This window comes from Latilactobacillus sakei, from assembly GCA_002953655.1.
Classification (GTDB): Bacteria; Bacillota; Bacilli; order Lactobacillales; family Lactobacillaceae; genus Latilactobacillus; species Latilactobacillus sakei_A.
In genome coordinates, this window is sequence record CP025839.1 from 1,211,103 (window position 1) to 1,268,773 (window position 57,671).

The following is a 57,671-nucleotide window of genomic DNA, read 5'->3' on the forward strand; positions in this document are numbered from 1 at the left end:
CCATTTGAGTAGCCTACCACGGCAAACTTAGTCGCTGAATAGATTGCTGATTTAGGTGTCGCCATCTTACCAGCCATTGAGGCAATGTTAATAATGTGCCCACGTTGTTTTTCAATCATCTGTGAGCCAATGGCCCGCGTCAAATACATCAACCCCAAGACATTCACTCTAAACATCTGTTCCACCAAAGGCATTGGTGTGGCGAGCGCTTCTTCAAAGTGACCAAAGCCAGCAGTATTCACTAAAACATCCGGCGTCCCCACTTCTGCTGTTAATTGCGCCACAACCGTTTCAATCGCTTCTGGGTCACTGACATCTAATTGGTAAGCATAAGCTGTTTGACCAGAGAGCCGTTGACATTCATCACGAACTGCCTCCAAGGCCGCTTGACGCCGTGCTAAAACGACAACAATGGCACCTTTGCTAGCTGCTTCATAGGCAATTGCCCGGCCTAAACCTGACGAGCCCCCTGTGATGACCACAATCTTTTGTTTTAAGTCTTGTAACGCTGCTAAACTTTGCATTTTAATTACTCCTTCCGACCATGAAATGGAATATCATACAAATCTAAATCGCTAACGACGCGGGTATTTTTAAAAATATCGCGGGCATCGTTTTGTAATTCACGCACAGCTTGGCCTAAATAACGGGCTGAAATATGCGTGAGTAATAACCGTTTGACGTGTGCTGTTTTGGCCACCTTGGCCGCATTGATATTCGTTGAGTGGTAGTATTGACGCGCAATTTTTTGTTCTTGCTTGCCAAATGTACTTTCATGCACCAAAACGTCAGCATTTTCTGCCAAGCGCGTGATGGCTTCACAATTGCGGGTATCGCCAATAATGGTCACAATCCGACCCTTTTGTGCGTGCCCGATGTAGTTACGACCGTCAATTTCACGACCATCACTCAACGTCACGGTTTCACCATTTTTAATTCGGGCATAAACGGGACCTGAAGGGACACCGTCTGCTTGGAGTTTTTCGACCTGTAATTCACCAGGGTGATCCTTTTCAACGATTCTAAAACCGTAACTTGCAATCCGGTGATCTAATTTTGCACATTCGACCCGGAATGTTTTGTCATCAATAATAACCCCATTTTCTGGTAATACAACGAACTTCAAGGTATACGTTAAATGACTTTCGGAAAGTTTTAAACTCGTCCGAACGTATTCTTCTGTTCCTTTGGGGCCATAAATCGTCAACGGTTCGTCGCCACCTTGAAATGAACGACTTGATAAGAAGCCTGGTAGCCCGAATAAATGATCACCATGTAAATGCGTTAAAAAGATTTTCTTAACTTTCCGTGGTTTTAACGTTGTTTTAAGAATTTGGTGTTGCGTTGCTTCACCAACGTCGAATAACCACACTTCATTTCGTTCATCCAATAATTTTAATGCAATACTCGTGACGTTACGTTGACGGGCAGGAACCCCCGCACCAGTACCAAGAAATTCTAATTCCATCTAACTCTTCCATTCTATATTAAATTTAAAACAATCACTACTTCACTAACGCTTTTGTAACGATGGCCGCATATTCTTTGACACCAACCGGATTTGGATGCACTTGGTCATCGTAGAACCAGTCACCGTGTTTTCTTGCTTGATCGTACCAGTTAATAATCGTTAGATTGGGATACTTCTTAGTGGCCCCTTTAAGCATTTGATTAACATCATTTTGCCAAGGCCGCGTTGGCACATAAGCATTTAGCCAGAAGACTTTGCGTTGACTACCAATGGCCGCCATAAACTCATCTAATTGGGCTTGGGTAAATGAACCATTGGTCCCCAAACTAATCAAGACGGTATCGCTGAGTGCGCCTTTTTGAGCATAACTAGCAACGACCGGCGTACTTTTATTCAATTGACGACCGACAGCCGCGTCTACCAACATGTTCGGGAATAATGTTTGCAACGTTTTACCAGCGTCGAGTAATACAGAATCACCAATTGCTGTAATGGGCATCGATTGGGCTTTTTGCAATTCAACCTGTGTCAACCCATACTTTTCGTATTCTTGGTTAACTGGATGTTTTTGTGCCGCTGCTTCAGCCTCTTTATCAGCTTGTGCTTTTGACCGCGCCTTTTTTTGTTGCTTATTTTGGGCCTTGGCTTTTTCGACTAAGGCCTTATTGCGCGCATCATTTTCTTCTTTATTCTTTTGAATATTAACTGCAAGTGCCGACTTATGCGCATCAGGCGCTGGTTGTCCCGGTGCTTGAATTGCGCCCACCAGCCCGATTAAAAAGACAATGGCCATCCCCAAGACTAAGCCAGATTGCCGATTCAACGTTGGATGTTTAATAAATTGACGCATTCTCTGCCCTAATTCTTGGTATGGGTAACGGGCCAGTGGTTGTTCAATAAAGCGATATGATAATTCAGTTAGTGCGAAAATAATCGCCACTTCAATCACTGGGTATAAAACCGGGTGTGCAGCAACATTTTTAAAAACGCCCTCAAAGAAAATCATGACTGGGAATTGATACAAATAAATGCCATAACTGCGTTTCCCTAACCAGTTGAAAACTGGATTGGTTAACAGGCGATTCCAATCTGAGCCTGGATGCGCAACAACGGCCACCAAGACACAGATTAACAAACTAAAGATGAACAATCCGCCCCGATAAACGAAGGCACTTTCCGCATTCATTTTAACCATTAAAATCAACATTGTAATGGTACTTAAGAGGCCAATGCCATCTAGCGTCCATCGTTGGCGTGGAATAATCTTTTGCTTCAAAGCCGTCGAAGGCCAAACGAAAGCTAGCGCTGCCCCTACCAAAATTGAAAACATTCGCGTATCTGTCCCGTAGTAAAGCCGACTCGGATCTGCATTTGGATGGTATAAAATTGCCATCCAAATAGCCGAAACTAACCCCGCGCCTAATAACACACGGGCAATCCGGCCCTTATTCTTAAAGCCGATAATCAATGCAACAACTACGAACGGCCATAACAGATAAAATTGCCCTTCAATTGAAAGTGTCCACAAATGTGTAAAAGGCGACTCATTATTAGCGAATCGGTCAAAGTAAGATTGACCATGGCCAATTTGCCACCAATTATAAACGTACAAAATATTAGTGATAATAATTTGATTTAAGTTATGCAACATCTGCCGTTCAAATAAGGTAATGTACGCTCCTGTCGCAAACAACATCGTCAATAACCCCGGATAGAGCCGCTTAACACGTCGTAAATAAAAACTCTTCAAATTAATCCAATGATTTTGCTCCCATTCTTGGACCAGTAAATCCGTAATCAAATAGCCCGAAACCACCATGAAAATCGGGACGCCCAGATACCCACCTGTAAAAGTGTACGGCATCAAATGATACAAAATAACTCCGATAACCCCAATAGCTCGTAATCCGTCAAACCCAGTAATATAACGACTGTTATTTAAGCGCTTTTTCCCTGCCATTTTCTCAACCTACTCTATATTCTAATATAAAACATTATAGCAATGTTTCCCACCACTGCCTACTTGAAGCTCTTTTTTTATATTGATGCTATAGAAAAAGGAAGAATCCAGAGTCGAATTTCTTCCTTTTTGAACCCTATTTATTCAACAAATTCAAACGTAAAGTTATCAATTGCCACTAAATCGCCATCATGAGCGCCTTTTTCACGTAAGGCTTCGTCAAGTCCCATTGAACGTAATTGACGGGCAAAACGCATTACCCCATCTTGATGATCTAAGTTACTCATCTTGAAGAGCCGTTCAACCTTCTCGCCTGTGATGTAGAACGTGCCGTCTTCATCTTGTTCGACGTTAAAGGCAGGCCCTTCTGGTTGATATTGATAAAGTTTTTGTGTTTGTGCTTCTTCAACATCACCCATTGGGAATTCTGCGGTTTCAGCTAATAAATCGGCTGTCTTGTTCATCAATGGTTGGACCCCTTGATGCGTAATACTTGAGATTTCAAAAATCTCGTGTGTATCGCCAGCCGCTGCTAATTTTTGTTTGAATTCAGCTAATAATTCAGCTGAGCCTGGTAGATCCATCTTAGTTGCCACAATCACTTGTGGGCGTTCCAAGATTTTGGGATCATATGATTCTAATTCATGATTAATTTGTTGGTAATCTTCATATGGATCACGACCAGTTTGATCGTCCATTTCGATTAAATGTAAAACAACACGTGTCCGTTCAACGTGGCGTAAGAATTGAATCCCTAAACCAACACCATCTGAGGCCCCTTCGATCAACCCTGGTAAATCGGCTAAGACGAAATCACGGCCATCATCCAGTTGCACCATCCCTAAGTTAGGCACCAACGTTGTAAATTGGTAGCTCGCAATCTTAGGTTTAGCACTTGTGACAACCGAAAGTAATGTTGATTTCCCAACAGATGGGAAGCCAACTAAGCCGACATCGGCTAAGACTTTCAATTCGAGTTGAATACTGCGTTCTTGGCCTGGTTCGCCGTTTTCAGCAATTTCCGGGGCACTATTCTTAGCGGTTGCGAAATGCATGTTGCCACGGCCACCACGACCGCCCTTTGCAATCACTAATTCTTGACCATCTTCCGTTAAATCGCCTAGCAATTCATTTGTGTCGGCATCACGGACAGTGGTACCAGGTGGCACTTGGACAAATGTATCTTCGGCACCGCGGCCATACATTTGTTTATTCTGACCGTTACCACCACTATTAGCTTTAAAGTGATGGCGGTAGCGGAAGTCCATTAATGTCCGTAGACCTTCATCTACGACTAGAATGACACTACCACCACGACCACCATCGCCACCGGCTGGTCCGCCAAGTGGCACAAACTTTTCACGACGAAATGCAACAGCACCATCGCCGCCTTTACCAGCTTTCACATCAATTTTGACTTGATCTACAAACATTATTTTGACTCCTTCTCGTTTCTAAACAGTACCTTATATACTACCTAAATTTAGGCTAAAAGTAAACAGACAACGTCATAATCAATTATAAAGTCCTCGAATTAATGATTTTTAAGTAAAAAAAGAAGACGCATTAATCATCGTCTTCAGTATAACGCTTATTGAACATTCGGGATTAGTTTAAATGAACTCCAAGGTTTTAAGTATTTTAATAGGAATAATTCATCTGGTGCAATCTGTCCCACAACGTTCACCCGGCCATCATTGGGCATTGCTTGAAGCGCAATTTGGGTTTCACCTTTATATTGGCCATAGCCAACATTATCAATCAAGATATCGCCCCGTTTGATATCAACCGTATTATGGGCTGCAAATGGTAAGTCTTTATATATGACCCGCGTCATTGTTGAACGCAAGATGTATTCCGAGCGGTCACCACGATAACTGTGTAAGCTTTCAAATAACACTTTACGTTCATCAGCCGTAATATCATCGGCTACATCAATCATAATCGCTGGAAATTCTGCATTAAAGACCGTCTGCATTGTTTTTAGTTCTGCTTCGGAAGCATATGCATTCCCAACAATGATGTCATCGATATTATCCATTAACATGTAATGTTTCATTTGAGTCGCCATTGCTAAGTCCCGATCAACTTCCATCGTTGGCAGGCCATCTTGTGTTGGCCAAGGTCCAAAAGTGGCTTCATGCGAATTAACAAAAGCAGCCGTATTTAAATTATACTGTGCAAATTGCGCTGTACATTGATTAAAGAAGTCTTCCCCTAAACCGGAATAACGATGTGGATAGAAGTTATGACACCCTAATAAATTAGCCCGTTTAGGGGAAAAACTCATAATATTATCAACATAGCTTGTCCCTTGACTCATATTAATTTCGATTTTAAGGTCGTATGGATTCCGCGTCATCTTTGCTTCTTCTTGACCTGTAAACCCGTTATCTAAACGAATCCCCCACGCACCTAATTCATGGAAGAAACTTAAATCATCATAGGAAATACCAAGTTGTTCAAACAAACCAGGATTAATGTCAATCATGACTTGCATCCCTAATTGATTTGCATAATCAACCACGCGCTTGAAATTAGTAAGCACCGCATCTTGATCACCACTGACTTCTAATAATGATGTAAAGACCCGTTTAAAACCATATTGGTGTGCGAGGTCTAAATAAGCCGCATCCTTTTCAAAAGTTGATCGTTCTGGATAAATTGAAACGCCTAATTTTCCCATGTCTATTACCTCCTAAAAATTGGGCTATACCGCCCTAACATCTTTTAGTTTATCATAGATGGATCATTAATGAAAACCTTTACACAATTGTACAGCAGTCCTTTTTTAAATTCGTTTGATTGTTTTTGAACGTTTTTGAAATATTTTGGTTGCTTTTTATTGTAAACGATGACATAATGAATGCACGGAGGTTTTTGATATGTTAACAGAAGAACGGCACCAAGCCATCCTGGATTTATTACAACAACAAGATGTCGTCAAAATGAAAGCGTTATGTCACTTGTTAGACGCATCAGAGTCCACTATTCGTCGTGACCTACAACTTTTAGAAGAACAAGGGTTGGTCACTCGGATTCACGGCGGTGCTAAACGCCTCAATAAATTACAGGTTGAATTAGGGCAAATCGAGAAAACGAGCAAAAACGTTCACGAAAAAAACGAAATTGCTAAATTTGCAGCTTCTAAGATCCAATTAGGCTGTGTCATCTATCTGGATGCCGGCACAACGACCCAAGCAATCATCCCTTATTTAACACCTGAAATGAATTTAACCGTTGTGACTAACGGGGTTGATACAGCTTCACTTTTAGCTGATCACCATATTCAAACCTACCTATTAGGTGGCCGGGTTAAAAATAAGACCAAAGCGATGGTTGGTGCGGGTGCCTTAGAAACACTGCTCCAATTTCAATTCAACCAAGCGATTTTAGGAACTAACGGTGTTGACCAATATTCAGGTCTAACAACCCCTGATCCTGAAGAAGCAACGCTCAAACGATTTGCGATTCAACAGGCTAACCAAACGATGGTCCTAGCTGATCATACGAAATTTGATGCCGTTTCATTTAGTAAATTTGCCGAACTTGCGCAAGTTCAACTGATTACCGATCAACTCTCCCCTGCACTACGTCAAACTTATCAAACACATACAGATTTACAGGAGGTTTTATAGTGATTTATACGATTACGGCGAATCCATCAATCGATTACGTCATCCAACTTGAAAAACTAAATACCGGCAACGTCAACCGCGTTCAATCGGACGTGAAGTTACCTGGTGGTAAAGGGATTAATGTTTCAAGAATCCTTGCTGAATTAGCACTCCCTAGTGTGGCCCTTGGTTTTGTCGGTGGTTTCACCGGTCAATTCATCCAAAACAAACTCAATAATGCGTCTATTGACTGTCGCTTCACAGAAGTTGAAGAAGATACCCGGATTAACGTCAAGTTAAAAGATAGCGTTGAAGAAACTGAAATCAACGGCCAAGGTCCTCACATTTCAGCTGGTGCTGTTGATAACTTGAAGCAACAACTGGCTAAATTGGAAGCCGGCGATATCGTCTTCATGTCAGGCAGTTTGCCACCTAACTTACCTGCTAGCTTCTATAAAGACTTGATTCCAATGATTCAAGCGCACAATGCTGAATTCGTAATTGATACAACTGGCCAAGCCTTATTAGACACTTTAGCCGAAAAGCCATTGGTGATTAAACCCAACCACCATGAACTCGCTGAATTATTCGACACACAATTTGCTAACCAAGGTGAAATCATCGCTGCCGGACGCAAATTATTAGACAAAGGTGCCCAACACGTATTGGTCTCAATGGCCGGTGATGGCGCCCTCTTAATTACCCCAGACCACGCTTATCTCGGCGGCACCCCTAAAGGGACGGTGATTAATTCCGTTGGTGCTGGTGATTCAATGATCGCTGGCTTTGTCGGGACATTCGCGCAACATCACGATGCACTAGCTGCTTTCAAAACAAGTCTTGCTTGCGGCAGTGCCACCGCCTTTTCAGAAGATTTAGCGACTAGCGCTAAGATTAACGAACTCTTACCACAAATCGAAATCACACAAGTTGATTAATTTTAAATACAAAGGAGATTTATTATGAACATCCAAGACTTACTCTTAAAAGATGCGATGATCATGGATTTACAAGCAACGACTAAAGAAGCCGCTGTTGATGAAATGGTTGCTCGTTATAAAGACGTCGGTGTTATCACAGATGACGCCCTCTATCGTAAAGATATTTTGGCTCGTGAAGCCCAATCATCAACTGGGATTGGTGAAGGGATTGCGATGCCTCACGCCAAAGACAGTGCTGTTCAACGCGCAACTGTTTTATTCGCTAAGAGCCAAAATGGGGTTGAATATGACGCATTAGACGGCCAACCCGTTTACTTGTTCTTCATGATTGCTGCTCCAGAAGGCGCTAACGATACCCATTTACAAGCTTTAGCTGGTCTTTCATCACTTTTAATCAACCCACAATTAGTGGCTGATTTAAAACAAGCCCAAACACCTGAAGACGTCCAAGCACTCTTTGCTAAGGCGCAAGCAGCCAAAGATGCTGAAGACGCTAAGGAAGAAGCCCAAGAAGCTGCTCAAGCACAAGCCGCTGCCGCAACACCTGCTGATGAACAAAAACCATTTATCGTTGCTGTGACAGCTTGCCCAACTGGGATTGCTCACACTTACATGGCCGAAGCTGCCTTGAAAGAAACCGCTGCTAAAATGGGCATCGATATCAAAGTTGAAACAAATGGTTCAGAAGGCGTTAAACATCAATTAACAGCCGATGATATTAGCCGTGCAACAGGGGTCATCATCGCTGCTGATAAGAAAGTCGATATGCCTCGTTTCAACGGCAAACATCTCTTGAACCGCCCGGTTATCGACGGTATCAAAAAACCTGCCGAATTAATCCAAAAAACATTGGATGAAGAAGGCTCAATCTTCCACGCAACAGAATCACAAGCCAGCGAAGAAGCTTCAGCTGATAAGAAAACCCTTTGGAGTCGTATCTACCAAGATTTAATGAATGGTGTTTCAAATATGTTACCATTCGTTGTCGGTGGTGGGATTCTAATGGCCATCTCATTCCTATTGGAACAAACAGTTGGCGCTCATTCAACAACCTTTATTTTCTTGAACTCATTAGGTAATAATGCTTTTAACTTCTTAATTCCAGTGCTGGCTGCTTACATCGCGATTTCAATCGGTGACCGTCCGGCTTTAATGCCTGGGTTTGTCGGCGGGTATATGGCCAGTCAAGCAACAGCTAGTGTGATTTCTTCTGATAGTCCTGCCGGTTTCCTTGGTGGTTTAGCCGCTGGGTTCATTGCTGGTTGGGTGATCGTTGGTTTGAAGAAAGTCTTCAAGAACTTACCACAAACATTAGATGGTTTAAAACCAATCTTGATTTTCCCTGTTCTTGGGCTATTGATTGTCGGCTTTATCATGTTCTTCATGGTCAACCCCGTCTTTGCTCAAATTAATCTTTGGTTAAGTACCTTCTTAACACACTTAGGTGCCGGTAATGCCTTATTGCTTGGTGCAATTTTAGGCGGGATGATGTCCGTTGATATGGGTGGTCCTTTCAATAAAGCTGCTTATACCTTCGCAATCGGTGTTTTCACAACGACTAAAGATGGTTCATTAATGGCCGCTGTTATGGCTGGTGGGATGGTCCCACCATTAGCAATCGCCGTTGCTGCAACGATCTTCAAAAATAAATTTACGGGTAGTGAACGGAAACAAGCCTTTGCTAACTACGTCTTAGGGATTTCATTCATTACTGAAGGTGCAATTCCATTTGCTGCAACAGATCCATTGCACGTTATCGTTTCAAGTGTGATTGGTTCAGCAATCGGTGGTGGTTTAACCCAATTATGGCAAATCACTGTTCCGGCACCACATGGTGGGATTTTCGTAGCCCCACTTGCGAACCACGGTTTACTCTTTGTCCTCGCGGTATTAATCGGGACATTCGTCAGTGCTTTAATCTTAGGCCTCTGGCGTCCAGTTGCTAAAGAAGCTTAATTTAAAAAAAGTCGCAGTCAAATGACTGCGACTTTTTATTTGCCTTGAAAATCAGTATTATGCTTTTGCTTCCATTCGTTAATATAATTTAGACGTTGTTTCATCCGCCCTTCATTCCCCTGCTCCGTTGGTCGATAATAGATATGATCAGCAATGCTATCTGGTCTGGTCGGCATCGTCGTCAACTTATCATCATAAAAATGCGCAAGTTGATAGCCTTTGCCATAGCCCACTTCCTTCATTAACTTTGTCGCTGCATTCCGGAGATGTAATGGTACTGGTTCATCAATCGTTTTTTGAATATCCTTTTTAACGGCCATTCGTGCTTTATATGTCGCATTAGACTTCGGTGCAAGCGATAAGTAAAGCACGCACTGAGTAAGATGAACATCACACTCCGGCAAGCCTAGCGATTGGCAGGCCTGAAAGACGTTCATCGCTAAATTCAACGCGTTATTATCCGCTAATCCAATATCCTCGCTTGCAAACCGGACGAGGCGCCGGGCAATATAAATCGGATCTTCCCCACCATCAATCATCCGACCTAGCCAATAAATGGCTGAATCCGCATCGCTATTGCGCATCGACTTATGCAAGGCCGAGATAATGTTGTAATGTTCCTCGCCATTTTTATCGTAGTAGGCCGTTTTCTTATTTACCAATTCACCAAGCAAGTCGCTATTCACGGTCACTTGATGATCTTGCACGTCACTATTGATCACTAACATTTCTAAAATGTTGAGCGCTGTCCGAGCATCTCCATTGGCAAAAATTGCAATCTGGTGTAACACATCAGCACTAATCTGCACCGTTAAATCCGGAAAAGCTTGTGGTGCTTTTATCACGCGCTGTAAAAGTTCAGTAATATCATCTTCGGTCAGTTGTTTCAAAATAAAGACGCGCGAACGCGACAGCAACGCTGAATTAATTTCAAACGATGGGTTCTCAGTTGTCGCCCCGATGAGGATAATACTGCCCTTTTCAACATACGGTAAAAAGGCATCCTGTTGTGCCTTATTAAATCGGTGAATTTCGTCAATGAAGACAATCGTTCGTTCACCCAGTTGGCGGTTAGTTTCGGCCTCATTCATAATCTTCCGAATTTCCTTAATGCCGTTCATCGCGGCACTAAACGTGATAAAATTCGAAGCCGTTTTCCGCGCAATAATTTCGGCCAGCGTCGTTTTACCAACACCCGGCGGTCCCCAGAAAATCATTGAAGTCACTTGATCCTTATCAATCATTTCCCGTAAAAATTTACCCGGCCCCACCAAATGCTTTTGCCCAACGAAGCTGTCTAAATCAGATGGCCGAACGCGGTTGGCAAGTGGGGCATTCATTGCCATTTCTTGATCAAATAAAGAGGTTTGTGTCATTTTTTCACCCGATTTCAGTTGTCGTTAGTTGAAACTTTTTAAAATGTGCCCGTAGATAACTTAACGTTAGGCTTTCAGTCTGAGCAGCAACCAATTCAGACGGCGTCCCACTGGCCATCACTTGACCACCTTGGCTGCCACCTTTGGGGCCTAAATCAATTAAATAATCAGCATTCGTCATCAAATCAAGGTCGTGGGTAATCATAATCACCGTTGCGCCTTTGGCTTTTAATTGATTAATAACGCCCATCAAGGTTTCCACATCCCGTGGATGTAAACCAACGGATGGTTCATCGAAGACGAATAACGTCCCGGCCCGTTTTTTATTCAAATGCGTCACTAACTTTAGCCGTTGCGCTTCGCCACCTGAAAGACTTGGGGTACTTTCACCAAGGTGCAAATAACCTAAGCCAATTTCTTTGAGAATCTTAAGTTCTTTTAAGATGTTGGGCACATCCGCAAAAACCGGTATGGCTTCTTCTACTGATAAGGCCAATAAATCCACGATGCTATCACCATGCCACTTAATCGCCTCAATGGCTGGCTTATACCGTTTACCCTGACATTCTGGACAAACTTCTTCCATATCTGGTAAGTATTGAATATCCAAAATAATACTGCCCAGACCACCACAATTGGGACAGGCACCTTCTTTATTGTTATACGAAAAATGGGCAATCCCATAATTGTAGGCTTGTGATTCCGGTAGTCCAGCAAATAATTTTCGAAGATTCGTCATGATGTTAGTATAAGTCGCTAAGGTTGAACGCGTATTTTTACCAACTGGCTTAGCATCAATGCTGACGACTGACGTTAAAGCGGTCGTCAACTGGGTCACCTGTTGGGGAAGTTGCTCATGCTTATGGTGAGCCTCAATCGCCGGTACCAGACTATCCAAGATTAAACTGGTCTTACCGGCCCCCGAGAAACCAGAAACCGCCGTAATTTGATTATCCGGTATTTCAATGGTCACATCACGCAGATTAAAATACTGTCCAACTGTCATTGTCGTTCGAACACCCGTAGCTTGCGTTGCAACTTTGGGATATAAAATATTGGCCCGACCGGCAATGTATGGTCCGATTAATGATTGTGGGTCTTGCACTAAATCTGCCGGCTTGCCTTGTGCAATCACCTGACCACCTTTGCGCCCTGCTGCTGGCCCAATTTCAATCACCCAGTCGGCTTGGCTAATGATGTTGACTTCATGATCAACGACCACTAATGAATTGCCTTGCGCCACTAACTGTCTGAAAATATGAATTAAACCTTCCACATTATCCGGATGCAACCCAATTGACGGTTCATCTAAAACGTACAAGACACCGGTTGTTGCCGTTCTTAAGGTCCGCGCTAATTGTATTCGTTGAAGTTCGCCAGTCGATAATGTGTTGCCATTCCGTGACAACGTTAAATAGTCGAGTCCTAATGACAGTAATGGCTGCAACGTTTCTAATAGGTTCTTAAACAAAATGGTTGCCATTTGTTGCATCTCGTCTGGTAAATCGGCTTTAGTAGCCGTTACCCAAGTGCCGAGTGCCCCTAGCGTCATATCAGAAACTGCCGCAATATTTTGCCCACCCACGGTTTGCGTTAATAGTTCGGGATTGAGCCGTGTCCCATGACATGTTGGACAAGTTGAAAAATGGAAAAACGAATTGACTTTAGCCATCGCACGATCACTTTTGACCGATTTCAAAGATTCATAAACGGCGTCGTAGGCATTTTCATAGAGTGTATTTTCCGTACTAAAGACACGACCGGTTGATGTGTGAAAATCGACCGCGTATTTATTCCGCTTACCATGCAAGACGATTTCTTTTTCCTCGTCCGTCAAATCTTTATAAGGGACATCAATTCGAACCCCGATATGTGCGGCGACCGTTGGCATAAAGTTCCGCCCCGGTAAACGCCAAGAAGCGATTGCCCCATCTTCAATACTGAGATTTTCATCCGCAATGATTTTGCGATTATCTAGCGTTTGAATTTGGCCCGTCCCATGACATTCTGGACAGGCACCCGCTGAATTAAAAGCAAAGTCCTCAGCTGATTTAGCCATAAATTCTACCTGACAAGTTGGACAGGTAATGACACCCATTTTATCGCCAGCTAAATCCATCGCTTGCGCAATCTGTAAACTGGGTTGGATCTCATGACCGTTCGGACAACGCGTCGTGCCTAAGCGTGAAAAAATTAACCGCACCACATTAAAAATTTCACTCATCGACCCCACTGTCGACCGTTCGGAAGGAACACTGGGGCGTTGTCGTAATGCAATCGCGGATGGAATATGCCGCACTTCTTGCACTTGCGAGCGTTTATTCTGCGTAATACGCCGCCGTGTGTAAGTCGAGAGCGCTTCTAAGTAGCGCCGTGAGCCCTCCGCGTATAAAATCCCCATTGCCAATGAGCTCTTACCCGATCCTGAGGGCCCCGAAATCGCCACAAATTGGTTCAACGGAATATCGACATTAATATTTTTTAAGTTATTGACGTTACCGCCCCGCACTTCAATCTGCGTTGGTTGTTTAACTGTCATGATTAACCTTCTTCTTTTTTAGATTGACGGTTAAAAGTTGCCGCCTCTGCTTCTAAATTTGCTAAAATCCGTTCCAAGTAACCATCCACGGCCGCTACTTCCGCATCGGAAAAACCTTTATAAAAAACGGCACTCAATCGTTGACTGACATCATCCCCCACACTTTGTTGCGCTGCGCCGAGCGGTGTTAAATCAAAAACGCGCTTACGCTTATCGACTGGCGATTGTTCACTAATCAATAATTGTTGTTTCTCAAGTCGATGGAGCATTAACGACAAACTACTATTGGCCAAGCCGGTGATTTGCGCCAATTCCGTCGCCGTTTGCGGATGCCGGTCCCACAACGCCGACAATATTTTACCTTGTTCGGCATTATAGCGCGCCCGCTGATCCGCCAATAGATAGCGATTAAATAGCCGCGTATTCAGTAACCGAATCTTCAAGGTTAAATAACCGCCACGTTTCGTTTTCATCCTGATAACCCCTTATTTGTTTTTATATCAACATTAATTATATATTACTATATAAAACTAATTTTAGCGAATAAAAAAACATCGTGGTTCCCACAATGTTTTTAGAGTAATTGTTTTAATTGTTGCGCTTGCACACTACGGACTTCTTCTACAACCACCAACGCTTTGACATCGATTTGTGAGACCACCGGTACCAACGTCGCGAGTTGTTTGGCCGTACAAATCACATACAACATCGGCCGCTCATTTTGGCTGTAATAGCCCTGGGCCTTGATAATCGTAATCCCTTGTTGAAACTGCGTCGATAACGTTTCAGCAATCTCTGCATATTGCTCTGAAATAATCGTTACTGCGCGCTTAGCCCCAAATTTAGCTAGTAATTTATTTAAAACGACGGCCGATAAATACAATTCAATAATCGTTAAGAGCATATTTTGAAAGCCAATAATGAAGCCTGATGGAATCGCGACGATTAAATCAAAAAATAACATTGCAGAACCATTCGGGATTCCTAAATAGCGATTGGCAATCTTTGCTAGAATTGTACTCCCGGCAATGGTCCCTTGGCAATGAATAATCAGCGCCATCGCAATGCCCATCAAAACGCCACCAATCAAGGTTGGAATTAAGGTTTGCGTCGTATGGTAACCAATAAAATGCGGTAGCTTTAAAAAGAGTGAAATCCAAATCACTGCCCAAACTGAATACCAGATTGTTTGGCGCTCAAGGTATCTAAAGCCAATCACCACTAATAGGCCGTTTAAGACCAGATTCGTAAAGGCCGGCGGAATCGCAAGCGCATAATACCCAATCGCGGTGAGTCCGGTCACACCGCCCTCGCCAATTTGATGGGGGAGCAAGAAATCGTTAATGGCGATGGCGTAAATAAAAGCCCCAATGATAATTCCCAAGCCGTTTGTTAAAATTGCTTTTTTCTGCATCTGTGTCACTTCCCGTTTCGAATTAGCATAATGATAGCATATTTTGAGAATCGAATAAAACGCGAATAAAAAACGTTAGGCCCGACAATACTTTCCTGCCGAACCTAACGTTTTTATAGTGATAATTTAATAGTTTGTGCAACAGTTTTCGAAATTCCGAGTGCTTCAAGTTCTTCAACAGACGCATCTTTAATATGCTTCATCGAACCAAAATTCTTCAAAAGTTTGGTCCGCGTTTTCGGACCAACCCCCTTGATATCATCCAACTTAGAACTCAACGAATTCTTACCACGCAACTGGCGGTGAAAACTAATCGCAAAACGATGGACTTCATCTTGAATTCGCGTCAATAAGTAAAAACCCTGACTCTTAGGGTCAAGCTGAATCGTTTGATCGGCTTCACCAAATAATAGCGAGGCTGTTTTATGGTGATTATCCTTAACCATCCCCGCAACTGGAATTGTGAGCCCTAATTCGTTTTCTAAGACGTCTTTAGCCGCGTTGAGTTCAACTACCCCACCATCCATTAAAATTAAGTCAGGCAGTGCTTTACCCTCTTTTAACAGTCGTGAATAGCGGCGATAAATCACCTCACGTGTATTGGCGTCTTCGTTGGCGCCGGCGCGCTCTGCTGTCTGGGTTAATTTATACTTCCGATACAGCTTCTTCTCAGCGCGGCCATCAACGAATGTGACCATCGCCGACACCGGATCAGTCCCTTGAATATGCGAATGATCGAATGCTTCGATAACATGGCCATGGGGTAAGCCGAGTGCATCCATAATTTCATCTTGCGCACCAACTGTCTTGCGATTATCGAGTTCCAATAAGCGGAACTTTTCTTCTAATACCAGACGACTATTTTTTTGCGCCATTGCCATCAAGGCTTTTTTCTCTCCCCGTTGTGGCGTTCGAATCGGTACTTGCAAAATATCGGATAAGACTTGTTTTTCGATCCCATCTGGTACGAGAATTTCTCGTGGTAACACATTATTCTTACGGTTATACCATTGGAGAATAAAGGTCGCCAATTCTTCCTCTGGCGTATTGACGCATGGGAAGAGGCGTTTTTCCCGCCGAATTAAACGCGCTTGGCGGATAAAGAAAATCTGAATCGACAGCCAGCCTTTATCCATATAAAAGGCGAATAAATCACGCGGTGTATGATCGTTAGAAATAATCTTTTGCTTTTCAACGGTTGCTTCAATATAGCGTAATTGATCACGCAACTCGGCAGCTCGCTCAAATTGCATCTCTTGCGCGGCGGTTGCCATCTTCTCCGTTAAATCCTTCTTAACATTGTCGACTCGTCCGTTTAAAAAGCGTTTAATCTTCTTAATTTGCTCAGTATAGGCTTTTTCTGGTACTTCTTGGAAACAAGCGCCCAAGCACTGTCCCATATGATAATACAAGCAAGGACGGCCTTGATGGTCTTGACAGCGCCGCAAGGGATAAACACGTTGCAAGAAGCGTAAAGTCTCCTGGGCCGCATAAACGTCTGGATACGGACCAAAATAATAGCCACCATCTTTTTTGACATCGCCAGTAATCAATAAGCGTGGATCACGTTCATTGGTAATCTTGATGTACGGATAGCCCGTGCCCCGTTTTAACTTGATATTAAAGTAGGGTTGGTGCTTTTGGATTAACGTAATTTCCAACAAAAAGGCCTCTTTATTTGTCGATGTAATGATTGTTTCAAAATCGACAATTTCAGAGACCAATTTGGCCGTCTTACCTTCGTGGCTACTCTTAAAATATGAGCGGACCCGGTTCTTAAGATTCTTGGCCTTACCCACGTAGATAATCTGGGCGTTAATATCTTTCATTAAATAACAGCCCGGTAAGGCTGGTAATAAGGCTAATTTATGTTCAATATGTTCACTTGCCAAAAACACCACTCCTTTAATCCAAAACAAGTGTTCGTTCCTATATTTTACGTGTTTTTGGCTAAAATGCAACTATCGACAATTATTGCGCTAAAATTTTGGCTAGGAATTGTTGGGTCCGTTCTTCTTGTGGATGTTCAAAAAGTTGCGTTGGTGTCCCTTTTTCAACGATTTGACTGTCTGCCATGAACCAAACTTCGTCAGCTACTTCCCGGGCAAAGCCCATTTCATGGGTGACAACGACCATTGTCATACCTTCTTGCGCCAAATCTTGCATCACCTTCAACACTTCACCCACCATTTCTGGATCGAGCGCTGATGTTGGTTCATCAAATAATAAAACATCTGGTGACATCGCAAGTGCTCTGGCAATCGCAATCCGTTGCTTTTGCCCCCCTGACAATTGGTCACTATACGCATCAGCCTTATCGGCTAAACCGACCCGTTCTAACAATTGTTGGGCCTTTTTGGTGGCATCTTCTTTTGATTGATGTTTAACATTTTGAGGTGCGAGTCTTAAATTATCTAAAACCGTTAAGTTAGGGAATAGATTGAAGTTTTGGAAAACCATCCCCATCTTAGTCCGCATTTGGTCCAATTGTTTTTCAGAGAGACTCATCAAGTCGGTCCCTTCAAAAAGAATTTGGCCACTTGTTGGTTCCTCTAACCGGTTCAAACACCGTAATAAGGTACTCTTCCCACCACCTGAAGGGCCGATGACAACGATCACTTGACCCGCTTCAACATCACCACTAACCCCGTTCAAAACAAGGTTATCGTCATATTTTTTAACTAATTGATTAATTTTAAGCATGCTGCATCTTCCTTTCAATATGGTTGAGTAGTTTCGAAAGACTGAAGGTTAAGATAAAGTAGATAACCATTGCAACAAAGATGGGTGCGACCCCTTTGTAAGTTGCTGATTGAACCACTTTTAATTGATAAATTAAATCCGTTACACCGATAATTGAAACGATTGAACTTTCCTTAATCAATGAGATAAATTCGTTACCCAAGGCTGGCCAGATGTTCTTCAAAGCCTGCGGTAAGATGATATACCGCATGGTATCGTGTTGTGAGAGTCCTAAACTTCTTGAGGCTTCCGTTTGACCAGCGTCAATTGCATTGATCCCTGAACGAATAATTTCAGCAACATACGCAGCACTGTTAAGTGAAACGGCAATCACACCCGCGAATAAGGCTGGAATGTTGACCCACAAGCCAATCCCGAAGTAGACAAACATAATTTGAATCATCAATGGGGTGCCCCGGACGAATTCGATATACATCACAGCTAGACTATGGAATAGCTTATTCTTAGAAAGTCTGGCAAAGGCGAGTACAACCCCAATAAAGATCCCGATAATGATTGAAACAATCGTAATGAATAAAGTATAACCAATCCCTTTAGCGAAATAAGACCAGTAGTGCCACATACTTGTATTGTGCGTGTTCGTTTTCATCAAACTACCCGCACTCTTTAAATATTGCGGAATTAATTTTTGTTGCTTAATTTGAGCGATACTCTTATTAGCGGCAGCGACTAAAGTTGGTGAATTCTTCGGAAACGCGATTGCTGAACCTTGCATATCCGCCCCTAAATCAAATTTACCGTCAATTTGCACTAATTCAGGATCATTGCTGGCATAAGCCGTTGCGACTGGTTCTTCGGCCACAATCCCGTCAATTTTATGACTCTTAAGTGCTAATACTAAATCGGGCACTTTGGTTAAACCTGTAATCTGCGCATTTTTAATTTGTTTTTTAGCTAATGTTTGTTGGAGACTTCCGGTTTGGACCCCAACCTTCTTACCGATAAAACTATTTTTTGATTTATAAATCTGGGCGTCGGCCTTATTGACGAGGATCGATTGACCACCTAAGTAATAGACATCCGAGAAATCAACACTTTTGGTCCGTTCATCGGTTGGTGACATCGCTGAAATCACCATATCGACCTTACCGGTTTCTAGACCGACTAACAACGCGTCAAAGTCCATTGACTTGATTACTAACTTAACGTGTAAATCGTCAGCCACCTTTTGTGCGACATCAATATCCATCCCAACGGTTTTATTTTTGCCGTTTTTATTCACTAAAAATTCATATGGTGCATAATCCGGGCTAGTCCCTAACACCAATGTCTTCTTAGCTTGAACGCGACTAACCGTCTGCCCCGCGGCTGACACAGCTTGGTTATTCCCCACTAATAGTGCCACTAGCAAGGCTAATGGTAGTAAAATGAATGCTAAACTTTTTTTGATAGTCATTTGATCCCCTCCTATAATGTTTTTCATAATACACTACTATAAATATTTATGCAATATTTATTTATAAATTAAGAATAATTGGCGAACTGATTTTTATCTGGTATGATAGACTCACATCAGAAAAGAGGGATATTATGGGCTTAAAAGTAACGCGTCAAACAGATTTAACCAGTTTATTCGACAAATTTGCATCAATTCCCGGCGATCGGGAAAAAATGGCAGCTGAGGTTGAAGAAACGGCTGAAAAATTAAAAGAAACAGAATCAAAAACAACTAAAAAAGAATAATCAAAAAAGAGGTGCGGACAAAGTAATTTTGTCCGCACCTCTTTTTGATATCCGACTTATAACGCACACTTTAATTATTCTGCGTGTCGTTCTGGGTAACGTTCTTTAAGCTTTTCAATGTTTTCTTGTGCTACTTTTTCAAAGTCGACATTATTCCATTCAGCAATCTGTGATAGATACCAGAGGACATCACCAATCTTCTTGGTAAGTACTTGTTCATCTAGTTGGTGGCCTTGGAATGTATATTTTTTGACAATATCCACGACTTCGCCACTTTCGCTAGCTAAACCTAATGCCAAGTTCGTTAAAACTTGTTCATTACCATATAGCGTTCTATTCGCTAATTTTTGGTATTCATTAAATTCCATTAACGACGACCTCCAATATCACATTGTTGTTCAATCCATTCCCAGACCGTATCCTTACCAGCACCAGTCAAGGCACTGAAGCAGACAAACTTATCAACGGGGTTAAAATCAAGCGCCTCTTTAATGATTTTTTCTTGGCGATTCCATTTCCCAGTTGAGATTTTATCCATCTTAGTGGCAACCACTAACACGGGAATATCGTAATATTTAGCGAAAACATACATCGCAATATCATCATCAGTTGGTTCATGACGACCATCAATCAATGAAATTAGGCCGCGTAAATTATCCCGATTAGTGAGATAGGCTTCAATAATTTGCCCGAATTTTTCCCGTTGTTTCTTAGAAACCTTCGCATAACCATAACCAGGCACATCGACGAAATAAAGTTCATTTTCAACCCGATAGAAATTTAACGTTTGCGTCTTCCCTGGTTTACTTGATGTTCGTGCGTAACTCTTACGATTAATTAACTTATTAATTAAAGAAGATTTACCGACATTTGAGCGCCCAGATAACGCGATTTCAGGTAATTGGTCAGTGGGGTACTGCGAAGCAGCTACCGCACTCATCACCATTTCAACTTCATGTACTTCCATAATAACCTCCGATTATTTCCTTCGAATGCTAGTTTAGCATAAATAAATAATTATTGCGCCGTTGACTTATTTTCAAATCCATGTTTAGCGGCCCCATTATGTAAAAAAAGTTGCCGGGTCAATTACGCCCCGACAACTTCATAGTCATTATGACGCTTCTTGACCATCAGCTAAGAAAAGTTGTGGTTTAGCAGTGCCATCAACGGCTTCTTTTGTCACTAAGACTTTGACAACATCTTCGCGACTTGGTACATCAAACATCATATCCATCATCACTTCTTCAATGATTGAACGAAGACCACGCGCCCCAGTATTACGTTCAATTGCAAGATGCGCAATCGCATGTAATGCTTCTGGCGTGAATTCTAATTCAACATCGTCTAAAGCCATTAATTTACTATATTGTTTAACTAAGGCGTTCTTAGGTTCCGTTAAGATCCGAACTAAGTCGTCTTCAGTTAATTTTTCAAGGGCAGCCGTGATTGGAATCCGACCAATGAATTCAGGGATAATCCCAAATTGCATTAAATCTTCCGTCACGATTTGTTGCATCAAGCTTTGATTTTCATCAACTGCTTGGCCCGCTTTGCTACCAAAACCAATTGTCTTTTCACCTAAACGGTTTTTAACGATTGTTTCGATGCCATCAAAGGCCCCACCAATAATGAATAAAATATTGGTTGTGTCGATTTGAATCAATTCTTGTTGGGGGTGCTTACGACCGCCCTGAGGTGGCACGCTAGCAATTGTTCCTTCAAGAATCTTCAAGAGGGCTTGTTGCACCCCTTCACCAGAAACATCACGCGTAATTGAGACGTTTTCGCTCTTCTTGGCAATTTTATCAATTTCATCGATATAAATAATGCCCCGTTCAGCGCGATCAACATCAAAATCAGCATTTTGCAAGAGCTTCAAAAGAATGTTTTCGACATCTTCACCAACATACCCGGCTTCCGTCAACGTGGTGGCATCTGCAATCGCAAATGGGACGTTGAGGATCCGTGCTAAGGTTTGGGCCAAGAATGTCTTACCTGAGCCAGTAGGCCCGATTAAAGCGATATTACTCTTTTGAAGTTCAGTATCACCTTTTTCAGCAACGGTCATTTGGTTAACCCGTTTGTAATGGTTATAAACGGCAACTGAGAGCGCCTTTTTAGCTTCTGTTTGACCAATGACATAATCATTTAAAATTGCAAGAATTTCGCGTGGTTTTGGTACTTCTAATAAGTCATTAACAGCTTCATCTTTAAATTCTTCATCGATAATTTCTTTACAAAGATCGATACATTCATTACAGATATAAACACCAGGGCCGGCCACAATCTTCTTTACTTGATCTTGTGATTTACCACAAAATGAACAAGTAACAGGGCCATTCGTTGTTTCTGTATCATCTAACATACTGGGAGTCTCCCCTTCCTATATATCTATCATAGCAGATTTCTAATATTAGTCATCTCAGACCGCTTAGAAATGTAATTAAGACTATATCACATCATCGCGTGAGATGAAAGTAATCCGTTTTTAACACCATATAACACAAAAGCGGGTTCAAAGTAGTCACCTTGAACCCGCTTTTAGAACCGATTAAAGCTCATCTAATTAGCTAATTATTTAGCGTCTTTCACTTCAACAGCTGAGTCAGCAATCACTTCGATAGCTTTCTTAACACCGATATCATGTTTTAACATGTCATCTGATAAGACGCTACGAACAGCTGATTCTTCCATATTGTATTGTTCTGCTAAACTCTTAAGTTCTGCAGCAACTTCTTCGTCAGTTGCTTCGATCTTTTCAGCTTCAACAACAGCTTCTAAGACAAGGCTTGTCTTAACGCGTTTGTCAGCATCACCAGCGAATTGTTTCTTCAAATCATCTTCTGTTGTACCAGTGATTTGATAGTACATTTCTGGGTTGATACCTTGTTGTTGCATATTACCTAAGTATTGTTGTAATTGACTGTTGATTTCTTCGTCAATCATTGCTTGAGGTAATTCAGGAATTGTTGCGTTTTCTGTTGCTTTAGCAACGGCTGTATCTTGGATAGCAGCGTCAGCAGCATCATTTTTTTGTTTCTTTAATTCTTCACGAATTTTTTCTTTTAATTCGTCTAATGAATCAACGTCTTCGTCGATATCCTTAGCAAATTCGTCGTCAAGTTCTGGTAATTCCTTACCCTTAACTTCGTGAATCTTAACCTTAAAGATCGCTTCCTTACCAGCTAATTCTTCTGCTTGGTAATCTTTAGGGAATGTGACTTTAACGTCAACATCTTCTTCAGCTTTGTGACCAACTAATTGGTCTTCAAAACCAGGAATGAATGAGTTTGAACCTAATTCTAATGAGTAGTTGTCTGCTTGGCCACCATCAAAAGGTACACCGTCAACAGAACCAGCATAATCAATAACGACTGTATCGCCATTTTCTGCTGCTGCATCTTCTTTAAGTACTAATTCAGCTTGACGTTCGCGACGTGTTTCAAGTTCTTGTTCAACGTCCTTAATTGTAATCCGACGGCTTTGTTTTGGCACTTCTAAGCCTTTGTAGTCACCTAAAATAACTTCTGGTTTAACAGTAACTTGAGCAGTAAGAACCCAAGGTTCGCCTTTTTCCATTTTTTCAACGTTAATTTGTGGTTGATCAACGGGTTCGATTGCTGTTTCTGCAACAGCTGCTTCATATGCTTCTGGTAAAACAGCATTTAAGGCATCTTCGTAAAGTGCTTCTTCACCGTACATCTTGTTAAAGATTTGGCGAGGCATTTTTCCTTTACGGAATCCAGGTGTGTTGATGTTTTTACGGACACGTTTGAACGCTACGTCTAAACCTTCACTAATTTTATCTAAATCAATTTCAAAGGTAAGTTCACCATCATTGGCGCCCTTTTTTTCCCATTTTGCTGACATAATTTCCCTCCGACAGTTATATTCACAATCTATCAATTGCATACTTAATCAGCATAAACTATTTGACCTAAATTGTAAATATTTATTGGTCTAAAAAACCGATAAAATCCGTTTTTTTTAGCGATTAAAGCGCATTATTGTTTGAATCCTATGTATAAAAAAACTCGCAGCTTTTACACTACGAGTTTTTTAATTCAACTAACTGAAAATTAGTCTAAGATTTCACTTACGACACCGGCACCAACAGTACGGCCACCTTCACGAACAGTAAACTTAAGACCCTTTTCAATAGCAACTGGTGAGATCAAGTTAACAGTAAATGTTACGTTATCACCAGGCATAACCATTTCTACACCTTCTGGTAATTCGATAACACCTGTAACATCAGTTGTATGGAAGAAGAATTGAGGACGATAGTTTGAGAAGAATGGTGTATGACGACCACCTTCATCCTTGCTCAAGATATAAACTTCACCCTTGAAGTTCATGTGAGTTTGGATTGAACCAGGTTTAGCTAAAACTTGGCCACGTTCGATACTTTCGCGGTCGATACCACGTAATAAAGCACCAACGTTATCGCCGGCTTGACCTTGATCCAATGTCTTACGGAACATTTCCAAACCAGTAACAGTTGTTTTAGCAACTTCTTCTTTAAGACCAACGATTTCAACTTCGTCACCGACAGTAACTTGGCCACGATCGATACGACCTGAAGCAACAGTACCACGACCAGTGATCGTAAATACGTCTTCAACAGGCATCAAGAATGGTTTGTCTGTGTCACGTTCTGGAGTTGGGATATATTCGTCAACAGTAGCCATTAATTCTTCAACAGCTTTAACGTCGTCAGCATTGCCGTTCAATGCACCAAGTGCTGAACCGCGGATAACTGGAATATCGTCACCAGGGAAATCATATTCTGATAATAATTCACGAACTTCCATTTCAACCAAGTCCGTTAATTCATCATCATCAACTAAATCTGTTTTGTTCAAGAAGACGATGATGTAATCAACACCGACTTGGTGAGCAAGCAAGATATGTTCACGAGTTTGTGGCATAGGACCATCAGTTGCAGCAACAACTAAGATGGCACCGTCCATTTGAGCAGCACCAGTGATCATGTTTTTAACGTAATCAGCATGTCCTGGGGCGTCAATATGTGCATAATGACGGTTTTCTGTTTCGTATTCAACGTGGGCTGTATTGATAGTGATACCACGTTCTCTTTCTTCTGGAGCAGCATCGATGTTTGCATAGTCTTGAGCTTCAGCCAAGCCTTTGTCTGCCAACATCTTTGTGATTGCTGCTGTTAAAGTTGTTTTACCATGATCAACATGTCCGATAGTACCGATGTTAACATGGGGTTTTGTTCTTTCGTAATGTGCTTTTTCTGCCATTAAACGAACCTCCTGTATTTTCGCAAGAAAAAATCAGCGTATAGCATTTCACTAATACTGATAATCCTTTACGTAATATTATAATACTTCAAGCGTTAAAATCAAAGTGTTTTTTTACGCTTAAAGAATTCAAAAATGATTATATCTGCTATGAGCGCGTTTGTAAACACTTAAACCTTAAAAAAAGTATTATTTTACGCATAAAATCGTTGTTTTCTAGCCCTAAAAGACTAGTTCTTCTGTTAATTCTTGCAATTTTTTTAGCCATTGAATCGTCTTTTCTGAAATCTGAACTGTTGGCTCAAACATAGACAGTCCTAATTGCTGAATCAGTGCCTGGCCCCATTCTTCAGGATTATCGATGACTGTTTCCTCGAAGGGATAAAGATAAGCAAACGTCATTTGACACTCCGCTAAGGCCGCTTCGAGGATGATGGGATCTTGTTGGGCTAAGATATTCTGAATTGTTTTTTGAATTAATTTTAAAATGGGCCGATTAGCCATCAATTCTAGCTCGCCGGGAACCACTTCTCGTACTTGTTCAAACCAATTAATCGTCACTGCTTTTGAATACCGCAGACGAACGAGTGTTTCTAAGACCGTCGTTTTTACAAATGGATGACTGTACGGATTCACCAAAATTGGTAACACACCCTGTAAATAATCAGCTAGTGGTAATAATTCTGCTTCATCAAGTCGTTGTTGTTGGTCCTGGAAATCACCGGTTGTAAGGTTGTAAAGTCGTTCTTGCCGCTTCTTAATTGTCTGCTTTTCAGCCACTTGATAGGCTTTTTCAGCCGTTTTTAACGTCTCTTGTCCCTTTTGCTTGGTCTGCTGTTCAAACACGTCAGTCGCCTCTACAGTAGCCCACAATTCGTTGGCCGCGATGAAGTGTTGATTATCAATGAGTAGCGCATTATATAGCAACCTTAAATCGGGCTCATTGGTATAGAAGGCCTTCTTCTCAAATGCTAATTGTAAGGCGTGCCGATTATCGCCAGCAGCCACCAGTACGCTGACCAATAAAAGGTTTAATACCGTTGTCTGTTGTAGCTCGTAAGCAGCCTCTAAATGGGCTATTGCCTCTGGCCATCGGCGCTGATTAAGCGCTACTTTGCCTAAACGGATCAAGTTTTCAAATTGATTCGGCAGTGCCGTCACTTCTCCCATAATGACCTCTCCTCTTTAAAAACACTAAATTAAAAGGGCCCCGATAAATAATCCTTTATCCGGCCCTTTTTTAAGTGTCATCACTTAATTAATCTTGTTTTTTCTCAACTACTGGTTTAGTGTCTTTCTTTTGACGACGGTGATTTTGATTAATTTCCATAATTACCGGTAAAATAACTGGGCGTCGTTTTGTTTGTTCGTATAAGTAATGACTTAAATTTTCACGAACGTCTTGTTTCAAATGGCTCCAGTCAAATTCTTTATTATCAAGATTGTTCTGAACAGCTTGTTTAATGATTTCTGAACTCTCTGCCATGAGATCCTTACTTGTTTTAACGTAGACAAAACCTCTTGCCGTTACTTTTGGTTCAGCAATAATCTTCTTATTCTTCCGGTCGATTGTCACAACGGCGATAAAAATACCATCTTCTGACAATAATTTACGGTCGCGCAAGACAATGTTGCCGATATCGCCAATGCCACTACCATCAATCATCACATCAGTGGCATCAACTTGGCCCCCAACATGCATCTTACCATTGTCATAGGCGACAATATCACCCTTACCGACGATAAAGATATTCTTATAATCCATCCCGGTTTCATGGGCAATATCCGCATGCGCAGCCATTTGTCGGTATTCACCTTGAACCGGCATTAAGAATTGCGGATGAAGTAAATTCAACATTAATTGTAGATCATTTTTATTAGCATGACCTGAAGCGTGTAGATCATCACCGACAGCTTTGACCTCGCCACCTGCGCGATAAATCATATCTTTAGTCTTCGCTAAGATGGTTTCCATTGCATGTGAAGGAGATGTCGTCAAATAAACAAGATCTCCTTGTTCAATATGGATTAAGCGGTGATGGCTTGTTGCCATCTTTTGAAGGGCTTTGATTGGTTCACCCATCCGGCCTGTTTCAAGGATTACCGTTTCCTCAGGTGCTAATGTACTTAGCGCTTTAGGTTGCACTAAGATGTCTTCATCTGGCAAGGTTAACATTTCTAAACGCATTGCTGTCCGCACAATTTTTTCCAAATCGCGGCCTGTTAAAACGACCTTCCGGTTTGTTTTATAAGCGGCATCGATAACTTGTTGAATACGGAGGATATTGGAAGCCACTGAAGCCACGATAATCCGCCCGTTTTGATATTTAAATGTTTCTAAAATTGATTCGGCAATATCGCGTTCATTAGCCGTTTCAAAAGGTGATTCCGCATTAGCGGAATCACTCAATAGGGTTAACACGCCCTGTTGACCAATCTCAGTTAACCGGGCATAATCCGTTTGATACATTGGTAGTGCTGATTGATCAAACTTGAAGTCCCCAGTATAAACAATTTGACCTTCATCTGTTTTCACAACAATCCCGAGTGAACCTGGAATGGTATGCGTTGTTTTGAAAAATGAAACCGTCGCTTGTTCAAAATCAATTGCTGTATTGGCATTAATCACGTGGAAATTATTGAAATGCCGTAACTTCGGTTCGCTGCTGACCGTAATTTTTGCGAGCGCAATTGTTAATTCAGAACCAAAGACAGGTACATCATGGCCTTTCAAGAAGTATGGCAAGGCGCCAATTGCATCAGCGTGACCGTGTGTTAGGAAAATCCCAGCAACACGTTCTGCATTTTCTTCTAAATAAGTCATATCTGGGATCACAATATCAATCCCTAATAATTCAGTTTCTGGGTATTTTAACCCACAATCTAGGATATAAATTTCGTCGTTAACTTCCACAACGTTTAAATTCTTACCGTTCTCGCGTACACCACCAAGTGGCATAATCTTAATATTACTCATTCTTTCACCTCTAAAATTGAAAGGGTTACTTTCAAACTATTATTTGTTTTTTTGAGTGTTACTTTCGTTTAAAACTCATCCGCTTTAAAGTCTAATACATATTTTATCACAATTTAAACAAACTAACAGCTTTTGATTACTAAAGGCCTTACATTTTCAAATTCACATTAAAAAAGCGCACAAAAAAAGCAAACAGCCATAAAGACTGTTTGCTTTTGAAGGTTGAATTAACGACGTAAGCCAAGGCTCTTGATTAATTCACGGTAACGTTGGATATCGTTGTCACGTAAGTAACGTAAAAGGTTACGACGGTGACCGATTTTCTTCATTTGACCAACATATGAATGGTGATCTTTCTTATGAACAGATAAATGTTCGTTTAATGAGTTGATTTCTGCAGTTAAGACAGCGATTTGGACTTCTGCTGAACCTGTATCGCCTTCGTGACGTGCATATTCATTGATGATTTCGTTTTTTCTTGCTTGTGAAATAGCCATTGCTAATTTCCACCCTTCAATTATATTGCCCGAAACAACGAATAGCGTCGGGTGAACGTCGCTAAACAGAGTAACGGGTTTGTACTTTTAAAGCACTGTCTTAGTTTACTAAAAAATTATGTTGAAAGCAAGGCTAAGTTCAAATTCATTAAGCAGTCAAGTTTAAATACTTTACAAGTTTTTATTGCAATCTCCTACACTATTTTGGTATAATAACGTCTGTTGAAATTAAAAATCTTTTTTATAAAGATAGTGAAACCCATCGGAGGTGAACAACCATGCCACAAATTAAATCTGCTATGAAACGTGTGAAAACAATTGAAAAAGCAAACAACAGAAACGCTTCTCAATTAAGCACAATGCGTTCAGCAATCAAAAAGTTCAAAGCTGCTCAAGCTGCTGGTAACGAAGAAGCTGCAGACCTATTAAAAGCTGCTACACGCGCTATTGATATGGCCTCAACAAAAGGCTTAATCCATGCTAACAAAGCTGGCCGTGACAAGTCACGTTTAAACAAAATGATGGCTAAGTAATTCTAACCAATATTTTAATAGGCCCGACTAAGACGTTTTCGTTTTAGTCGGGCCTATTTTTTTGTATCTTATGCCACTTTTTTAGCGGCAAATTGGAGCATGAACAGTTCAAATAACAATTCAGGTTGTCCTTGCCCAGTTTTAATTTTAACTTCGATTTCTTCTAATCCTAAATAAGCTTGCGCTAAAGTTTGCTTTGAAAAATGTTTAATCTGTTGCATCGCCAATTTAATTCGGTACGGATGAATTTTTAAAACACTGGCTAAATTGCCCTGACTATACCCTTTTTCAAATAAAATTTTAACTTGTAATAATAAGCGGAATTGACCGATCAGAATCGCGTTAATTTTGAGCGGTTCCTCTTTTTGGAGTAGTAATTCATGATACATCGTCAAAACGGGGCCCACTTTTTTCTGCAAAACAAGCGGGACTAATGAAAAGACGTTATCTTCAATACTGCTGCTGACCAATTCAGCGACCGCCGTTGTCGTAATCTGTTTAGTTTGTTGTGCGTACAGCATTAATTTCGGTAATTCGGCCATGATTTGACTATAATCACTATTGGTTTTACTAATCAACAAGGCTAGTGCTTCATTTTCAATCTGCATCCCCTGTTGTTTCAACTCAGCGGTTACCAACTGTTGTACTTGGCGCTCATTCACTTTTTCAACCGAAACTAATGAAGCAACCTTTTTTAATTGCTTCACGATTTTTTTTCGCTCATCTAACTTAGGGTACGGCGCAAATAGCACCACACTCGTTGTTGGTTGTGGCTTTTCTAAATAGGCTTGGAAACGAACTAAATCCTGATCGAGCTTATTTTTAACCTTTTCACCCGTTAAAAAATAGGGATTTTGCATAAAGACAATTCGCCGCTCACCAAAAAACGGGGCTGATTCTGCATCATCCAAAGCATTCGCCACATCGGTCGTTGCTAAATCATAGCTCGCAAAATTCATCGTTTGTTCTTCTTCTGGTAGATAGTGTTTAAAGAGCTGCCGCGCTTTTTCAATCAACGCTGACTCTTGCCCTAAAACCAGGTAAAGCGGTGCTAATTGATTTTGTTGAATCTCTTTTTGTAATTGTTCAATTGTCATTTTTCACTATCCTTTATTGTTGTTTGCAGTTTCTCACTTTGACCGGGACCGTATGACCAGGTTAACATGCCCTGCTGCGCCGTTAGCCAATAAGGCACTTTGGCTTCTTGCAAAGTCGTCAAAGTTTCCTGGTGCGGATGACCGTAACGATTCTCTCTGCCGGCTGAGATTAATGCGCCTTTTAAGTGCCATTTTTTAATCACGGTAGGGTCACTAGCCGTTTTACTACCGTGATGGCCAACTTTTAAATAATCGACGGTTAACTGTGGATACCGCTCGACAATCGCCCGTTCGCCTTCTTGTTCTAAATCTCCTGTAAACAGCCAGCTGGCCCCGCCAATTTGTGCCTGTAAAACTAACGAATCACTATTTTCGCCTTTTCCAGGCTTAGTCGGTGCTAAGACGTTAAACTTTTGCGACCCGACTTTAAAAGCAGTCCCGGCTAAATAAGGCTCGATCTGCACCGTTGCTAAAAACGGTCGTATTTGCCTTTGAAATTGCCGATTTTGTGGTAACCCAGCAGCACAGATGATTCGATCAACACGAATTTGTTTCAAAACCTGATTCAAATCACCAATATGATCGGCATCCTGATGAGAAAGTGCCACCGCATCAATATGGTCTATCCCTTGGCTATAGAGGTAATTAACCGTTACTTTTTCCGCCCGCGAAACCTGTGCCCGTCGTTGCCAAGCTGCTTGCGGTAGCGCTAGGCGGCCACCAGTATCAATTAAAAGCTGATGCCGGTTAAACGGCGTCTGAATCAACAAACTATCACCCTGGCCGATATCAAACATGACCACTCGACCAGTCGGATTAAAATGAATCACTAAAAAACTAACCAAATATAAACTTGCTAATGTGCGTTTCAGCCGTTTACGCCACTGATTACTAATTGCCTGGCCATCGATTAACAAGAGGCTGACCGTCACAATCAATAGTAACGGTAATAATGGTATTTTACCAAACGTAATCATCGCATGGGGAATTTGAGCGACTAGTCCTAAGCCTTTGTAAATCAACTGTAACAACCACTCACATCCGTTAACCACTAGATTGCTAACAGGTAACATCACACTCGCTACAATCACCAAACCTAGCACAATGGGCAGATAGATAGGCGTTACCAAGGTATTCATCATTATCGTTAGCACATGCCAGCGATAATTAAACCGTAAGCAAACCGGCAAACTCAATAAACTTAGCCAGTAAGCAACTTTAAACGTACTACCCTCACCAACATAAATGAGCGCAAAAGCCATTAGATAGCTTAGAATCCCGCCCATACTATGCAGTAAATAAGGCTGCCAAAATAAATTGACGAGTAACACCAAGCTCCAACTATCTAATCTTGATTGCCGGATACCCAACTGTTCGCAAAGTAAGCGACATAAAATAAGCGCAATCGCGCGACTAATGCTCGTCGTCCCACCTACCAATAAGGCGTATACCGGCAATAGCCCAAATAACATACAGTTTAACCACTCACGCGGTATGTGGCAATAAGTCGCACACCACCGAATGACTTGCACTAAATAAAACACGTGCAACCCTGATAAACTTAAGAGATGAATAATCCCTAAGCGGCCCAAAACAACCTGGTAATGGTCAACTTGTACTTCCCGCAACCCCAACAACAACGTCTGCGCATGAAACCGTAGTGCTGTTGGTAATTTACGCAAATACAGCGCACACGTTTGGCGCCAATAATGTAACCAATCCAAACCGCTCCTAGGGCGTCTTAGCGCAAAAGTCGTTTCTTTGGCTAACGTCAGTTGGTAAAAGCAGCGCTTCTGTTGTGCTAAAAAACGCGCATAATCGAACTCATTCTCATTGGTAGCACCTGGTATGCGTTTAAAATCTTTTGCCCCATAGAACAAAACGGGTTGTCGGACCTGCTGCCAGCGCCGCTTCTCGGCGAATGTTTGACAGCGATAATAAGCCTTAACGCGCTGCCCATCTTGTTGGCCAACCGCTGTTAACTGAACACTATCACCCGCGACTTGAATCGTATCCGGTTGCGCCTTAAAATACTGCGCTACCGGTGGTTGTGGTTGTGTCACACTAAGGTAGCTTATCCAAAAACGGCCGCCATAAACAAGACATAAACCGAGCGTCACAATCGTTATCTGAGTTTGCCGAAGACTGAATAATTTAACAAAAGCCAATAATACCAAGCCCCAGGTTAGCCAAGATGGCCCCCCAAGCATTAAGCTATTTAAACTGATTAAACAAATAACTAGATAAATCCAGTTGTTTTTCATTCAGTCGCTTGTTCGTTCTCCAAGAAATTAACGAGTGTGTGTGCATCATCAACTGACAAATCAACTTGATCAAGTTCAATCCCTGATTTTTCAATTAATTTTAGCGCGTAAGGATCATTATGATAATCTTTTTGGTAATGAATCTTACTAATACCCGCTTGAATAATTAATTTCGTACATTGTAAACAAGGGAAATGTGTCACATAAATTTCAGCGCCTTCGGTTTGAACCCCGAACTTGGCACATTGCGTTAAAGCGTTCATCTCAGCGTGAATGGTTCTGAGACAATGACCATCCCGCATTAAGCAGCCAACGTCAATACAATGATCTTCATGGGCTACCGAGCCGTTGTAACCCCCGGCAATAATCCGCCGATTACGAATCACAAGTGCCCCCACAAATAGACGCGGACAGGTACTGCGCATCGATAATAAAACCGACTGTAACATGAAATACTGATTCCAAGGCATTCTCTTATTGGCCATCATCATGCTCCTTTTAATTGTTTCTTTCTAGTATAGCAAAAATACCACTTGATAAAACTAATTCACACAAATTTGTGACCGCAATTGTTCAAACGTCTTCGGTCCTATCCCACCGACTTTTTGCAGATCTTCAATCTGCTTAAATTTCCCTTGTTCATCACGATAAGCAATTATTTGTTCAGCTTTTTTGGGGCCAACACCATTGAGGGTTTGCAGTTGGGTACTATCAGCCTGATTCAAATCGATTTTAGCGGTGTCACTCGTGCTCGACGCATTGGGACTCGTTCCAGTTGGCGCTTGTTCTGATGCACGCTCACTAGCCGTTGCAACTTGTTGTGGGGCCTGAATCAATTCTTGATCAGTGACCACCTCACCTTTTTTAGGAATATAAATAATCAATTGGTCCGTTAACTTCTGGGCTAGATTAAGTCGTTTGGTCTCAGCTGCCTCAGTCGGACCACCCGCATTTTTGAGCACCTCAAATAAACGTGTTTCAGAGACCGTGATTGGATAAATACCCGGATAAGCTACAGCACCTTTAATATCCACAAAACCCCCTTTTTTCTTAGTTGTCACTTGGTGTGTCTTTTTAGCAGCCGGCTTTGTTTTAGAAGCGCTCATTGCTAGCAGTTGCTCATTATGCGTTACTTTTTGTTTTTGTTGGGTTTTATGCCAATAAAAGCCCCCGCCTATGATGCCCAATAGCACTAAACACGGGACCCACCAAAAACGGCGATATCGCTGCCAATAATCTTGCCACATCATCGTCACCTCCTTACTCTTATATACGTCTAAAAACACAAAAAAGTTTGCCGAAAATAAAAATCGGCAAACTTTTTTAATGATTTTTCAAATAAGTTAACGCATCATCTAAGGTTTTGACCGGTACAATCTTCATCTTAGTATGAATTTTTTTAGCTGCGTTCTTAGCGATTGTATAATTATTTTGGTAATCAGGGTCAACCTTCAAAATCGCCTTCGTTACCGGATCATCTGGTGCAAAAAAGATTGTGGCCCCTTCTTGACTAGCAACCAGAACCTTTTTATCGATTCCCCCAATCGCACCTACAGTACCATCAGCGGCCATCGTGCCGGTTCCCGCAATTTTGCGACCTTTTTGGAGATTTTGCTTCGTCAATTGATTATAAACTTGCAACGTAAACATCAAGCCGGCAGATGGGCCCCCAATATCACCGGCATCAATTTTAACTGGAATATCAGTTTCGATTTTAGAATGGTCAGTCAACGTAATGCCTAGGCCCGGATGGTGTGTGCCTGGTAGTTTAATCAAACGATGCGTTGCTGTTTGCTGTTGCTTACCATGCTGATAACTAATTGTGACCTTTTGACCAACTTTCAAACCTTGGACATACTTCACAAAAGCATTGGCATTTTTAAACTGATGATGATCAATCGCGGTAATCGTATCACCAACTGCCAAGTCATCCTTAAAAGCAGACTTATCTAACATTGACATTACATATACGCCCAGATACTTCGTATGGTAGGCTTTACCTGCTTTTTTATAAGCAGCTTCAACGGCCGCGTTAATCGAACTATCCATATAGTACTTTTGAATCTGTTCGTAAGCTTCGGTATCCTCGTTACCCATCAATTCATCGCGACTTTCAATTTCCGTAAAAGGTTGTGTCTTGGACAATAATAATTGCAACGGCGTCACCGGTCCTCTGACACCAACCGTCGTCAACATAAAATGACCCTTTTGGTGATCATGTTTACCATCGACTTTGACGTATTGGCTGGTATTTTCTGCAGTCCCGGTTCCTTCAATATAATAGCCAGTGGGCATTAAACAAACAACTGCAACAATGATTAAACCCACGATTGCAATTAATCGTTTTGTCAGTTTCTTATTTTTTGGCATGCTAATCTCTTCCGTGTTTTAATTTTTCTTGGAGCGCAATTGCGACTGCTGGCGGTACCAATTGATCAACCTGTCCACCAAAAGCCGCAATTTCTTTAACCATACTGGATGAAATAAATGAAAATTCTTGTCTTGCTAATAATAACACGGTTTCTAACTGTGCATCTTGCGTCTGATTGAGCGCTGCAATATCCCGTTCGTATTCAAAATCATTAGCATTCCGAATGCCCCGAATCAGATAGCGGGCCCCAACTGCTTGCGCAAAATTAGCGGTCAACGTTTTAGGTTGCGCTACCACACTCACATTGTCCAAATCGGCAATGACGGTTTCAATCAACGCGACTTTAGTGGGACCATCAAATAATGGCTTCTTCGCTGCGTTAGTCATGACTGCAATAATCACGCGGTCAAATAACCGACTTGCCCGTTCAACTGTATCTAGATGTCCTTTGGTAAAAGGATCAAAACTGCCTGGAAATAATGCGATTCTTTCAGTCATCCGACCACTTCCTTAACCGATAAATTCGAAAATTGCCACTTCAGTAATCCCATAGTTTTGTTGGCGTTTCAATGTATAATGTGGGATTTCTTCAGGGTACGTTAAACTCGTGTCCGTTTCACAAAGAATAATCGCCCCTGGTTTTAAGAGATCCATCTTCACAAATTGTTGTAATTCGACTAACATTTGTTGTTGTTTATAGGGTGGGTCTAACAAAATTAAGTCAAACTGTTCTTTTGCATCTGCTAATTTTAACAATGCTTTTTCAGCTGGCATCTTCCAGATTGTGAAACATTCAGGCATCTTTGTCACTGCTACGTTATCTTGAATCGTTTGAATTGCCGCGTATTGGCGATCAATTAAATAAGCATGGTCCATACCACGCGAAACAGCCTCAATCGCGAGGCCACCACTACCAGCGTATAAATCAAGCGCTTGACCACCATCAAAAAATTGCCCCAGCATACTGAACATGGCTTCTTTCACTTTATCCGTTGTGGGTCTGGTCTTCATTCCGGGGACCGCCTTTAAGCGACGGCCACCAAATTCTCCTGCAATAATCCGCATCTCTTTACTCCTTTAATGCCGCTTTACTAGCGGTCTCTTGATTCGCTAATTCGGCTAATGCGCCAAATTCCATATCGAGCATGGGGCGTTGCGAACGCGTTACTCGTTTAACATAGTGTAGTTTCTTTAATCGTTCGATAACCGCCGGTGCTTGGTCCGCATCAACGTATAAATAAACGTATTTCATTCGTTTAGACGTATAATACACAAGTCCGTAACGTCGCAATTGTTTGACTTGCCGTAATGAATACAGCCAAACAACAATGCCTTGTCGTTGCGTCATTTCTAATGCCATTTTATCAGTCCTTATCTTGTAGTTTATTCACCAATCACAACCAAGGTATGACCCTCTGTACAGATAATTTGAATCCGCTGGTAGGCTTGGTCGTGAATTGCTCGGTAAAATGCTGGATTGGTCTGCCGTTCAAAAATGAGCTGTTGCACACTGACTGGCTGATCAAAATAAAAGAGCTGTTGTTTAGTTAGTTGATAATCTGCTAAAGCCTTCGCGGTAAAATCTGCTTCAGTTAATTTTTGTGGTAAGGCCGTTTGTCGTTGTTGTTTAGCACGCTTCAATCGTCGTTTTCCAGAATCAGTTAACAACGTCTTAGGTGCCTCTTCCAGCGTCTTTAGAAATAGTTGATCAGCTTCCAGTAATACGTCGCTCCGTAACTCAGGTAGCTTGGCGTTGAGCCGTATCGTCTGACAATACTGTAATAATGCCAATTGCCGCTCATCATCAACTTGTTGTGATTGACCTGTTGCGCCTTCTGGCACCGGTACTGGCGTCATTGAGGTTACTGGATATAAGTTCGATTGCAACAAGCGATTGGCATTTAAATAAACCACCGTCGCCACGCCACCTTTTTGCATTACCAAAATCGCATAGGTTTTATTCTTAAATGCAATCAGTGGTCGCTGCCGTTGTTGCGTTTCGTTCAACTCAATTTGAAATTTTTGTTCATGTAAATTAAGCTCATAATTGGCTGGAATCGTCGTAATCTGAGTAATTGCCTTTAACGACTGCCCAAATTCAAACGGCTTAATCGCGTTATCTTGACCAATTACCACTAATTGTTGCGTTGTCCCTGTTTGATCGTCAATCGTTGCTTCAACATAATGCCGGCTATTTAATTGAAATAACCATCGGCTCTGCAGGCCATCTTCTGCCGACTGTTTAACAGGTTGCCCATATTGCGCTACCAATTTCGTCGCAGGTTGATTAATAAACTTCGCCGGCCCCTGCGTCTTTAATAATGGGTTTTGCGGATGCGTCAATTTTGTATGCTGTTTAACCCGGCTCTGCGTTGAATCAACTGTTGGCTGAGCATGATGCATAACGGGCCATGCATATAATAAGACTAACCATGCCCCCAATGCGATTAAAAAACGCCCCAAATTTTTCATTTGTGAGTCCTCACGATTGTTTCATTTTAAGCGCCTTTTTTTCCTGAGCACTGACGTTCAAGACTAAGCCCAGGCCTGTCGCTAACACTAGCATGCTTGACCCCCCATAACTAATGAAGGGTAAGGTCACCCCGGTAATTGGTAGCAGGCCTAACAGACCACCAATATTAAACAAACTTTGGACGAAAATAATCGTACCTATCCCATAACAAATTAAGGCATTATAGGTTTGACGCGCTCTAATTCCGATGGTAAAAATTCTGAAAATCAGTAAAAAGAGTAGCCCTAAAATAAAAAGGGCCCCTATAACGCCGAGTTCTTCAGTTGTAATCGATAAAATAAAATCGGTATAAGGTTCAGGCAAATAGCCTCGTTTTTGAATACTATTACCAAGCCCCATACCAAACCAACCACCGTTATTAATCGCATAATAGGAATTAACGAGTTGACTCCCACCCATATTTTCGAGTTTGAATGGTTCTAAAAAGGCTAGAATTCGGTTGAACCGATAATTGACCCCGGTCGTTAAATTCAAGCGACTCAATCCAGCAATCGCCGCAGTAATAACAGCTAAGGTTGCACTGATGATTGAAATCCCCCACCAAAAAGAGATGCCACTGGCAAATAGTAATACCAATAAAATAATCCCTAGAATTGCCGCACCACCAGTATCAGGTTGTACCAATACAAAGGCGATAATGACGGCCACCAAAATCACAGGTGCGGAAAACAACTTAACATTGTCACGCCAATGCTCCGACAGATTCTTTTCACGTTTGGATAACATGTTAGCCAAGTATAAAACAATTAATAACTTAGCAAATTCCGCTGGTTGAATGCTAAAGGGTCCTAGATTAATCCAAGCAGTTGCCCCATTAATCGCAGCGTCCGGTCTAATCCGACTTAACACCAATAGGTAAAAGAGCGCCAATAAAATGACGACTGTCACACCAATTAAAAACTTGGGTTTCCTTAATAGATTTAACTTTAAAAAGAAGGAAAATAGTAATAATCCAAAGCCAAGGCCGATATAAATTAATTGCTTAGTAAAATAAGCATCCGGCTTAGCACCATGAATCGACATTAAATCCGAACTCGCTGAATAGACCATCAAGGCCCCAATCGCACATAAAATAACGTACGGAATTAATAACCAATAATCTAAATACTGCGCTTTATCTCGAAGCTTATGCCACACACTTACACCTAATTTCTATGAACTTCATTCTGAGCTTGCGTTTGATAAATCTCTAAATAAAGTTGATTAATCCGCGTTTCAAGTTCATTTACTAATTGCGATCCTTCTTGGTCACTAATTAACCGAACTCTTTTGGCAAAATCAACTTCTTTTGTAAAACCAAACAGTTGTGTATCAATAATTTCTTCAATGATGGGACATTGACTTAAACAAAGCGCGTCGAATTGCTTCGTCAATAACGCTTCAATTTTAGCTGCGTCTGATTTTAAAGTCATATACCCGATTGTTTCTTGTTTAATCATCATTTAACGCCCACTTAAACTGTTATAGTAATGCACACTCTGCAGGTTATTATACCATATCTGACACTAAAAAAAGGTAGCCTAAAGTGTCTTAGGCTACCTTTTAATATAGTTTTAAGCTTATTATCCGCGTTTACGCTTCTTGTCAGCTTTAGTACGCATACCTGTGTCAAGAATCTTCTTACGTAAACGAACAGAAGTTGGTGTTACTTCACAGTATTCGTCATCGTTTAAGAATTCAATTGATTCTTCAAGTGACATTTCTTTAGGTGTCTTGATAGCAGCTGAGTGATCTTTACCAGAAGCACGAGTATTCGTTAAGTTTTTACCCTTAGTAACGTTTACGGCGATATCTGTATCACGGCTGTTTTGACCAACGATCATCCCTTCATAAACATCAACGCCAGCGCCGATGAATAATTGGCCACGATCTTCAACTGATTGTAAACTATAAGTTGTTGATGAACCAGCATTAATTGAAACTAATGCACCGTTACGACGGCCTGGTTCCCAGTTTTTAATCACTGGCATGTATTTTTCGAAGGTGTGGTTCATAATCCCGTATCCACCAGTCATCGTTAAGAATTCTGTTGAATAACCGATTAAACCACGTGAAGGTGCTAAGAAAGTCATCCGTGTTTGGTTATTAGCATCACTTTCCATGTTTTGCATTTCACCCTTACGTTGGGCCATTGAATCGATTACTGAGCCTGTATATTGGTCAGGTGTATCGATTTGAACCATTTCAAAAGGTTCGCAAGTAACGCCGTCAATATCCCGATAGATAACTTCTGGACGTGATAATTGTAATTCGAAGCCTTCACGACGCATTTCTTCAACCAAGATTGAAAGATGCAATTCACCACGACCTGAAACAATCCAAGCACCGGCTTTATCTGTATCTTCAACACGAAGTGAAACGTCAGTGTGTAATTGATGACGTAAACGTTCTTCAATCTTACGACCAGTAACGAAATCACCTTCACGACCAACAAATGGTGAATCATTAGCAGCAAATGTCATTTGTAAAGTTGGTTCGTCAATCCGTAAAATTGGTAATGCTTCTTGATGGTCAACTGGTGTCACAGTTTCACCAACATAGATATCTTCCATACCTGAAACAGCGATTAAATCGCCGGCCTTAGCTTCTTGGATTTCAACACGGTCTAAACCGATGAAACCAAAAATCTTCGTAACCCGGAAGTTCTTAGCAGAACCGTCAAGTTTAAGAACAGAAACTTGATCACCGATTTTGATTGTCCCACGAGAAACGCGGCCAATACCGATACGGCCAACATAGTCGTTATAATCTAACATCGCCACTTGGAATTGAAGTGGTTCGTCACTATTATCAACTGGGGCTGGGATTGTATCTAAGATTGTGTCAAAGATAGGCACCATTGTGTGAGCTTGTGTGTCTAAGTCTGATTCAAGACTTGATGTCCCGTTGATAGCACTTGCGTATACAACTGGGAACTCAAGTTGATCTTCGTCAGCACCAAGTTCGATGAATAATTCAAGCACTTCATCAACCACTTCTTCAGGACGTGAGCCTGGGCGGTCAATTTTGTTGATAACAACGATTGGTGTTAAATGTTGGTCTAAAGCTTTTTTCAAAACAAAACGTGTTTGTGGCATTGTACCTTCGAAAGCATCAACGACTAATAATACACCGTCAACCATCTTCATGATACGTTCAACTTCACCACCGAAATCGGCATGTCCTGGTGTATCCAAGATGTTGATTTGTTTGCCGTTGTATTTAACAGCAGTATTCTTTGAAAGAATTGTGATCCCACGTTCTTTTTCGATATCATTTGTATCCATTGCACGGTCAGAAATTTCTGCGTGACCATCCAATGTATCTGATTGTTTTAACATTTCGTTAACTAAGGTTGTTTTACCATGATCAACGTGGGCGATAATTGCGATATTGCGAATGTCTTCTCTTTTTTTCAAGTGTTTCAGCTTCCTCTCGCTAGTGACTTAACTAGTGTTGTTTGTCTCATGTATACAAGCTATTATTTTACCATAATAAATAGGGCTATGCTTCTTATATTAGCGATTTTTTGAAAATACGCAAGACTTTTTCATGAAAATCTAATTATTCGGCCGTTTTTGAATGGGCCATAATGGCGATAATTTCTTGCATCGCTTGCTTTGGTGCAATAATCATGCCTTCTTTGGCAACCATTGAAATTGGTTGACCATCGAAATTTAAAATCTGAAAACCAAGCGTCTCGGCTAGAATGCGGCCCGCAGCGATATCCCATGGTGCTAACTTGGAAATATAGGCTTGCGCATTTCCCCTTAATAGTTGCGCAAAAGTAATGCCAGCACTGCCATAAATACGGACACCTGAGCTTTGAACGAAAACTTGTTGTAATTGTCGTTCGTTGGTCACCAACATACGCGTATTAACGCAGATTAGCCCCTCTGATAGCGGTTGGTCCGTTGCTTTATCCAAGGCTTGTTCATTACGAAAAACGCCCAATTGTGGGCCACCCCAGAAAAGCTTGTCAGCCATGACATCGTAAATAATCCCGAATGAAGGCTGGCCATCTTCATAGACCCCAACCATAATCGCAAAATTTTCCTGTTGCTTAACAAAATTCATCGTGCCATCAATTGGATCAACAAAAAAGGTTAGGCCATTATGCCAATCTCCGGCGCCAACGTTGGCCCCTTCTTCTCCAACCAATTGCGCCGTTGGGTATTCTGCTTTAATTTGTTCTGCAAAAAAGGCTTGGTTAGCGCAATCGACATTAGTTACTAAATCATTACGACTTGATTTGGTCATAATATCTAACGGTTGCGTCATCTTTTTGCGTGTTTCAGCGGCTGCTTCAAGCACCCATTTCTGTAATGAACGACTTAATTGATATAGCGCCTCTTGTTCCATCTTTTTTCATCTACTTTCAATTATTAGTCGTCATCTTAATTTGTGCCCGGCCACTCTTTTGAGCAGTTTGCATACAACGGTAGATTGAATAACCAGAAGCTTCTGTAAAAGCCTTATCAAGTTGTTTTTCAATCATCTTGCTTCGAACGACTTGTTTAAAATCACGATAAGCCGCGTTTAAATCTTCAACTTTGGCACCAAATTCATAAGCCTGTTCCACAAGATTATATAAATGCATGACTTGAACCACTTCTTCTGGTGTCCAATCTGATTCTAAAGGATAGCTATAGTTAGTTTGCATAAATACTCCTAAATTTAAGTCAATTTTAGCAAAATTGACATTTTTATTATCAACCATTATAGCGCATTTTTTTAGCCCCTGTCGAATCGTTTTGACAACTGGATACAAAAAGGGCCGTCATAATTCATGACGACCCCTCCAGTATTAGATGTGAATTGGTAAGCCTAATGCTAATTCAGCGTCATCCATAATTGCTTCACTTAACGTTGGATGTGGGTGAATTGTTAAAGCTAAATCTTCCGCGTTCATCCCTGATTCAACCGCCAGGGTTAATTCTGAGATTAAATCGCTAGCGCCAACACCCGCTACTTGAGCACCAAGCAACGTATTATCATCAGTATTCGTTACTAAGCGCACAAAACCGTCAGTTTCAGCCAACGACAACGCACGACCATTAGCAGCAAATGGGAATTTAAAGCCTTTAGCGTTATAACCTTTTTCTTTTGCTTCAGCAACTGTTAAACCAGTGGTTGCCAATTCTGGATCGGTATAACAAACTGCTGGCATTGCTTTGTAGTCCACAACCACTTTCTTACCAGCAATTGCTTCGGCAGCAATTTTAGCTTCATAACTCGCTTTATGGGCAAGCGCTGCACCGGCAACAATATCGCCAATGGCATAAATACCTTTGATATTCGTTTGACCTTGTTGATCGACTTCAATTAAACCACGATCACCCATTTTAATACCAGCTTGTTCTAAGCCCATGTCATCGGTATTAGGACGACGACCAACGGTTACCATGACATAATCGGCAACCAATTGTTCTTCCTTACCACCAACTTCATATTTAACTGTTACATTTTGATCAGTTTCGATTGATTCTTTAGCCATGGCGCCAGTGATTACATCAACACCTTTAGCCTTGAAATTTTTCGTTACAAGTTGCACCATGTCTTTTTCGAAGTTCGGTAAAATTGAATCCGTTCCTTCAAGAATTGTTACATGGGCACCTAAGTTAGCATACGCACCAGCTAATTCAGAGCCGATATAGCCCCCGCCAATCACGACTAATTCCTTAGGCACTTCCGTTAAGTTCAAACCACCCGTTGAATCAATCACGCGTTTATTGAACTTAAAGCCCTTAATTTCAATTGGTCGACTACCAGTTGCGATGATTAAGTTCTTGAAACTATAGGTTTGCGCACTTTCTTCTTTAATGACGCGTAAACTGTGTTCATCAACTAAAAAGGCAGAGCCATCAAGAACATCAATCTTATGTTTTTTAAACAACATTGAAATGCCGCCTGTTAATTTTTCGACAACTTGGTGTTGCTTCCAATCTTGTGTCTTTGCAAAATCAAGCGTGGCCCCCGTTGTTGAAACTCCGAAGACTTCAGAATTCTTAGCTTCTTGCAAACGATGACCTGCAGAGATTAAGGCTTTAGAAGGGATACAGCCCACGTTCAAACAAATCCCACCGATATTTTCACGTTCAATAACCGTAACTTTTTGACCCATTTCAGCAGCTCGAATGGCGGCCACATAGCCCCCAGGTCCAGAACCAATAACGACAGTTTCTAATTCAATTGCAAAATCACCTACAACCATTTTTAAATCATCCTTCCATCAATAGTAGCTCTGGATCAGCTAATAATTCTTTTAATTCGTTCATCGCACGTTGCGCAGTCCCACCATCAATCAAACGGTGATCAAATGATAAGGATAATTTCAAGACTTTACCAACTGCGAGTTCGCCATCTTCATTAACAATTGGTTCTGTGCCGATACGCCCGACCCCGAGGATCGCCACTTCAGGATAGTTAACAACTGGTGTAAACCAGCCACCACCAATTGAACCGATGTTACTAATCGTCATCGAACCGCCACTCATTTCAGCCGGTTTCAACTTGTTGTCCAAAGCTTTTTGCGTATTTTCGCCAATTTCCTTAGCGATAGCAAAAATACTCTTGCTGTCGGCATCTTTAATGTTTGGTACATAAAGGCCGTGATCAGTATCGGTTGCAATGCCGACATTGATATAGTGTTTATAAACGATTTCGCTTGTTGTGTCATCAATTGAGGCGTTCAACGTTGGGAAATCACGTAATACAGTTACTAAAGCTTTAACAATGTATGGTAAGAAGGTTAACTTAATATCTTTCTTAGCAGCAACATCCTTAAATTTCTTACGATGGGTCATTAATTTAGAAACTTCAACTTCATCAAATAATGTCACGTGTGGTGCAGTATGCTTGCTTGTCACCATTGCTTTAGCAATTGCTTTTCGTGTTGGTGACATCTTTTCACGTGTTTCAAGTTCTGGTGTTGCTGATTCATAAGGTTTAACGGCTACTGCTGGTTCAGGTGTCGCTGTGGTTACAGGGGCACTCTTAGTGTCAGTGGTTGTCGTTGAAGCAACTGGTGCAGTACCATTTTGCATGAAGTTTTGAATATCTTCTTTCGTCGTACGACCGTGTTTACCAGTCGCTGGGACTTGGCTGATATCCACGTTATTCTCACGCGCAAACTGACGAACAGATGGCATTGCCAATATTTTCCGATTTGGATCACTAATGGCAACCACGCTTGTGTCACTACTATTATTAGTTGCTACTGGTATTTCTGCCGCCTGAGGTGCTGGCGTTGTTGCTACGGATGCTGAAGCTGTTGCAGTATTGTGGCCTGGTGCATCAATCTCAACGAGCACTTGCCCGACTGTTGCAACTTCGCCTTCACCCACTAAGATTTTAACAATCTTACCACTAACAGGTGATGGGATTTCTTCAACTGATTTATCGTTTTGGACTTCTAATAAGGTATCGTCTTCTGCAATTGTATCGCCTTCTGCGACTGCCCATTTTTGGATTTCGCCTTCTGCAATCCCTTCACCAATATCTGGTAACTTAAATTGATAAACACCTTCACTGGCTGCTGGCGCTGCAGGTTGTTCTGCTGCTGGCGTAGTTGTTTCTGCTGTTGGTGCATCGTTACCTTCAACTCCTGGTGCATCGATTTCAACGAGGACTTGACCCACTGTTGCGACTTCACCTTCGCCCACTAGGATTTTAACAATCTTACCACTAACAGGTGATGGGATTTCTTCAACTGATTTATCATTTTGGACTTCTAATAATGTATCGTCTTCCGCAATTGTATCGCCTTCTGCGACTGCCCATTTTTGGATTTCGCCTTCTGCAATACCTTCACCGATATCTGGTAATTTAAATTGATATGCCATGCTTATGTCATCCCTTCCTTCGTTATCGACTAAAAGTTAATAACTTCCTTAACTTTATTTTCAATATCAGTTGCGTTTGGTAACCATGTTGATTCAGCTTGCCCAAATGGGAATGGTGTATCTGGTGCTGAAACGCGACCAATTGGTGCTTCTAATGAAAGGACAGCGCGTTCTGAAATTTCAGAAGCCACTTGTGCCCCAACACCCGCTTGTTTTTGTGCTTCTTGCACAATGACAACGCGACCTGTTTTTTCAACTGATGCAATAATGGTTTTAATATCTAATGGGGCGATGGTCCGCAAATCAATGATTTCGACTGAAATATTATCTTTAGCTAAATTTTCAGCCGCTTTCTTAGCCTCGCGAACCATTGCGCCGTAAGTGATGATTGAAACATCTGAACCTTCCAATGTGACAGCAGCTTTATCAAGTGGCACTGTGTAAGATTCGTCTGGCACTTCCTCACGGAATGAGCGATAAAGTTTCATATGTTCCAAATATAAAACAGGATCATTTGAACGAATCGCCGCAATCAATAAGCCTTTAGCGTCGTATGGATTGCTTGGGACAACTACTCGAATCCCAGGAATTTGGGTAATCATACCTTCAAAGTTATCTGAATGCATTTCAGGAGTATGCACACCGCCACCAAATGGTGCCCGGATTGTAATTGGCATATTGCGTGTGCCACCCATCCGATAACGAGTCCGTGACATTTGACCGGCAATTGAATCTAATGTTTCAAAAACAAAACCAAAGAATTGAATTTCCGGAACGGGTCTAAAACCTTCCAAAGCTAACCCGATTGATAAACCACCAATCCCAGATTCAGCTAAAGGTGTATCGAAAACGCGTTCTTCGCCATGTTTAGCTTGCAAGCCTTCAGTCGCACGGAAAACACCGCCATTTTTGCCGACATCTTCCCCGAAAATTAAGACATTTTCATCACTTGCTAGTTCTAAATCCAGCGCATTTGTAATTGCTTGAATCATTGTTTTTTGTGCCATCTTAATTCGACTCCTTTGCACTGTATTCTGTGATTTGTTCTTGAATATTTTGTGGTTGTTCTTCAAATGTTACTTTTAAGAAGTCAGTTACCTTTTGTTTAGGAATGGCATCTGCTTCATTGATTGCTTCTTTAATAGCTGCTTTAACTTGATCAATTAATTCATTTTCTTGATCTTCTGACCAGAGGCCCTTATCCGTTAAGAAACGACGCATTCTAACTAGTGGATCACGTTTCAACCAAATATCATCTGTTTCTTTTGTCCGATAACGAGTTGGGTCATCCCCGGAGAGTGTATGGGGTCCATAACGATAAGTTAAGGTTTCAATTAAAACAGGTCCGTTGCCAGCGGTTGTGAAATCTCTAGCTTCTTTCATGACTTCATAAACGGCTAGTGGATCCATCCCATCTACTTGGATAGCAGGAATCCCGGCAGCAACCCCCTTTTGGGCTAATGTCACTGCTGCTGTTTGTTTTTCACGCGGTACTGAAATCGCAAAACCGTTATTTTGAACAACGAAGATTGCAGGGGCTTTAAAGGCACCCGCAAAGTTAATGCCTTCATAGAAATCCCCCTGTGAAGTGCCACCGTCACCCGTATAAACGTAAACGGCGTTCTTAGATTGACGTTTTTTCATCCCAACAGCGACACCCATTGCTTGAATGTATTGTGCCCCGATAATAATTTGTGGTGGCATTGCTTTGAGTGATTCTGGATACTTGTTACCTTCGATATGACCACGTGACCATAAGAAAGCTTGTGATAGAGGTAAGCCATGTTGCACCAATTGTGGTACATCACGATAACCAGGGAATAAGAAGTCATCCTTACTCATCGCAAAATTACTTGCTAATTGACTTGCTTCTTGTCCGGCAGTTGGTGCGTAAAACCCTAAACGCCCTTGACGGTTTAAAGCGGTCGCACGTTGATCAAGCACCCGTGACCAAACCATTTGTTTCATCAATTCAACAAGTTGGTCATCACTTAAATCTGGCATGATATCAGGATTTACAACTTGGCCAGTTTCATCTAAGATCTGAACTGTTTTAAAATCTTGGCTTTCATCGCCGAGTAGTTTATCAAAATTAACTGCAGCTTTATTATTGGCCATAATATTCATTCTCCTCTTCACTAAACTGTTTTAATATTCGCTTATATCTGTATCAATTAAGCTTCTTCACAAGTATAATTTAGCATTTTATAGCACTGAATGCAAGCGTTTTACATAACTAATCATCAAACCTCTTACACTTATCGTTTTATGTATATGTGAATTTAGTCACCAACTGACTAACGTTCACCACCGACCACTTCTGTTATATAATATATTAAAATTCTGTTATATAATAGCAGCGATAATCGCGCACAAAAAAAGCGCTAGTACAAACCATCGTCTGTACTAAACGCTTGTCATTATATTTGTTGGGGTACTTCACGCCAAGACCGGTTGGGGAATTTCAGCGTTCCCAGCATGTACTAGGAAGCGTTGAACATCCGTCCAAACTGGTTCAACTCTTAAATGAGTCATGAGACGGTGAAGATTAACTAGTAGGCGCATCCGTAATTGACCGATACTTACAAAAACAAGTAAATTTTTGAATTGCCCTGTTTTTGTAACACGCATCATCATAACGGCAGTACAAATTGCTAAGCCAATTGTCACACCAACAAAAGCAAATTCGTTGACTGCAAGGACCGCAAAGAATGATACAAGTGCTGCCACTGCCATTAAGAAGGCATTTCCTAGGCGAACCTTAGCGATATCATCCTTAGGTGATAGTGTTTCATTCAACACGACACCTCTGGTACCAGTTTTAACAACTGTACCAGCTTTGATGACCGCCATTTCTTTATCAATTGTCGCTACGGCAACTGGTGCTTTTTCTGTCGCATCTAATACTAAGATGTCACCTGCTACAATTTGATCAACACCAATTTCACGTAGAAAGCCATCACGCACAACACTTGCCATCCGATTTGAATCGGCAACTAACGATGCGCGTTTTGCAGCTTCAATCGTTGTTAACCCGCTTGGACGAGTTGCCAACAAACGCATTAACATCCCGCTGCTTGTGATTGCGTTTAATGTTGTTTCTTGCTTTAAATTCTTGTGCATCGCGTTCGACACTCCTTCCCTTTTGAGGAAGTCGTCGTAACACTGCTAGCCTAATGCTGGCAGTAAAAAGACAGACCACCTCGGATGATCACTATCGCTACTACTTAACGGACCTTCAGCTGTTTGCAACATTTTACTCACCAGACTTTCTAATTAATTTTAGAGATCACACTTAGTTGTACAAAAAAAGACGCACAACAATTGAGCGTCATCCATAACATCATGGCGTTCCCAATCGTTCAGTTTTAGCACTATATGACGTAGAAACCATGTTCAGCTACGTTAGAAAAAGCCTTCATTGGCAGTTTCTGTTGACTCAATTGGCATCTCTCGATGTTTCTGAGTAGCAGCGTATGTTCATATAGGAGCCTCACCTAACGGAAAAGCGATATCTCTATATACCCATTCTACTGGTTATCAATAGGTGGGTCAACCCATTTGTTCCGTTTTTTTTAATTCTGTGCTAGAATAACCTATGATGAATTAATCGGAGGTCTTAACTGTGATATTAATGAAAGATATTATCCGCGAGGGTAATCCTACACTTAGAGAAATTGCACAACCTGTTTCATTCCCATTATCTGACGAAGATCGGCAACTTGCCGCTGACATGATGACATTCTTGGAAAATAGCCAAGATCCAGAAATTGCTGCGAAATATCAATTACGCGCCGGTGTTGGCTTAGCCGCTCCACAAGTCGATGTTTCAAAACAAATGTCAGCCGTTTTAGTCCCAGGCCCTGAAGGCGAATCCCCAATCTTGAAGGACGTAATTATTAATCCTAAGATTATTAGCCACTCTGTTCAAGACGCTGCTTTAGCCGAAGGTGAAGGTTGCCTATCAGTCGATCGCGAAGTCCCCGGTTATGTGCCCCGGCACGACAGAATTACATTACGTTATCAAGACGTTGAAGGTGTTAGTCATAAGATCCGTCTTAAAAACTATCCCGCAATTGTTTGCCAACACGAAATCGATCATTTAAACGGTATTCTTTTCTTTGACCACATCAACAAAGAAAATCCATTTGCCGCACCGGATGATATGATTATTCTTGAATAATGAACTAACGAAAAAAGGTTAAGCCCCAAATTGGGCTTAACCTTTTTTCTATGCATTTAATTTTGTTTCTGCAAATTGACTGTTATAAAGCTTAGCATAAACACCATTAGCGGCTAATAAGTCATCATGCGTTCCTTTTTCAACAATTTGACCGTGATCCATCACTAAAATTAGGTTAGCATCCCGAATTGTTGATAAGCGATGGGCAATCACAAAGCTTGTTCGACCTTGCATCACCTTTTCCATCGCCTTTTGTAGTAAGCTTTCTAAGCGCGTATCGACTGAACTGGTTGCTTCATCTAAAATCAAAATTTTAGGATTAGCAATCACTGCCCGAGCAATCGTTAAGAGTTGCTTTTGTCCTAACGACACGTTATCCGCTTCTTCATCAATTGTCATCTGATAACCATTTGGCAATGTATGGATAAAGTGATCAACATTAGCCGTTTTGGCAGCATCCACGACTTCATATTCAGTGGCATCTAGCTTCCCAAAACGAATATTTTCCGTAATCGTTGTGTGGTACAACCAAGCATCCTGCAGCACCATCCCAAAGAGTGAGCGAACTGTCTGTTTACTCAATTGGCGGGTATCGACGCCATCAATCAGGATTTGACCAGAACTGACATCGTAAAAACGCATTAATAAATTAATCATCGTCGTTTTCCCGGCCCCAGTTGGCCCAACAATCGCAATTTTATCGCCCGGATTGGCAGTGAAACTTAAATCACGAATCAACGGTTTGGCTGGATCATAGCTAAAGCTGACATCTTTAAATTCAACTTTCCCCTGAACATTAGCCGGTAATTCAGCCGTTTCTTGATCAGTTGGTTCAATCGGTTCATCTAAGATTTCAAAAACTCGTTGTGTCGCAGCGGCAGCGGCTTGCATCACACCGGATAATTGTGTGATTTGCGAAATCGGTTGATTAATCTGCCAAATATATTGAATAAAGGCCTGCAAGTTACCAACCGTAATGACACCGTGCAAGACATAGTAACCACCCAAGGTTGCCATCCCCGCGTAGGTCAGATTAGTCGTCAAACCCACTAACGGCATCATGATTCCTGAAATAAAGGCCGCTTTGAAGCCAAATTCAGTCAATCGATCGGTAATCGCTGCAAATTCATCAACTGCTCGTTCTTCTTGACCATACAACTTCAAGACACTGAAGCCACCATAGTTTTCTTGAACATAGCCGTTCATCTCACCCAAGGTATTTTGTTGCCCTTGGAAGTAAACTTGTGACTTTTTGATGATTGCTTTGGAAATCAAAAGTGAGGCTGGGATCATAATTAAGGATAATAACGCCATCCATAAATTAATCGTCAACATCATAACGACTGCCATGATGATCCCCAAAATTGAAGTCACCACTTGAATTAAACTCTGTTGCAAAGCATTGGTGATTGCATCAACATCATTAGTAACCCGCGACAAGATATTGCCTTGTTGTTGTGAATCAAAGAAACGGACTGGCAAAGCGTTCATCTGTAGATTGATATCCCGCCGTAAATCACGCATTGCGTGTTGGACGGCACGCGTCATTAAAAACGACCCCAAAAACATCATTGTTTGATAGAGTAATGCAAAGCTGAGAATCATCGCGATCACTTTAGTAATGTAGCTAAAGTTAACGGCAACGTGTTGCGCTAAGTTTTGACTAATTTCAGTCACTGCTAGTCCCATGATAAATGGCCATAGCGCATTCGCTAAAACGGAAATCACCGTTGCAGTAATTGCTGACCAGAACGTTATTTTATAAGGCCCAATATAGCGCATCAGGCGTTTGAGCACCTTAATATTCTTCATTGAGCTCCTCCTTTGATAACTGTGAGGCGGCAATGGCCCGATAAACCTCATTTGTTTTAAGTAATTCCTTGTGGGTCCCGATGCCCACAACTTGGCCTTCATTTAAGACGACAATTCGATCCGCATTCATAATCGTCCCTACACGTTGGGCGACAATTAAGACCGTCGCATCTTTCGTAATCGATTTTAAAGCACCCCGTAAAGCCGCATCAGTTTGATAATCCAAAGCTGAGAAGCTATCGTCAAAGACGTAAATGTCTGGCCGACGAACAATTGCTCTGGCAATCGCTAGCCGTTGCTTTTGCCCACCTGATAAGTTGTTACCCCCTTCGGCCAAATAAGTTTGGAGACCCTCTGGTTTTTCCGCCACGAATGTTTTGGATTGGGCAATCGTTAAAGCATCCCATAATTCAGCATCCGTTGCTTCCGGATTACCATAGCGCAAGTTATCCGCAATCGTGCCGGTAAAGAGGACTGCTTTTTGAGGAATAAAACCAATTTTTTGGCGTAATGCTTTCAATTGATAATCACGAACATCGTAACCATCAATCATCACTTGTCCCCGTGTCACATCGAAAAAGCGCGGAATCAATTGGATTAAGGTTGATTTACCACTCCCCGTACTGCCAATGAAGGCGACAGTTTCGCCTGGATGAGCTTTAAAACTGACATCCCGAATGACCGGACTTTCGGTCGGACCAGGATAGGCAAAAGAGACATTTTCGAAAGCCAATTCGCCTTGGGTAGTCGTGGTTTGAATCCCTTGGTCATCATCCGTAATAGCCACGGGTGAATTAAGGACTTTTTCAATTCGTTCCGCTGAAACAGCTGCTCTAGGGTACATCATAAAGACACTCGCAAAAAGCATGAATGAAAATAATACGTGGAAAATATATTCAATAAAGGCGATTAACGTCCCTACGGCCAAGTTGCCAGTATTAATTTGAACCGCACCTTGCCAAATGATTAAAACGAAAACAATATTGAAGATAAATGAAAAGCCAGGTTGTGCAAGCGCTACTAATGTAAAGAGTTTGATTGAACTCTGACTGTAGGCTTCGTTGACTTTTCTAAAACGCATACTCTGGAATTTTTCACGCACAAATGCGCGAATAACCCGAATCCCAGTTAAGTTTTCACGTAAATTTAAATTGATGGCATCTAAGTTTTTTTGTTGTTCTGCAGACATTGGTTCAGATAACCACCCAATGATGACCACCCCAACTAATAAAATTGGAATGGCTGCGAAAACAATCCATGATAACGACAGACTCGTCCGCACAATCATAAACGCACTGGCAACGATCATCATCGGGGTCATAAACCCAGTTCGTAACACTTGCACCATGAATTGCGTCACTTGAAAGGCATCGTTGGTTGTCCGAGTAATTAAAGAAGATACCCCAAATTCACCATATTCATGATGTGAAAATTGCATCGTCTTTTTAAAGATATCGTTCCGGATATCACGCGTTAAATTAGTGGTTAAACGACTCCCCGTGTAAGCTAAGCCAATTAAACCAATCAGTCCTATTAAGGAAATAACAACCATTAAAGTCCCGTATTGCCAAACGGGGCCAACCGTATGGCGATTAATGCCTTTATCAATAATTTGTCCTAATAAAGTTGGTAATCCTAGTTCAATTAAAATAAACCCAAATACGCAAATAAAATTCCAAAATAGTAGTTTTTTATAGCGAATGGTATAGCGCCACATTAATTTCATAGGTGCTAACTCCTTCTTGTTTCAAATTTAGTCCATCACACGTGCCATATCCTTGACGTATTCAATCGTTTCCCGATTGACAATAAACGCCACATCAAAATGGTACTCCTGGTCCAATAACCAAGCATCCGTAATCACTAACGCTGGATATTTAGGATTAACAGAGGCAATTCGTCGCTCATCTGCAACCTCATTTAAAGTCTGCATTAACGTTTCTGTAATCGGTTTTAACGACACATCCGTTTGTAAAACATTCACGCGATACTCAAACAACATCACATTCCCGCCCCAAACTTCTGTTGGTAAATTGGCAGTCAAAGTTGCTTGTTTCGTATAAAATTGCGGTTGGACGCTCAATAATCTTTGATACGCAATATTGACAATCTCGTCTACCGTTTCTTGACTACTACTTTGTAAAATCCGCATGGCTCTTTGTCGACGAATACGATGAATGAACCAAGCTAGACCGCCCACCAATCCAATTAAGACTAGTAGTAATAACCAAATCAACATGGCAACCCCCTCTTTCTATTTGTAACGGTTGTCATAATTATAACCGAATTAGAGTAAACTCGCTATTACGAGGCCATTGCTCAATGTATACTTTAAACAAAAGATATGCTAAAATATTCTTAAATGTTGAGTAATCAACCTCTGGACGGTTAAACTTTCGTTTAAAAATAAGATGAATATCAAAGGAGTTTTACAATTGATTTATAAAGTACTTTTCCAAGCAGACAAAACACAAAGCCCTCTACGCGAGGCAACTAAATCCCTCTATCTTGAAGCTAACAGTGCCGTTGAAGCACGTCAACTTGTTGAAGACAATACACCCTACAATATTGAATTTGTACAAGAGCTTACTGGTGAACACTTAGCTTACGAACAAGAATCAGAAGACTTCAAATTAACGGAGTTCTAAATAAATGAAACTCAATATAAAAAACAATGAAACAGCCGTTTTTGCCGTAGGGGGTCTTGGCGAAATTGGTAAGAACATGTACGGTGTTCAATTCCAAGATGAAATTATCGTTATTGACGCCGGCATCAAGTTTCCAGAAGATGAATTATTAGGGATTGACTATGTCATTTCCGATTATCAATATCTTCAAAAGAACCAACAAAAAATCAAAGCCCTTGTGATTACTCATGGTCATGAAGATCATATTGGTGGGTTACCTTTCTTTTTACAACAAGTGCCAAACGTTCCTGTTTATGCAGGTCCTTTAGCTCTTGCTTTAATTCGCGGTAAGTTAGAAGAACATGGCCTTTTGCGGTCTACTGAATTACATGAAATAAACGAAGATACCGTCCTTAAATTCCGCAAAACCAGTGTTGATTTCTTCCGGACAACCCATTCAATTCCTGATACATTAGGGGTTGCGATTCATACACCTCAAGGGGTCGTTGTTGAAACTGGTGATTTCAAGTTTGACTTAACACCAGTTGGTAATCAACCTTCCCCCAACCTTCAAAAGATGGCACGTCTTGGCGAAGAAGGCGTTCTTTGCTTAATGTCTGATAGTACCAATGCTGAAGTGCCTAACTTCACGAAATCAGAACGTTTTGTTGGCAATTCAATCCGCCACATTGTGGAACGGATTGAAGGCCGGATTATCTTCGCAACTTTTGCTTCTAATATTTCACGTGTCTCACAAGCAACCGATGCAGCGATTGCTAACGGTCGAAAGATTGCGGTCTTCGGTCGTAGTATGGAAGCTGCCGTTGTTAATGGTCGTGAATTAGGTTATTTAAATATTCCTGATGAAGCACTAGTTGATGCAAGTCAACTTAACTCATTACCTGCCGATAAAGTGATGATTATCTGTACGGGTTCTCAAGGCGAACCAATGGCCGCTTTGAGCCGGATTGCTAACGGTACTCACCGTCAGATTTCAATCCAACCTGGCGATACAGTTGTTTTCTCAAGTAATCCAATTCCTGGGAATACAACGAGCGTTAACCACGTTATCAATAAGCTTTCTGAAGCAGGCGCTGAAGTTATTCATGGTAAGGTCAACAACATTCATACTTCTGGTCATGGTGGCCAAGAAGAACAAAAATTAATGTTGCGTTTAATGAAACCTAAGTTCTTCATGCCTTGTCATGGTGAATACCGGATGCAAAAGATTCATACCGAACTCGCCCAACAATGTGGCGTTGAACCAGATAATTGTTTCATCCTTGAAAATGGTGATGTCTTAGCCTTAACCGCTGACTCAGCACATGTTGCTGGCCATTTCAGTGCCGACGATGTTTATGTAGATGGTAACGGGATTGGTGATATCGGTAATGTTGTCCTTCGCGATCGTAAAATGCTTTCTGAAGAAGGCTTGGTCGTGGTTGTCGCAACGATTAACTTCGGTGAGAAAAACATTCTTGCCGGTCCTGATATCCTTTCACGGGGCTTTGTCTATATGCGTGAATCTGGTGAATTGATCAGCGAAGCCCAACGACGGGTTTTCAGAATGATCGTCAACACGTTCAATGCTAACGACAAGGTCACTGAAAGCCAAGTCCGAGAAGCAATCATCGATGGCCTTCAAGATTTCTTATTTGAAAAGACGGAACGTCATCCGATGATTTTACCAATGATCATTCAAAGTAATGAATAAAACCTTTAAGGGCGATACAAACTCACGTTTGTATCGCCCTTTTTTTAAATTCTTATCAAAAATTTAGGTAGTAAAACTTGTCATTTCCCGCTATAATATACACCGAATATCTTTTCTGAAAGGGGGTATCCGAATGGCTGATACGCCACATTTTTATATTATTTTAAATCAAGTTGCTGGTACTGGCCAAGCTCAGAAGATTTGGCCGCAAATCGAAACTGCCCTCAAGCAACGCGGTATTTCATATGAATTACAAATTTCTAGCTATCCCGGTCATACCACTCGGATTGCCTACCAATTTGCCCGTTTTAAACGAACGAATCAAGTTTTGTTGATTGTCGGCGGTGATGGTACTTTAAACCAAGCCATTAATGGGGTCCAAAGTGCCGGTAAACATGATATCCCCATCGCATATTTACCTTGTGGCTCTGGTAATGATTTCGCGCGTGGGATTGGCTTAAATAGCGATCCACTACAAGCGCTCGAACAGATTCTTGCAGCTACCGCCCCCGTCAATATCGATTTGGGTGTCTATCACGATGCTCTCAAGAACGAGACTGGTTATTTCGTCAACAATGTCGGTATTGGTTTTGACGCTTCCGTCGTCAGTATCACTAACAACTCTAAAAGCAAACGCTTCTTAAACAAATGCCATCTCGGCTCCTTATCTTACGTCTTCTCGCTAATCCAGGCCTTTACATCGCAAGATGCTTTCCAAGTGACCGTCAAGGCCAACGCCACCGTTAAAAACTTTAGCCGTGGTTTTCTAGTCACAACCACGAATCATCCTTACTTTGGCGGTGGTGTTCCCATCATGCCTTCTGCCCGCGTCGATGATCAAAAACTCGACCTCGTGGTGATTGAAAAGTTGAACGTTTTCTTCTTCTGCTACCTATTCATCATGATGCTAATGGGCAAACACACCCGCTATAAGGCGGTTCATCATTTTAGAACTGATGATCTTGTCGTTCGAACCCAAACGTTAGAATTTGGCCAAGTCGATGGCGAAGAGATGGGTAGTCGCGCATTTGATATGCACTTCAAGGTCACATCCCAACCCTTCTGGCTAACAACAACTAAAACAGAACAATTCAAATAAGCTTTTACAAATTAAAGAAGAACAACGCCATTTAACGTTGTTCTTCTTTTTTATTACCTATAAAAATCAGCCTGCACGCGCTTAAAAATCGCGGTTTCCTTTAATTTAAGCCAGAATAAACCAGCAATTAAACTGCCAGAGATGGCACCAACGAAAAAACGCGGCGTGTAAACGAACCAGAATAAACCATTAGCACTACCCGTAAACCAAGTCATGACCGGATAAGAAAGCAGTGAACCAATTAAGCCCGTTCCTAAAATTTCACCCGCAAGCGCCCAGCCAATATGACCGCCATACCGATAACCAAGGCCAGCTAATAAAGCGCCAAAAAAAGCCCCCGTTAAGGCTAAAGGTGGAATCCCCAGTAACATCATTCTTAAAACGGCCGTCATTAACGCCATTACGGTTGCATAGAACGGGCCCCCATTAAAACCGCTGCAGTAACGTTCAAAACACTCGACATCGGTGCCATGCTTTCAATGCGAAATAACGGTGATAAGACGACATCTAGTGCAATCATCATCGCAAGGATGGTTAATCGCTTCGTTCGGCTATTGTTCATCGTATTCGTCCCCGCGTAACCATTGTTCCTTGCGATAAGCCATCTCCCAAAAATAATATTCCAATTGGCTGCTACGAACAAACGCCTGCACCATTTTGACCTGATCTTCCGCTGAACTGGCTGCATACAAGCGATTTAAAACAATGCCCATCATTTGAATTTCATCCTGCAATTCAGCCATCGTGTAGGTTTCAATCCAGCGTTGATAATAAGGATTAGGTGAAGCCGGCTGTTGACTTAAAGCCATTCCGATATCACCGTATAACCAAGCACATGGGTATAAACCAGCCGCCGCGATGGCGGGGTTATCCGCAAATAATTGCCGATACATATGAGCAACATAGTGATCAGTTGTCGGCGCAATGGGCGTCGCTCGAACCTCAGCAGCCGTTATTTTTAAAGCTTCAAAGAATTGTTCCCGAACGATCATTTCACCATCTTTCAAACCAGTTGCGCTTAGTGTCATCAACGCTTTTAATTCTTGATCCTGACAGCGATCGGCGACGATTTGATGTAACTTTCTGAAATGACAAAGATAATAATGATCTTGAATCAAATAATACCGAAATATTTCTTCTGGCAGCGT

51 protein-coding genes and 1 pseudogene (2 of these 52 cut by a window edge) are annotated in these 57,671 nt (G+C 41.5%); 8 read left to right on the forward strand and 44 right to left on the reverse strand.

Features of this window, described 5'->3' with window-relative positions; genetic code table 11:
• The 5 genes from C0213_05985 to C0213_06005 all read right to left on the reverse strand — a co-directional run.
• Nucleotides 1-524, reverse strand: partial view of a short-chain dehydrogenase gene (locus tag C0213_05985; protein AUX11980.1) — the 5' portion only. Its footprint begins 286 nt before the window's first position; 524 of the gene's 810 nt are visible here — the first part of the coding sequence; it begins with the start codon at nt 522-524; its stop codon lies beyond the left edge, outside the window.
• 5 nt (nt 525-529) lie between these two features.
• A complete protein-coding gene (gene rnz, locus C0213_05990) occupies nt 530-1,468 on the reverse strand; it encodes a ribonuclease Z (GenBank protein AUX11981.1) in 939 nt (312 codons plus the stop codon).
• A 37-nt stretch (nt 1,469-1,505) separates the two neighbouring features.
• Nucleotides 1,506-3,431: an acetyltransferase gene (locus C0213_05995; GenBank protein ID AUX11982.1), complete on the reverse strand. Its 1,926-nt coding sequence runs from the start codon at nt 3,429-3,431 to the stop codon at nt 1,506-1,508.
• Between the two features lie 140 nt (nt 3,432-3,571).
• Nucleotides 3,572-4,864, reverse strand: coding sequence for a GTPase ObgE (obgE, locus tag C0213_06000; protein ID AUX11983.1), 1,293 nt, complete (start codon nt 4,862-4,864; stop codon nt 3,572-3,574).
• 158 nt (nt 4,865-5,022) lie between these two features.
• A complete protein-coding gene (locus tag C0213_06005) occupies nt 5,023-6,117 on the reverse strand; it encodes a DUF871 domain-containing protein (protein ID AUX11984.1) in 1,095 nt (364 codons plus the stop codon).
• 199 nt (nt 6,118-6,316) lie between these two features.
• Between C0213_06005 and C0213_06010 the strand changes: the two genes are divergently transcribed.
• The 3 genes from C0213_06010 to C0213_06020 are packed head-to-tail and all read left to right on the forward strand — an operon-like array spanning nt 6,317 to nt 9,945.
• The gene (locus C0213_06010; protein AUX11985.1) at nt 6,317-7,069 is read left to right on the forward strand and encodes a DeoR family transcriptional regulator; all 753 of its coding nucleotides are present in this window, start codon (nt 6,317-6,319) and stop codon (nt 7,067-7,069) included.
• The gene (gene pfkB, locus C0213_06015; protein AUX11986.1) at nt 7,069-7,986 is read left to right on the forward strand and encodes a 1-phosphofructokinase; all 918 of its coding nucleotides are present in this window, start codon (nt 7,069-7,071) and stop codon (nt 7,984-7,986) included. The genes C0213_06010 and pfkB overlap by 1 nt, the downstream gene beginning before the upstream one ends.
• Before the next feature lie 24 nt (nt 7,987-8,010).
• The gene (locus C0213_06020) at nt 8,011-9,945 is read left to right on the forward strand and encodes a PTS fructose transporter subunit IIC (GenBank protein AUX11987.1); all 1,935 of its coding nucleotides are present in this window, start codon (nt 8,011-8,013) and stop codon (nt 9,943-9,945) included.
• 35 nt (nt 9,946-9,980) lie between these two features.
• Here C0213_06020 and C0213_06025 read toward each other — a convergent pair whose 3' ends face one another.
• From C0213_06025 to C0213_06095, 15 genes are all read right to left on the reverse strand, one after another.
• Nucleotides 9,981-11,321 carry an AAA family ATPase gene (locus C0213_06025; GenBank protein ID AUX11988.1) on the reverse strand — a complete coding sequence of 447 codons (1,341 nt, stop codon included), beginning with the start codon at nt 11,319-11,321 and terminating at the stop codon, nt 9,981-9,983.
• A 4-nt stretch (nt 11,322-11,325) separates the two neighbouring features.
• Nucleotides 11,326-13,860, reverse strand: coding sequence for an excinuclease ABC subunit A (locus C0213_06030; GenBank protein AUX11989.1), 2,535 nt, complete (start codon nt 13,858-13,860; stop codon nt 11,326-11,328).
• A 2-nt stretch (nt 13,861-13,862) separates the two neighbouring features.
• Complete coding sequence (locus tag C0213_06035) at nt 13,863-14,333, reverse strand: MarR family transcriptional regulator (GenBank protein AUX11990.1); 471 nt, start codon at nt 14,331-14,333, stop codon at nt 13,863-13,865.
• 101 nt (nt 14,334-14,434) lie between these two features.
• On the reverse strand, nt 14,435-15,274 hold the full coding sequence (locus C0213_06040) for a membrane protein (GenBank protein AUX11991.1): 840 nt from the start codon (nt 15,272-15,274) through the stop codon (nt 14,435-14,437).
• Between the two features lie 113 nt (nt 15,275-15,387).
• Nucleotides 15,388-17,166 (reverse strand): excinuclease ABC subunit C, encoded by a 1,779-nt coding sequence (locus C0213_06045; protein ID AUX11992.1) that lies wholly within the window; start codon nt 17,164-17,166, stop codon nt 15,388-15,390.
• 79 nt (nt 17,167-17,245) lie between these two features.
• A complete protein-coding gene (glnQ, locus tag C0213_06050; GenBank protein ID AUX11993.1) occupies nt 17,246-17,977 on the reverse strand; it encodes a glutamine ABC transporter ATP-binding protein in 732 nt (243 codons plus the stop codon).
• Complete coding sequence (locus tag C0213_06055) at nt 17,970-19,433, reverse strand: ABC transporter permease (protein AUX11994.1); 1,464 nt, start codon at nt 19,431-19,433, stop codon at nt 17,970-17,972. The genes glnQ and C0213_06055 overlap by 8 nt, the downstream gene beginning before the upstream one ends.
• 361 nt (nt 19,434-19,794) lie before the next feature.
• Nucleotides 19,795-20,088 carry a nucleotide pyrophosphohydrolase gene (locus tag C0213_06060; protein ID AUX11995.1) on the reverse strand — a complete coding sequence of 98 codons (294 nt, stop codon included), beginning with the start codon at nt 20,086-20,088 and terminating at the stop codon, nt 19,795-19,797.
• The gene (locus C0213_06065) at nt 20,088-20,687 is read right to left on the reverse strand and encodes a GTP-binding protein (protein AUX11996.1); all 600 of its coding nucleotides are present in this window, start codon (nt 20,685-20,687) and stop codon (nt 20,088-20,090) included. The genes C0213_06060 and C0213_06065 overlap by 1 nt, the downstream gene beginning before the upstream one ends.
• Before the next feature lie 147 nt (nt 20,688-20,834).
• Nucleotides 20,835-22,088 carry an ATP-dependent Clp protease ATP-binding subunit ClpX gene (locus tag C0213_06070; protein AUX11997.1) on the reverse strand — a complete coding sequence of 418 codons (1,254 nt, stop codon included), beginning with the start codon at nt 22,086-22,088 and terminating at the stop codon, nt 20,835-20,837.
• Nucleotides 22,089-22,297: 209 nt separating this feature from the next.
• The gene (locus C0213_06075; protein AUX11998.1) at nt 22,298-23,593 is read right to left on the reverse strand and encodes a trigger factor; all 1,296 of its coding nucleotides are present in this window, start codon (nt 23,591-23,593) and stop codon (nt 22,298-22,300) included.
• A 209-nt stretch (nt 23,594-23,802) separates the two neighbouring features.
• Nucleotides 23,803-24,993 carry an elongation factor Tu gene (tuf, locus tag C0213_06080; GenBank protein ID AUX11999.1) on the reverse strand — a complete coding sequence of 397 codons (1,191 nt, stop codon included), beginning with the start codon at nt 24,991-24,993 and terminating at the stop codon, nt 23,803-23,805.
• Between the two features lie 222 nt (nt 24,994-25,215).
• Nucleotides 25,216-26,163 carry a hypothetical protein gene (locus C0213_06085; GenBank protein ID AUX12000.1) on the reverse strand — a complete coding sequence of 316 codons (948 nt, stop codon included), beginning with the start codon at nt 26,161-26,163 and terminating at the stop codon, nt 25,216-25,218.
• Between the two features lie 88 nt (nt 26,164-26,251).
• Nucleotides 26,252-27,970 carry an RNase J family beta-CASP ribonuclease gene (locus C0213_06090; protein AUX12001.1) on the reverse strand — a complete coding sequence of 573 codons (1,719 nt, stop codon included), beginning with the start codon at nt 27,968-27,970 and terminating at the stop codon, nt 26,252-26,254.
• Between the two features lie 227 nt (nt 27,971-28,197).
• On the reverse strand, nt 28,198-28,467 hold the full coding sequence (locus C0213_06095) for a 30S ribosomal protein S15 (GenBank protein AUX12002.1): 270 nt from the start codon (nt 28,465-28,467) through the stop codon (nt 28,198-28,200).
• 278 nt (nt 28,468-28,745) lie between these two features.
• Here C0213_06095 and C0213_06100 point away from each other — a divergent pair, with 278 nt between their 5' ends.
• On the forward strand, nt 28,746-29,000 hold the full coding sequence (locus C0213_06100) for a 30S ribosomal protein S20 (GenBank protein ID AUX12003.1): 255 nt from the start codon (nt 28,746-28,748) through the stop codon (nt 28,998-29,000).
• Nucleotides 29,001-29,068: 68 nt separating this feature from the next.
• Here the strand turns inward: C0213_06100 and C0213_06105 are convergent, their stop codons facing one another.
• From C0213_06105 to C0213_06195, 19 genes are all read right to left on the reverse strand, one after another.
• Nucleotides 29,069-30,097 carry a DNA polymerase III subunit delta gene (locus C0213_06105; GenBank protein AUX12004.1) on the reverse strand — a complete coding sequence of 343 codons (1,029 nt, stop codon included), beginning with the start codon at nt 30,095-30,097 and terminating at the stop codon, nt 29,069-29,071.
• Entirely contained in the window at nt 30,094-32,361 is a 2,268-nt protein-coding gene (locus tag C0213_06110) for a DNA internalization-related competence protein ComEC/Rec2 (protein ID AUX12005.1), read from the reverse strand. Before C0213_06110 ends, C0213_06105 begins: the two co-directional genes overlap by 4 nt.
• Nucleotides 32,358-32,846, reverse strand: coding sequence for a ComE operon protein 2 (locus tag C0213_06115; GenBank protein ID AUX12006.1), 489 nt, complete (start codon nt 32,844-32,846; stop codon nt 32,358-32,360). The genes C0213_06110 and C0213_06115 overlap by 4 nt, the downstream gene beginning before the upstream one ends.
• Nucleotides 32,847-32,903: 57 nt before the next feature.
• Nucleotides 32,904-33,608, reverse strand: a complete 705-nt coding sequence (locus C0213_06120) for a competence protein ComEA (protein AUX12007.1) — start codon at nt 33,606-33,608, stop codon at nt 32,904-32,906.
• A 76-nt stretch (nt 33,609-33,684) separates the two neighbouring features.
• Nucleotides 33,685-34,731 carry a peptidase gene (locus tag C0213_06125; GenBank protein ID AUX12008.1) on the reverse strand — a complete coding sequence of 349 codons (1,047 nt, stop codon included), beginning with the start codon at nt 34,729-34,731 and terminating at the stop codon, nt 33,685-33,687.
• A 1-nt stretch (nt 34,732) separates the two neighbouring features.
• Complete coding sequence (locus tag C0213_06130; GenBank protein ID AUX12009.1) at nt 34,733-35,230, reverse strand: pantetheine-phosphate adenylyltransferase; 498 nt, start codon at nt 35,228-35,230, stop codon at nt 34,733-34,735.
• A 12-nt stretch (nt 35,231-35,242) separates the two neighbouring features.
• On the reverse strand, nt 35,243-35,797 hold the full coding sequence (gene rsmD, locus C0213_06135; protein ID AUX12010.1) for a 16S rRNA (guanine(966)-N(2))-methyltransferase RsmD: 555 nt from the start codon (nt 35,795-35,797) through the stop codon (nt 35,243-35,245).
• A 4-nt stretch (nt 35,798-35,801) separates the two neighbouring features.
• A complete protein-coding gene (locus tag C0213_06140) occupies nt 35,802-36,092 on the reverse strand; it encodes a hypothetical protein (protein ID AUX12011.1) in 291 nt (96 codons plus the stop codon).
• 23 nt (nt 36,093-36,115) lie between these two features.
• Nucleotides 36,116-37,204, reverse strand: coding sequence for a hypothetical protein (locus C0213_06145; protein AUX12012.1), 1,089 nt, complete (start codon nt 37,202-37,204; stop codon nt 36,116-36,118).
• A gap of 10 nt (nt 37,205-37,214) precedes the next feature.
• Nucleotides 37,215-38,402 carry an FtsW/RodA/SpoVE family cell cycle protein gene (locus C0213_06150; GenBank protein ID AUX12013.1) on the reverse strand — a complete coding sequence of 396 codons (1,188 nt, stop codon included), beginning with the start codon at nt 38,400-38,402 and terminating at the stop codon, nt 37,215-37,217.
• An 8-nt stretch (nt 38,403-38,410) separates the two neighbouring features.
• Complete coding sequence (locus C0213_06155) at nt 38,411-38,707, reverse strand: hypothetical protein (protein AUX12014.1); 297 nt, start codon at nt 38,705-38,707, stop codon at nt 38,411-38,413.
• A gap of 120 nt (nt 38,708-38,827) precedes the next feature.
• A complete protein-coding gene (gene typA, locus C0213_06160; protein AUX12015.1) occupies nt 38,828-40,663 on the reverse strand; it encodes a translational GTPase TypA in 1,836 nt (611 codons plus the stop codon).
• Nucleotides 40,664-40,808: 145 nt separating this feature from the next.
• Complete coding sequence (locus C0213_06165) at nt 40,809-41,606, reverse strand: myo-inositol-1-monophosphatase (GenBank protein ID AUX12016.1); 798 nt, start codon at nt 41,604-41,606, stop codon at nt 40,809-40,811.
• Nucleotides 41,607-41,622: 16 nt separating this feature from the next.
• On the reverse strand, nt 41,623-41,907 hold the full coding sequence (locus tag C0213_06170; GenBank protein ID AUX12819.1) for a hypothetical protein: 285 nt from the start codon (nt 41,905-41,907) through the stop codon (nt 41,623-41,625).
• 144 nt (nt 41,908-42,051) lie between these two features.
• On the reverse strand, nt 42,052-43,458 hold the full coding sequence (gene lpdA / locus C0213_06175) for a dihydrolipoyl dehydrogenase (GenBank protein ID AUX12017.1): 1,407 nt from the start codon (nt 43,456-43,458) through the stop codon (nt 42,052-42,054).
• A 7-nt stretch (nt 43,459-43,465) separates the two neighbouring features.
• Nucleotides 43,466-45,088, reverse strand: coding sequence for a dihydrolipoamide acetyltransferase (locus C0213_06180; GenBank protein AUX12018.1), 1,623 nt, complete (start codon nt 45,086-45,088; stop codon nt 43,466-43,468).
• 29 nt (nt 45,089-45,117) lie between these two features.
• Nucleotides 45,118-46,095, reverse strand: a complete 978-nt coding sequence (locus tag C0213_06185; GenBank protein AUX12019.1) for an alpha-ketoacid dehydrogenase subunit beta — start codon at nt 46,093-46,095, stop codon at nt 45,118-45,120.
• A 1-nt stretch (nt 46,096) separates the two neighbouring features.
• Entirely contained in the window at nt 46,097-47,206 is a 1,110-nt protein-coding gene (gene pdhA, locus C0213_06190; GenBank protein AUX12020.1) for a pyruvate dehydrogenase (acetyl-transferring) E1 component subunit alpha, read from the reverse strand.
• Between the two features lie 321 nt (nt 47,207-47,527).
• The gene (locus C0213_06195) at nt 47,528-48,211 is read right to left on the reverse strand and encodes a hypothetical protein (GenBank protein ID AUX12021.1); all 684 of its coding nucleotides are present in this window, start codon (nt 48,209-48,211) and stop codon (nt 47,528-47,530) included.
• A 502-nt stretch (nt 48,212-48,713) separates the two neighbouring features.
• Here C0213_06195 and C0213_06200 point away from each other — a divergent pair.
• Complete coding sequence (locus tag C0213_06200; GenBank protein AUX12022.1) at nt 48,714-49,271, forward strand: peptide deformylase; 558 nt, start codon at nt 48,714-48,716, stop codon at nt 49,269-49,271.
• Between the two features lie 48 nt (nt 49,272-49,319).
• Here C0213_06200 and C0213_06205 read toward each other — a convergent pair whose 3' ends face one another.
• The 3 genes from C0213_06205 to C0213_06215 are packed head-to-tail and all read right to left on the reverse strand — an operon-like array spanning nt 49,320 to nt 53,322.
• Nucleotides 49,320-51,083 carry an ABC transporter gene (locus C0213_06205; protein AUX12023.1) on the reverse strand — a complete coding sequence of 588 codons (1,764 nt, stop codon included), beginning with the start codon at nt 51,081-51,083 and terminating at the stop codon, nt 49,320-49,322.
• A complete protein-coding gene (locus C0213_06210; GenBank protein AUX12024.1) occupies nt 51,070-52,809 on the reverse strand; it encodes a multidrug ABC transporter ATP-binding protein in 1,740 nt (579 codons plus the stop codon). Before C0213_06210 ends, C0213_06205 begins: the two co-directional genes overlap by 14 nt.
• A 27-nt stretch (nt 52,810-52,836) precedes the next feature.
• On the reverse strand, nt 52,837-53,322 hold the full coding sequence (locus tag C0213_06215; GenBank protein AUX12025.1) for a hypothetical protein: 486 nt from the start codon (nt 53,320-53,322) through the stop codon (nt 52,837-52,839).
• Between the two features lie 196 nt (nt 53,323-53,518).
• Between C0213_06215 and C0213_06220 the strand changes: the two genes are divergently transcribed.
• The 3 genes from C0213_06220 to C0213_06230 all read left to right on the forward strand — a co-directional run bounded on the left by C0213_06220 (nt 53,519) and on the right by C0213_06230 (nt 56,523).
• Nucleotides 53,519-53,731: a hypothetical protein gene (locus C0213_06220; GenBank protein ID AUX12026.1), complete on the forward strand. Its 213-nt coding sequence runs from the start codon at nt 53,519-53,521 to the stop codon at nt 53,729-53,731.
• Between the two features lie 4 nt (nt 53,732-53,735).
• Nucleotides 53,736-55,424 carry an RNase J family beta-CASP ribonuclease gene (locus C0213_06225; GenBank protein ID AUX12027.1) on the forward strand — a complete coding sequence of 563 codons (1,689 nt, stop codon included), beginning with the start codon at nt 53,736-53,738 and terminating at the stop codon, nt 55,422-55,424.
• Nucleotides 55,425-55,557: 133 nt separating this feature from the next.
• On the forward strand, nt 55,558-56,523 hold the full coding sequence (locus C0213_06230) for a diacylglycerol kinase (protein AUX12028.1): 966 nt from the start codon (nt 55,558-55,560) through the stop codon (nt 56,521-56,523).
• Nucleotides 56,524-56,576: 53 nt separating this feature from the next.
• Here the strand turns inward: C0213_06230 and thiW are convergent.
• A pseudogene (thiW, locus tag C0213_06235) lies at nt 56,577-57,085 on the reverse strand (energy coupling factor transporter S component ThiW).
• Nucleotides 57,075-57,671 carry the 3' portion of a thiaminase II gene (gene tenA / locus C0213_06240; GenBank protein ID AUX12029.1) on the reverse strand. Its footprint extends 90 nt past the window's final position, so only the last 597 of its 687 coding nucleotides appear in the window; its start codon lies off the right edge, out of view — the gene reads right to left on this strand; it ends in the stop codon at nt 57,075-57,077. The pseudogene thiW and the gene tenA overlap by 11 nt, the downstream one beginning before the upstream one ends.

Excerpts from the sequence above, each read along its gene's own strand:
- rnz (AUX11981.1), bottom strand. The coding sequence starts at position 1,468 with ATGGAATTAGAATTTCTTGGTACTGGTGCGGGGGTTCCTGCCCGTCAA.
- C0213_05995 (AUX11982.1), bottom strand. The coding sequence starts at position 3,431 with ATGGCAGGGAAAAAGCGCTTAAATAACAGTCGTTATATTACTGGGTTT.
- obgE (AUX11983.1), bottom strand. The coding sequence starts at position 4,864 with ATGTTTGTAGATCAAGTCAAAATTGATGTGAAAGCTGGTAAAGGCGGC.
- C0213_06005 (AUX11984.1), bottom strand. The coding sequence starts at position 6,117 with ATGGGAAAATTAGGCGTTTCAATTTATCCAGAACGATCAACTTTTGAA.
- C0213_06010 (AUX11985.1), top strand. The coding sequence starts at position 6,317 with ATGTTAACAGAAGAACGGCACCAAGCCATCCTGGATTTATTACAACAA.
- C0213_06020 (AUX11987.1), top strand. The coding sequence starts at position 8,011 with ATGAACATCCAAGACTTACTCTTAAAAGATGCGATGATCATGGATTTA.
- C0213_06025 (AUX11988.1), bottom strand. The coding sequence starts at position 11,321 with ATGACACAAACCTCTTTATTTGATCAAGAAATGGCAATGAATGCCCCA.
- C0213_06030 (AUX11989.1), bottom strand. The coding sequence starts at position 13,860 with ATGACAGTTAAACAACCAACGCAGATTGAAGTGCGGGGCGGTAACGTC.
- C0213_06035 (AUX11990.1), bottom strand. The coding sequence starts at position 14,333 with ATGAAAACGAAACGTGGCGGTTATTTAACCTTGAAGATTCGGTTACTG.
- C0213_06040 (AUX11991.1), bottom strand. The coding sequence starts at position 15,274 with ATGCAGAAAAAAGCAATTTTAACAAACGGCTTGGGAATTATCATTGGG.
- glnQ (AUX11993.1), bottom strand. The coding sequence starts at position 17,977 with ATGCTTAAAATTAATCAATTAGTTAAAAAATATGACGATAACCTTGTT.
- C0213_06055 (AUX11994.1), bottom strand. The coding sequence starts at position 19,433 with ATGACTATCAAAAAAAGTTTAGCATTCATTTTACTACCATTAGCCTTG.
- C0213_06060 (AUX11995.1), bottom strand. The coding sequence starts at position 20,088 with ATGGAATTTAATGAATACCAAAAATTAGCGAATAGAACGCTATATGGT.
- C0213_06065 (AUX11996.1), bottom strand. The coding sequence starts at position 20,687 with ATGGAAGTACATGAAGTTGAAATGGTGATGAGTGCGGTAGCTGCTTCG.
- C0213_06070 (AUX11997.1), bottom strand. The coding sequence starts at position 22,088 with ATGTTAGATGATACAGAAACAACGAATGGCCCTGTTACTTGTTCATTT.
- C0213_06075 (AUX11998.1), bottom strand. The coding sequence starts at position 23,593 with ATGTCAGCAAAATGGGAAAAAAAGGGCGCCAATGATGGTGAACTTACC.
- tuf (AUX11999.1), bottom strand. The coding sequence starts at position 24,993 with ATGGCAGAAAAAGCACATTACGAAAGAACAAAACCCCATGTTAACATC.
- C0213_06085 (AUX12000.1), bottom strand. The coding sequence starts at position 26,163 with ATGGGAGAAGTGACGGCACTGCCGAATCAATTTGAAAACTTGATCCGT.
- C0213_06090 (AUX12001.1), bottom strand. The coding sequence starts at position 27,970 with ATGAGTAATATTAAGATTATGCCACTTGGTGGTGTACGCGAGAACGGT.
- C0213_06095 (AUX12002.1), bottom strand. The coding sequence starts at position 28,467 with ATGGCTATTTCACAAGCAAGAAAAAACGAAATCATCAATGAATATGCA.
- C0213_06100 (AUX12003.1), top strand. The coding sequence starts at position 28,746 with ATGCCACAAATTAAATCTGCTATGAAACGTGTGAAAACAATTGAAAAA.
- C0213_06105 (AUX12004.1), bottom strand. The coding sequence starts at position 30,097 with ATGACAATTGAACAATTACAAAAAGAGATTCAACAAAATCAATTAGCA.
- C0213_06110 (AUX12005.1), bottom strand. The coding sequence starts at position 32,361 with ATGAAAAACAACTGGATTTATCTAGTTATTTGTTTAATCAGTTTAAAT.
- C0213_06115 (AUX12006.1), bottom strand. The coding sequence starts at position 32,846 with ATGGCCAATAAGAGAATGCCTTGGAATCAGTATTTCATGTTACAGTCG.
- C0213_06120 (AUX12007.1), bottom strand. The coding sequence starts at position 33,608 with ATGTGGCAAGATTATTGGCAGCGATATCGCCGTTTTTGGTGGGTCCCG.
- C0213_06125 (AUX12008.1), bottom strand. The coding sequence starts at position 34,731 with ATGCCAAAAAATAAGAAACTGACAAAACGATTAATTGCAATCGTGGGT.
- C0213_06130 (AUX12009.1), bottom strand. The coding sequence starts at position 35,230 with ATGACTGAAAGAATCGCATTATTTCCAGGCAGTTTTGATCCTTTTACC.
- rsmD (AUX12010.1), bottom strand. The coding sequence starts at position 35,797 with ATGCGGATTATTGCAGGAGAATTTGGTGGCCGTCGCTTAAAGGCGGTC.
- C0213_06140 (AUX12011.1), bottom strand. The coding sequence starts at position 36,092 with ATGGCATTAGAAATGACGCAACGACAAGGCATTGTTGTTTGGCTGTAT.
- C0213_06145 (AUX12012.1), bottom strand. The coding sequence starts at position 37,204 with ATGAAAAATTTGGGGCGTTTTTTAATCGCATTGGGGGCATGGTTAGTC.
- C0213_06155 (AUX12014.1), bottom strand. The coding sequence starts at position 38,707 with ATGATGATTAAACAAGAAACAATCGGGTATATGACTTTAAAATCAGAC.
- C0213_06165 (AUX12016.1), bottom strand. The coding sequence starts at position 41,606 with ATGGAACAAGAGGCGCTATATCAATTAAGTCGTTCATTACAGAAATGG.
- C0213_06170 (AUX12819.1), bottom strand. The coding sequence starts at position 41,907 with ATGCAAACTAACTATAGCTATCCTTTAGAATCAGATTGGACACCAGAA.
- lpdA (AUX12017.1), bottom strand. The coding sequence starts at position 43,458 with ATGGTTGTAGGTGATTTTGCAATTGAATTAGAAACTGTCGTTATTGGT.
- C0213_06180 (AUX12018.1), bottom strand. The coding sequence starts at position 45,088 with ATGGCATATCAATTTAAATTACCAGATATCGGTGAAGGTATTGCAGAA.
- C0213_06185 (AUX12019.1), bottom strand. The coding sequence starts at position 46,095 with ATGGCACAAAAAACAATGATTCAAGCAATTACAAATGCGCTGGATTTA.
- pdhA (AUX12020.1), bottom strand. The coding sequence starts at position 47,206 with ATGGCCAATAATAAAGCTGCAGTTAATTTTGATAAACTACTCGGCGAT.
- C0213_06195 (AUX12021.1), bottom strand. The coding sequence starts at position 48,211 with ATGCACAAGAATTTAAAGCAAGAAACAACATTAAACGCAATCACAAGC.
- C0213_06205 (AUX12023.1), bottom strand. The coding sequence starts at position 51,083 with ATGAAGAATATTAAGGTGCTCAAACGCCTGATGCGCTATATTGGGCCT.
- C0213_06210 (AUX12024.1), bottom strand. The coding sequence starts at position 52,809 with ATGAAATTAATGTGGCGCTATACCATTCGCTATAAAAAACTACTATTT.
- C0213_06215 (AUX12025.1), bottom strand. The coding sequence starts at position 53,322 with ATGTTGATTTGGTTATTACTACTAGTCTTAATTGGATTGGTGGGCGGT.
- C0213_06225 (AUX12027.1), top strand. The coding sequence starts at position 53,736 with ATGAAACTCAATATAAAAAACAATGAAACAGCCGTTTTTGCCGTAGGG.
- C0213_06230 (AUX12028.1), top strand. The coding sequence starts at position 55,558 with ATGGCTGATACGCCACATTTTTATATTATTTTAAATCAAGTTGCTGGT.